The 43710-nt window shown below is 67.4% G+C and carries 34 protein-coding genes; 19 read left to right on the forward strand and 15 right to left on the reverse strand.

Going from position 1 to position 43710, the window contains the following annotated elements; translation table 11 throughout:
• Window positions 1–21: 21 nt before the first annotated feature.
• The 3 genes from D7W82_RS41540 to D7W82_RS15155 are packed head-to-tail and all read right to left on the reverse strand — an operon-like array spanning window position 22 to window position 2151.
• Window positions 22–243, reverse strand: a complete 222-nt coding sequence (locus D7W82_RS41540; protein ID WP_233587585.1) for a hypothetical protein — start codon at window positions 241–243, stop codon at window positions 22–24.
• Entirely contained in the window at window positions 240–1127 is an 888-nt protein-coding gene (locus tag D7W82_RS15150) for a glycoside hydrolase family 26 protein (protein ID WP_233587586.1), read from the reverse strand. Before D7W82_RS15150 ends, D7W82_RS41540 begins: the two co-directional genes overlap by 4 nt.
• Window positions 1128–1185: 58 nt before the next feature.
• Window positions 1186–2151: an AraC family transcriptional regulator gene (locus D7W82_RS15155; protein WP_120619038.1), complete on the reverse strand. Its 966-nt coding sequence runs from the start codon at window positions 2149–2151 to the stop codon at window positions 1186–1188.
• Between the two features lie 94 nt (window positions 2152–2245).
• On the opposite strand from D7W82_RS15155, the gene D7W82_RS15160 reads away from it, so the two are divergent.
• Window positions 2246–2677 (forward strand): nuclear transport factor 2 family protein, encoded by a 432-nt coding sequence (locus tag D7W82_RS15160; protein WP_120619039.1) that lies wholly within the window; start codon window positions 2246–2248, stop codon window positions 2675–2677.
• Window positions 2674–3522, forward strand: coding sequence for an NmrA family NAD(P)-binding protein (locus D7W82_RS15165; RefSeq protein ID WP_120619040.1), 849 nt, complete (start codon window positions 2674–2676; stop codon window positions 3520–3522). The genes D7W82_RS15160 and D7W82_RS15165 overlap by 4 nt, the downstream gene beginning before the upstream one ends.
• A gap of 62 nt (window positions 3523–3584) precedes the next feature.
• Here D7W82_RS15165 and D7W82_RS15170 read toward each other — a convergent pair whose 3' ends face one another.
• Genes D7W82_RS15170 through D7W82_RS15190 form a run of 5 tightly spaced genes read right to left on the reverse strand, consistent with a single transcriptional unit; the run spans window position 3585 to window position 14203 of the window.
• On the reverse strand, window positions 3585–3938 hold the full coding sequence (locus D7W82_RS15170; RefSeq protein WP_147439344.1) for a hypothetical protein: 354 nt from the start codon (window positions 3936–3938) through the stop codon (window positions 3585–3587).
• 7 nt (window positions 3939–3945) lie between these two features.
• Entirely contained in the window at window positions 3946–6435 is a 2490-nt protein-coding gene (locus D7W82_RS15175) for an FtsK/SpoIIIE domain-containing protein (RefSeq protein WP_158617667.1), read from the reverse strand.
• Window positions 6410–9661 carry a hypothetical protein gene (locus tag D7W82_RS40525; protein WP_158617668.1) on the reverse strand — a complete coding sequence of 1084 codons (3252 nt, stop codon included), beginning with the start codon at window positions 9659–9661 and terminating at the stop codon, window positions 6410–6412. The genes D7W82_RS15175 and D7W82_RS40525 overlap by 26 nt, the downstream gene beginning before the upstream one ends.
• A gap of 3 nt (window positions 9662–9664) precedes the next feature.
• Window positions 9665–11320, reverse strand: coding sequence for a DNA phosphorothioation-dependent restriction protein DptG (gene dptG / locus D7W82_RS15185; RefSeq protein WP_120619044.1), 1656 nt, complete (start codon window positions 11318–11320; stop codon window positions 9665–9667).
• A 9-nt stretch (window positions 11321–11329) separates the two neighbouring features.
• Window positions 11330–14203: a protein kinase gene (locus tag D7W82_RS15190; RefSeq protein ID WP_120619045.1), complete on the reverse strand. Its 2874-nt coding sequence runs from the start codon at window positions 14201–14203 to the stop codon at window positions 11330–11332.
• A 190-nt stretch (window positions 14204–14393) separates the two neighbouring features.
• On the opposite strand from D7W82_RS15190, the gene D7W82_RS15195 reads away from it, so the two are divergent.
• The 6 genes from D7W82_RS15195 (at window position 14394) to D7W82_RS15220 (ending at window position 23745) form a co-directional block, all read left to right on the forward strand.
• Complete coding sequence (locus tag D7W82_RS15195; RefSeq protein ID WP_120619046.1) at window positions 14394–14762, forward strand: hypothetical protein; 369 nt, start codon at window positions 14394–14396, stop codon at window positions 14760–14762.
• A complete protein-coding gene (locus D7W82_RS15200) occupies window positions 14763–14942 on the forward strand; it encodes a hypothetical protein (protein WP_120619047.1) in 180 nt (59 codons plus the stop codon). It begins immediately after the preceding gene.
• 210 nt (window positions 14943–15152) lie between these two features.
• Window positions 15153–17036 (forward strand): methylmalonyl-CoA mutase family protein, encoded by a 1884-nt coding sequence (locus D7W82_RS15205; protein WP_120619048.1) that lies wholly within the window; start codon window positions 15153–15155, stop codon window positions 17034–17036.
• Entirely contained in the window at window positions 17036–19222 is a 2187-nt protein-coding gene (gene scpA, locus D7W82_RS15210) for a methylmalonyl-CoA mutase (protein ID WP_120619049.1), read from the forward strand. Before D7W82_RS15205 ends, scpA begins: the two co-directional genes overlap by 1 nt.
• Window positions 19219–20202, forward strand: a complete 984-nt coding sequence (gene meaB, locus D7W82_RS15215) for a methylmalonyl Co-A mutase-associated GTPase MeaB (RefSeq protein ID WP_120619050.1) — start codon at window positions 19219–19221, stop codon at window positions 20200–20202. The genes scpA and meaB overlap by 4 nt, the downstream gene beginning before the upstream one ends.
• Before the next feature lie 75 nt (window positions 20203–20277).
• A complete protein-coding gene (locus D7W82_RS15220) occupies window positions 20278–23745 on the forward strand; it encodes a methylmalonyl-CoA mutase family protein (RefSeq protein ID WP_120619051.1) in 3468 nt (1155 codons plus the stop codon).
• A 68-nt stretch (window positions 23746–23813) separates the two neighbouring features.
• Here the strand turns inward: D7W82_RS15220 and D7W82_RS15225 are convergent, their stop codons facing one another.
• Window positions 23814–24554 (reverse strand): SDR family oxidoreductase, encoded by a 741-nt coding sequence (locus D7W82_RS15225; protein ID WP_120619052.1) that lies wholly within the window; start codon window positions 24552–24554, stop codon window positions 23814–23816.
• 156 nt (window positions 24555–24710) lie between these two features.
• Here D7W82_RS15225 and D7W82_RS15230 point away from each other — a divergent pair, with 156 nt between their 5' ends.
• Window positions 24711–25634 (forward strand): AraC family transcriptional regulator, encoded by a 924-nt coding sequence (locus D7W82_RS15230; protein WP_120619053.1) that lies wholly within the window; start codon window positions 24711–24713, stop codon window positions 25632–25634.
• A gap of 65 nt (window positions 25635–25699) precedes the next feature.
• Window positions 25700–26452: a ferritin-like domain-containing protein gene (locus D7W82_RS15235; RefSeq protein ID WP_120619054.1), complete on the forward strand. Its 753-nt coding sequence runs from the start codon at window positions 25700–25702 to the stop codon at window positions 26450–26452.
• Window positions 26453–26457: 5 nt separating this feature from the next.
• On the opposite strand, the gene D7W82_RS15240 is transcribed toward D7W82_RS15235, so the two are convergent.
• Entirely contained in the window at window positions 26458–27036 is a 579-nt protein-coding gene (locus D7W82_RS15240; protein WP_120619055.1) for a hypothetical protein, read from the reverse strand.
• 275 nt (window positions 27037–27311) lie between these two features.
• Between D7W82_RS15240 and D7W82_RS15245 the strand changes: the two genes are divergently transcribed.
• From D7W82_RS15245 to D7W82_RS15255, 3 genes are all read left to right on the forward strand, one after another.
• Window positions 27312–28859 (forward strand): hypothetical protein, encoded by a 1548-nt coding sequence (locus tag D7W82_RS15245; RefSeq protein WP_120619056.1) that lies wholly within the window; start codon window positions 27312–27314, stop codon window positions 28857–28859.
• A gap of 165 nt (window positions 28860–29024) precedes the next feature.
• Window positions 29025–29783 (forward strand): DUF1338 domain-containing protein, encoded by a 759-nt coding sequence (locus D7W82_RS15250; protein WP_120619057.1) that lies wholly within the window; start codon window positions 29025–29027, stop codon window positions 29781–29783.
• A 156-nt stretch (window positions 29784–29939) separates the two neighbouring features.
• Window positions 29940–30506: a hypothetical protein gene (locus D7W82_RS15255; RefSeq protein WP_120619058.1), complete on the forward strand. Its 567-nt coding sequence runs from the start codon at window positions 29940–29942 to the stop codon at window positions 30504–30506.
• A gap of 45 nt (window positions 30507–30551) precedes the next feature.
• On the opposite strand, the gene D7W82_RS15260 is transcribed toward D7W82_RS15255, so the two are convergent.
• Window positions 30552–31142, reverse strand: a complete 591-nt coding sequence (locus D7W82_RS15260) for a DUF938 domain-containing protein (protein WP_120619059.1) — start codon at window positions 31140–31142, stop codon at window positions 30552–30554.
• Window positions 31143–31300: 158 nt separating this feature from the next.
• Here D7W82_RS15260 and D7W82_RS15265 point away from each other — a divergent pair, with 158 nt between their 5' ends.
• From D7W82_RS15265 to D7W82_RS15275, 3 genes are all read left to right on the forward strand, one after another.
• On the forward strand, window positions 31301–32938 hold the full coding sequence (locus D7W82_RS15265; protein WP_233587587.1) for a cell wall anchor protein: 1638 nt from the start codon (window positions 31301–31303) through the stop codon (window positions 32936–32938).
• A 138-nt stretch (window positions 32939–33076) separates the two neighbouring features.
• Window positions 33077–35026, forward strand: a complete 1950-nt coding sequence (locus D7W82_RS15270) for an FG-GAP-like repeat-containing protein (RefSeq protein ID WP_120619061.1) — start codon at window positions 33077–33079, stop codon at window positions 35024–35026.
• A gap of 20 nt (window positions 35027–35046) precedes the next feature.
• On the forward strand, window positions 35047–35445 hold the full coding sequence (locus tag D7W82_RS15275) for an amidohydrolase family protein (RefSeq protein ID WP_120619062.1): 399 nt from the start codon (window positions 35047–35049) through the stop codon (window positions 35443–35445).
• Between the two features lie 8 nt (window positions 35446–35453).
• Here the strand turns inward: D7W82_RS15275 and D7W82_RS15280 are convergent, their stop codons facing one another.
• Both D7W82_RS15280 and D7W82_RS15285 read right to left on the reverse strand, forming a co-directional pair.
• Window positions 35454–35699 carry a hypothetical protein gene (locus D7W82_RS15280; protein ID WP_120619063.1) on the reverse strand — a complete coding sequence of 82 codons (246 nt, stop codon included), beginning with the start codon at window positions 35697–35699 and terminating at the stop codon, window positions 35454–35456.
• Window positions 35696–36838, reverse strand: coding sequence for a hypothetical protein (locus tag D7W82_RS15285; protein WP_120619064.1), 1143 nt, complete (start codon window positions 36836–36838; stop codon window positions 35696–35698). The genes D7W82_RS15280 and D7W82_RS15285 overlap by 4 nt, the downstream gene beginning before the upstream one ends.
• A 150-nt stretch (window positions 36839–36988) precedes the next feature.
• Between D7W82_RS15285 and D7W82_RS15290 the strand changes: the two genes are divergently transcribed.
• The gene (locus D7W82_RS15290) at window positions 36989–37993 is read left to right on the forward strand and encodes a hypothetical protein (RefSeq protein ID WP_120619069.1); all 1005 of its coding nucleotides are present in this window, start codon (window positions 36989–36991) and stop codon (window positions 37991–37993) included.
• Between the two features lie 55 nt (window positions 37994–38048).
• Here the strand turns inward: D7W82_RS15290 and D7W82_RS15295 are convergent, their stop codons facing one another.
• Window positions 38049–40019: a putative metal-binding motif-containing protein gene (locus D7W82_RS15295; RefSeq protein WP_120619065.1), complete on the reverse strand. Its 1971-nt coding sequence runs from the start codon at window positions 40017–40019 to the stop codon at window positions 38049–38051.
• A 378-nt stretch (window positions 40020–40397) separates the two neighbouring features.
• On the opposite strand from D7W82_RS15295, the gene D7W82_RS15300 reads away from it, so the two are divergent.
• Window positions 40398–41270: a DMT family transporter gene (locus tag D7W82_RS15300; protein WP_120619066.1), complete on the forward strand. Its 873-nt coding sequence runs from the start codon at window positions 40398–40400 to the stop codon at window positions 41268–41270.
• Between the two features lie 166 nt (window positions 41271–41436).
• Window positions 41437–41691 (forward strand): hypothetical protein, encoded by a 255-nt coding sequence (locus D7W82_RS15305; protein WP_120619067.1) that lies wholly within the window; start codon window positions 41437–41439, stop codon window positions 41689–41691.
• Between the two features lie 7 nt (window positions 41692–41698).
• Here D7W82_RS15305 and D7W82_RS15310 read toward each other — a convergent pair.
• A partial coding sequence (locus D7W82_RS15310) for a glycoside hydrolase family 15 protein (RefSeq protein WP_233587588.1) occupies window positions 41699–43710 on the reverse strand: 2012 nt, incomplete at its 5' end.

The raw sequence follows: 43710 nt of genomic DNA on the forward strand, positions 1-43710 counted from the left end.
GCCCCAAGCCCCGGCCCCCCATCAGTTCGCGGTGAACGTCGTGTCGTTGCGGTAGAGCAGCGTCTGCGACCAGTCCGCCGTGTAGACGAGCGTGTCCACCCGGTAGGTGCCCGCGCTCAGCGACGTGGGAAGGGTGAACGCGGACGTGTACCCGCGCGTCTGGCCGGCCGTGAACGCCTGGTTCGTGTACGCCGTGGACGTCGCCAGCGCGGAGCCGGTCGCGTTGCGGAGCTCATACCTCACCACGCCGGGCTCACCGTGGCCTTCGTGGTGGAGAGCTGCACGTAGTACGTGTCATCCCCGCCACCGTTCGTGGCCGCGTCGTTGACGCCCCACTCCGGCACGGACAGCCGCTTGTCGTGGGATTGGGCGAAGGTCTTGAACTTCGTCAGCGCCGGACCGAACTGCGCGTTCCACACCGACTGCCACCGCGTGAGCGCGCATGAACCCGTGCAGCCCGCCGGAACGGGATAGGCGCCGTTCCAGCCCTGGTCGTACATGTCCAGGCCGACGTAGTCGACATACGCGTCGCCCGGATACGTGGCGCTCAGGTCCGCGGCGGAGATGTCGTAGTTCGGGTTCCAGTCGAACTCGAAGCCCGCGTCCGGCTGCTGCGTGCGCATGGCCGTCACGATGCGGCGGAAGCACGCGGCGAAGTTCGCCTGCTGGCCGTTGCCGGAGTACCAGGGCATCCAGCTGCCGCTGAACTCCCAGCCCAACCGGATGATGGTGCCTTGGAGCTCATAGGCCACCAGGTTGGACGCCAGGTTCTTGAAGCGCTGGTCATACGCACCCGCCGCGCACGACGCGAGCGTGCCCTGCCCGCTGGGGAACATCGCCACCGAGTAGTTGAAGCGCCGCCCTGGCTTCGCCTTCACCCAGGTGCGCCACGCGCCCAGCTGCCAGCCCGGGTTCTCGATGTTGCCCCAGGAGTCCTTCGCCTGGTGCCCCTGCCCCATCTTCACGTCGAAGCCCAGCCAGGTGGAGTACGCGTTCACCGCGTTCGGCTGCGAGTACACCTCGCCCCGGTACACGCCCGTCAGCGGATCCGCCGAAGCAGTCATGCCGGCACACAGCGTGGACACCACGGCCAGGGAGGAGAACAAACGCTGGAGGCGCGAATGCATGAGGAGGAACTCCTGGAGGTGGGAAGCAAGGCTTTACAGACCTTCAATGATTTACAGCTTACGTGTCAACGCGGAGTGGTCCGGCTTCACTGTCCGTGGGTGCCCGCCGGTACGCGCCGGGGCCCACGCCCCAGCGGCGCTTGAAGGCCTTGCTGAAGGCGGGCGCGCTTTCGTATCCGGCGCGCTCCGCGATGGTGTCCAGGCTGTCGGTGGACTCCCGCAGCCAGCGCGCCGCGCGGATCATCCGCCAGTTGGCCAGGTAGTGCAGCGGTGTCTCCCCCACCAGCGCGTGGAAGCGCGCGGCGAACCCGGAGCGCGACACGCCCACGGACCGGGCCAGCTGCTCCAACGTCCATGGGGTGCCGGGCTGCTCGTGCATCAGCGCGAGCGCGTTCCCGACCGCGGGATCCGCCAATGCCTTCCATCCCGCCGGGCCCCCTCCCCCGAGCGCCGTCTGGGCCCGCAGCGCGTGGACGAGCAGCACGTCCGCCAGCCGGCCCAGCACCAGCGCGCTGCCCGGCCCCGGCAGGGCGGTCTCCGCGGTGATGAGCTGGACGCTCGCGGCGAGCGAGGGCGTCCCCTGCCCCTCCTGCGTGGACAGGCGGATGATGGAGGGGAAGGCCCGCAGCAGCGGATGCGAGGGGTCCGCGCCGAACTGGAAGCAGCCGGTGATGAGCGTGGTGAGCGGCCCGGTCCCGCCCAGCCGCGTGGCGGGTGGGCGGAGCATCTGCGACGGGATGAAGTCGCTCGCGGCGGGGGTGCGGCGGCCACCGTCATCCAGCACGTGCACGGGCGCCCGGGGCAGCAGCACCACGTCTCCGGCGGACAGGAACACCGGCTTCGCCGTGCCCTCCACCTGGAGGCGCAGGCTTCCGCGCGCCACCACGTAGAAGGACGCGTTGGCCTTGCGGGGCAGGCGCACCGCCCAGGGCGCGCCCAGCTCGAAGCGGCCGAAGAGCAGCGTCTTGAACCGCAGCGTCTCCAGCACGTCGGAGACCACGTCGGTCTTTCCGTCCGGAGGCATTGGACTCGGAGACAGTTCTTTTGGACGCAGTGACATGGAGCGTCCATAACGGGCGGCCTATTCATGGTCCATCACCTCTTGCTGGAGGCCGCACATGGACCGCACCTCTCCTGACCTGGCCCGGCTGATGGACGCGCACCTCGCGCTCATCGCCACGGACGTCGAGCGCTGGCTGGCGCTCTTCTCGGATGACGCCGTCGTCGAGTTCCCCTACGCCCCCTCGCTCGGCGGGCCGTCGCGGCTGGAGGGCATCGCCGCCATCCGCGCCTACTTCGCGCCCATCACCGCGCACTTCCAGGGGCTCACCTTCACGAACATCCAGCGCTACCCGGGCGTGGATTCAGCGACGGGCTGGCTGGAGGTGCACGGCTCCGCGACGCTGCAGCCCGGGAACATCCCCTATGAACAGGACTACGTGATGCGGATGCAGGTGCGCGACGGCCGCATCGTGCACTACCGCGAGTACTGGAACCCGCTGGCCGCGCCCCGCGGCACCTTCGAGGCCTTCACCCGGGAGCAGGCATGACGCGCATCCTCGTCATCGGAGCCGCCGGCAACACGGGCCGCCCCATCGCGCAAGGGCTCACGGCGGAGGGCTTCACGGTGCGCACCGCCACGCGCGACACACGGCCTCCCGACGCCGCCGCCGAACACGTGCGCTTCGACTGGGCGGATCCGTCCACGCACGAAGCCGCGTTCGAAGGCGTGGACCGGCTGTACGCCCTGGCGCCCGCGCTGGTGGAGGACCCGTCCGCCCTCATGACCTCCGTCCTCAAGCGCGCGCTGGCGGGCGGCGTGCGGCGGGTCGTCCTGCTCTCCGCGTCCGCGGTTCCGGAGGAGGGCCCGGGGCTGGGACAGGTGCACCACTTCCTGCGCACGCACGCGCCAGAGTGGGCCGTGCTCCAGCCGTCATGGTTCATGCAGAACTTCATCAGCCCCGGCCACCACCACGCGGCCAGCCTCCAGCGCGACGGCGCGCTGGTGACGGCCACCGGCCAGGGACGGGTGGGCTTCGTGGACGCGGCGGACATCGCGGCGGTGGGCGTCCGGGCGCTGGCGGATGCGCGGTCGCACGACACGGCGCACGTCATCACCGGGCCCCAGGCGCTGAGCTACGACGACCTCGCGGCCATCCTGTCCCGGGTGTCCGGCCGCCCCATCCGGCACGTGCACGCGACGCCGGAGGAGGCACAGCGGCACCTCCAGGCCTCCGGCATGCCGGAGGTCTATGCGAGCTTCCTCACGCTGCTCGACACACGCATCCGGGACGGCGCGGAGGGCCGCGTGACGGACACCGTGCGCCGGGTCACCGGCCGCGCTCCGCGCGACTTCGAAGCCTTCGCCCGGGCCCACCCGAACGCCTGGCGTTGAAGCCACGAGCCCCCTCGGGGAAACGCGCCACCGCCCGGACGACGGGCGGCGGCGCGGACGACTCAGGTGCAGGTCTTCGGATAGCTGGTGTTCGGCAGGCAGACCTTCACCTGCCCACCGTTGCAGCCGCACCAGTTGGACGTGCACTGCGAATCGCTGCTGCACGCCGTCCAGTTGGCGCACTGCTTCGGATATGTCGAGTTCGGCAGACACACGCGGGTCGTGCCCCCGTTGCAGCCACAGCGATTGGAGGTGCAGTCCGAGTCCCCGCTGCACGACGCCCAGTTGGGCTGCAGCTGCGACTCCACGCTGCCCACTTCCACTTCAGACGCCGTCTCCTCCGACGTCACGTCCATGCCACCGCACGCCAGCAGCGGCAACACCAACAAGGCCAGGAACAGGCTTTGACGCTTCATCAGTCCCCTACCGTATACCGCGAATTGGGACCTGCTGCAGGCAACGCTTCAGCGTTGCATTTTCAAGAAAAGGAACCTGCAGCCGAAACAGCCGACTATTGGCGTCTTTGTAAAGCAGGTCACCCTGACCAAGCAGCGTCTCGGCACCGCCCTCATCAAGAATGATGCGACTGTCATGATTCTGAGGAAGCTTTAAGGCAAATCGATGGACAATATTCGCCTTGATCGCCCCCTTCAGCGCGTTCGCATCAGGGCGCTGCATACACACAATGAGGTGAATGCCTGCCGCACGAGCCTTTTGAGCCAACCTGGCGATCGCACCTTCAAACGCATCTCGCCCGTGCTTCTCTGTGAAGCTGGACACCATCTCTGCATACTCATCAAAGACTGCGACAAAGTAAGGCTCCTGCTTCGCAGGATTCTCTTCGTTGTACTCCGCGAGATTGTCGCAAAGCGCAGCATCGAGCAGGCCATAGCGACGATCCATCTCTTGAACAAGCTCCTCCGACAGCAGCCTTGCCTCGTCTGGGCTCTTTGCCATCTCACGGTCAGCAGCGTGTTCCGTCTGAGCAAAGACCCGAAAGTCCATGGGCTTGCTGCTTGAAAGTCGGAGTTTCAACTGTACAGGAGACTTCCCAAGAAGAAGGGTAAGAATTAGGTTACGCAGAAAGACCGTCTTACCGCTTCCGGTCGTCCCGGCAACGAGCATATGAGGCATGGCTGCAAGGTCCACCCACAATGCGCGTCCAGTAACATCGATTCCGGCGCAAAACCCCAAAGTGAGTTCTTGCCGGGCCGCCATAAACGATGAATGACCTATCAGCTCATCAAACCCCACGGCATACGAAAGTTCCGACATTGGCAGGTCGAGGCCAATAGCGTGCCGGTCAGGCACGTTTGTAATGTGAATATCAGATGTCGTGGTCCCAACCACTCGCGCGATATCCTCGCTAATGCGACGGACTGCGTTGATGGATTCTCCTGGAGCAAGTCGCACATGTGCACGCAAGAGCCTTGGCCCCCTGTCCGCCTCCCGAGCAGAGGGAGGTGAGGCAAGCCGGACCTTGTGCCCGACAAGAGCTCTTTCGAGCCGACTGATCGCCGCCACCACCGGCTCGTCAGCATACGGAGCTACTTTTACCGGCCGTTCCACTGCTGCCTTCAGGCCAAGTTGAGGATCCGCAGCCACGGAGGCACGCCTTTGTGAAGCAGCCACCGACAGACGCGCCTGCGGGTCCTCATCCAAGGCCAACTCTGACGAGAGGTTCGCATCTCCATGGAGCGTTGACGCCGCCGGAGCATTAGGAGCGACTGGCAGGAGTTCATTTTGGTGGCGTGCGACGGCGACAGACGCACGCAGCACTCTCATTGGCTCGGAGACTGGCGCAGAGGGTGCCATTTGGCGCCGAGACAGGCCACTTGCCGTCCCGACACTCTGGTAATGGCCAAGACGAGGGAGCGTAGAGGGAGGCTCTGAATCCAGGGTAGGACTGTCGGCAAGATCAAACGCGAGCCACTCCACGAGAGAACGTGGAATGGTGATGATGCGGACACCCTCTTGTTCGTCCACTTGGACCTGTTCGGTCCCCGAGGCACCTGTGTGCAACAGAAAAGCATCTCCTACGAGATGCCTTCCTTCTGCCGCAATGGTGTAGTCGACCGAGTAATTTCCGGTCGCCAAGTTTGCAGATAGCGCAGGCACATTTAGGAACTCATAGACGCTAGAGTCCATTACATTCATCGCAACAGCCTGCTCAACCTGAGCCTTAATGAGCAGAGAAAGCTGCTTGTGCCGAAATGCGGCATCCAACGGCTTAGGGTCACCGGCAAGCCGCTCCTGAAGCAGTTGCTGGGTATTCCGCACTTGGCCAACTGCTTTCTCACGGGTCCCCAACGCACCCTTACCAAATTTAACTTCCACAACACGTCCGAAGAGGCGGGAAGGCTGTCCCTTTTCGGTCGGGGTCAGATACAGAACGAGCAAGTCATCACACCACCTAGCTGCTTCTTGGTTCTCTCCGTCGTCCACTTCGTTCGTGTATCGGTAGACAAGGCCACCTTTGCGACTCAGTCCTGCAGCTGGAGTGGCCCGAAGCAGGTCCTCCAAACTCACGTAGACTGGCACCACTGAACCAACATTTGTCGGCAGAATCATGCTCCCATGCACGCCATGCTCAATCCGCCGCAACCAACGGTAGGCAAGCGTCGCACCAACATTCCCCTTCAACCGCATACTTGTTCGTGTGTCCGCGATACTTCCGAGCAGAAAGTCGAGCGCCCAAGCACCGGAGAGAACGTTAATATCATCAAGGATAGCATTAGCAGCCCTGCGAGCTTCCACAGTCCGGCCGGCTACATCCAAATCTGCAGTAGTAAGAATTTCACCAAGCTGCTCCCTATACGGGGTGGCATTGCGCGTAACCGTAATAGTGTCATAGCCAGGGCTTTCAGGAACTTCTTGATCGCTATACTCAATAATGGCTGGGGCGTCCTCCAATGCCCCCCCTGCGGAACACCTCAAGTGACAGCTCCCGGTCCAGGTGCACCACCCAGTCGCTATGCTTGTATGTATTTTCCAAATCACGCACATTGGGCAAGGAGCACTCCCAATAAATACCCTTGTCGCGCGACAGGTCGCTATCGCGACAGCCGCGCTGGAGCGCGAGCAGTCGGGCAAGCGCGCCACGTAGTCCCTGTGCATCTGGGTCGACCCAAAGACCTCGCTGGCTGTGCAGCCGACCGTCAGCGCCGGGAGGAAGAGTCCTGCGAAGTGGGGTGGCTAGTAACCCCTGCCCAAACGCTCCATCCCACCACTCATTCAACGGTCCCGTTTTTCCTGACTGCTGCCGGGCATCCACTAACCCATGAACAAAGCACAGATGCACTGCATCCAGATGGGAGCGCGGTCCATCTGTCCCACAGAACCGATAGCGCAGGCGCGCCATGAGCCCCTGGCGAATAACATCCTCATCCGCCGCCCCAATTTGTTCTTGAAAAAAACGCTCGAAGGCGGCACCGTGATCCGCATCGACGCTTGTGGAGAAGAAAAACACGTCGATGGCCGGGATTTGCTCCATTGGCAGACTCCGGATCCGGTCCGAATGCTCGCGCATCGTGTGCCGTAGCCATTGTTCCAGTCCCTCAAGTAGATGCCGCCCATCGCCCGCATTGACGAAGCCAATTCGTAGCGCCCGCCGCTCATCGCGCAGGTGCGGGTGCATTCGCAAGTAACGCGCTACCTTGTTGGCCACGACGCGACCAACGTAGTCCAACGGCTTTCTGTGAACATGCCTCAACTCTGGCAGATACTCCAGATGGAAAGCAGCACTATCAGTAAGTAACAGGCGAGCATTGCCATTATGCCATAAATACCAATCATCCACCACAGTGCGTGGAATTAGCTGCTCAACCTCCTCGCGAGAGAGTTCGAAGCGCCACCCTACGACACCGCCACGGCTCTCCTTCGCAGCAATGACGTTTGCAGCAAAACCATCCTGCAACTGCAATACCGCAGCCAGCAGCCATGGATGGGTCGGCAAGACAATCAGACGCTCTAACTTTTCTTCGCCATCCAGCAACCGCAACGTATCGGTCTGAAGAAGAGCATCATGATCGCTACCGTACCGCAGTGAGCCTCCTTGCAACGTGTCCTCAACCGCATTGCTCCATGCCGCAAGGTAGGCTTCAATTTCACGGCGGGCTCGGTCAAGAGGCAGGAGAGTGATAGCCACTGCGGCATCGTCGACCTCACGGCGGAACCGAGGAAAGCGCTCTTCGGCTAGCGTTCGCAATTTCTCAAGCACTCGGACGCGAGCCTCACGAAAGCGCTCGACCGCTGCCTGGTCGTAAGAACCTCGCTCAGTTAGGCTCCTCCACTGGATACCTACTCGCTCAAGCCAGGGCTTCGTAGGCTGTCTTAAGATGCGGGCTACAGCGCGTTCATACAAAAAGGCCTCGGGCGCCGTCCTCGCAGGCCAGATCTCTCGTGTGACTCCCTCGGCGAGATCCACCTTAAAGCGCGCTGGGACCTCATTCACTTCGAGGACGGCATCTAAGTACCGCGCGCACGTTCGCAGTGCTGTAGTAGTGCGATGACCGAGACGTGTTGTGCTACATGCGAGTTCAAGAAGCTCCTCATACGCGAAGCGACCATCTTCTGGGTCATCCACTTCCTCCTGAGGACGCTCGTCGACGACACGTGGCATCAGAGGGCTGCCTTCCAGCAAAACTAGGAAGATAGGGCGCTCCTCCAGTTCTCGGGTGGCGTCTACTGACTCGACCTCACCAATGGCTACGGGCGCGGAGCCAGTGGGAGTGTAGCGGTGGAAAGCACGCCGGCCCTCGGCTACCCACGCTTGGTCTTCAAGGCTCACTTGTCGTGCCTCTTCAGTCACGACTTCAGCCGCGTCCGAGCCATAAATTACAACCATTAGCGCATCAATTGGATGGCGCAGACTGCGGGGGCCTCGGGTGAGCGCGAGCCGGACAACTGCGAAACCATCCCTTGTGGGTGGCTGAAGCGTGAACAGAATTTCCTCTGCACCATCCTTGACAGGAATCTGCTTCGGATCTAGCCGACTTTTCTCAACATCCCAGACGATTATCTGGGCGCGTTCCTTTCTATTATTGAATGCTCGCCCGAGCCGAATGCGAACGGCAAAGGGGGTTAGCGATGAAACAACCACTAGGCAATCATCCGCCTGTCCAAGCGTGTGGTGATGGGCGGTTCCTTCCACTCTCAACGTGCTTCGGTTGAACGTATTCTTCTGCCGCTTCTGGCGCCGCAGATCCATTCCGGAGAAGGTGGCGAGGTCTAATGCCCTAATTCCCTCGCGCCCGCCTTGAGCAATCTGCAGGGCTTTCTCTGGTTGATCCTCGAAAACCTCGGCGAGTACATGTTCTGGATCCACAATGGGGTTCTCGAAAGCCTCATTAAGGAACTCTCGCAACAGCGCATTGTCATAGAGCCTGCCTTCACCTCGCTGGCGTCGACGCTGGTCCTTATCCTCCAGAATGCGTACCGGCTCGCCCTCTGCAAAGTCAGGGGTAGCATCCATAAGGAAGCACCCCAGCATTGGCAGTCGACGCCCCTGTTCTTCAGGAGGACTGTTTGCGACAGTCTCGACGTAGCGTTCGAACTCCTCGAACACTCGGGGCCATCGGGCTTCAGGAGATTGGTGTCTGCGGTACACCTCTGCAACTTTTCGCAGCGGCGATTCAGGCGGAGCTCCTACCCGATCGATCACAGCAGTCAGGAGCTGTTCGAGCGTCAGAAGCATTTTGTCTGCCAGGAGGTCCTGCGCACTCTTCTGGGTCTCGTTGCCTTCAGCCGTAATTACTACGAGCAGCCGCGGTCGGGGAGCATTGACGGAGTAATGGTCACGAAGACAACTCGCAAACCCCTCACTACCCCGGTTCGTGCCAACACTCAGATCCCCCTCTCCATGCGTATCGCTCACCAAATAGGGGATGACTTCGTACGCACCTTCATCAATCGCAGCAAGTCTAACTCGACGCTCACCACCACCATCCTGTGGAACATGGACTTCGGCTTCTGCACGTGCACGCGAGAGCAGTGCGGAGAACAGCACTCCGCTCACGTCCTTCGGCAGGTAGTCGACGAGGTGTCTGTTTGACGTTCGGAACCCCTGCTCCTTGACGCGCCTAAGCAACAGCTCAGCACTGAGTTCTCCGAGCGGAAGAGACTTGGATAGCTTGTCCATAGTTCAGGCGACCCTTGGCGTCATCAAATTGCGCACATAGGCGGCTTCACCAGCATCGCTATACCGTTCGTAAACGCCCATGGAGCGCAGGTGGGCAAGGAGCCGCTCTCGCTCCTCCGAATCGAACCGTAACCCGTAGCGTTCGAGTCGCGTCCAGAGATTGTCCACGGGAACCTTCTCTCTTCCCGCTCCGATCGATAGGAGCAATACTAACGGCAGCACACCCGCTCCGAGTTCAAAAAAGGCACCAACTCGCTGGCGTGCCTGGACTAGGCCGTATTGGCCTTGCTGCAGGAGGCTTGAGGTAACTTGGATTCCTTGACGATACGCGCGACTACCCGCTGCATTGCGGCTGCTCTGTATATTATACATCTCATATAGCCGACGCAGGGCATGCAATGGGCTTGCCGACTTTGAAATTTCATCAAACGCCCGCTCTCGACTAGTCTCGGCCACTTGGGTCTGTGCAAAACGAACACAGAGTGCGGTCAGCGCCTTGCGCAAGAAAGACTCGAACTGCGGCTCCCGCTCCATGCGCTCTATGAGTTGCCTCGGTCCCCGTGTAGCAGCCTGGAGTTTCGCAAGCACTTCGGAGGTTAGCTCTCCTTGGCGCCATGCATCTACATCTCCCCACTGGTTCACTAAGTAGACCTCCGCAAGCCTCCGGAGTTGGACGAGGATCAGCAGGTGAAAGTGGAAGACGGCAAGCGAGGTATCTAGCTCCTCGAAGCTCACACGGGCGGGCGTCCGAAGCGAGATTGTACGCAACTCCGGATCGGGAGCTCGGCAATACAATCGGCCCGCGAATGGATGATGCTGCGCCTGAATGCGAAGTGTTTCCTCAAGGTCCTGTAGGTTCCGGGGATCAGGGGCATCCATCTGCTTATAGAGGAAATCCATCTGCGGATTGAGGACGCTGGCAACCCTCGGTTGGTAGAGTCCGAGGTGCAGAATGAGCAGCAAATTTAGCTGCTGAAAGAAGTCGGCAGGGGGCAGCGCAGCCTGAATCAGGGTACGCAGGTCCTCTCTAAAAAGCCGGGAGGCTTCCAGGTCAAATGGAACCTCAGCCGCCTTTGCAGTTTCCGGCAGATGAAAGGTGGGCTCCGCCAATGGACTCCACCCGGGCTGAATCCTCTCCAGCACAATGCGCTGGGCCAGATCAAGGTCCGCTGGAGGGCGCCGCATCTGCTCCACAAGATCGCGGATGAGGTCGACGTCAAGAGAGCCATCGTCATTGCGGCATAGGAGAAGAAGCGTTCGTTCAGTAAACCCCTTGGATTCGCTCTCACCCTTACTAGCAGCCTTCACAGCAAGAACGTGAAATGCGAGGGTGATTTTCTTTGTAAGAGTCTCTGCGCGAAACAAATTCTCTAGAGGACTGAGTTCGCCAGAGACAGCCTCTTCCATCGACGCGCCAGCTTCAATTCCTGTCGTAAGGGCAAACAACAATCGAAAAGGCGTACGCTCCGGAGCGTCGGCATTGACCGAGTCGGGAACGATGTCAGGGAGGACGCGACGCTGCCAGTCGCGAAAGCGGGTGTTGCCACGACCATTAGAAACAGGCAGCTCAATCTCCACATCATCAACAACAAGCGTTTGACGAGTGGCGAGGTCTGACATGCTACGCATTGCAGCCAGCCAAGTAAGATCAATTGGCATGTCGGTTCCTCAGCGGGTCAACTGAAGATGGGGCTGGCCGAAGTCGTCAATATATAGACGGGACAACTTCTGAGCGTCCGCATCCCACACATAGAGATCTTTAGCGCGTCGAGCCTGGGCTAGCTCATTCCCCACGCGCTCGCCAATGTATAGGAGTGCCTGATGCTGCGTTAGGTCGCGCATGGACGGTTTCTGTCCAGCCGATACTCTGCGTAGGAAACTATAGAGGGCGAGATCTACCGTGAGTCGCACACCTAGCAGCGTCAGGCTGACTTGGTTTGGTCGGTAGCCAAGCGCAGACAGCAGGCGAGCACGCATCTGATGCGCTTCCACGTGCACATCGGGCGCGACAATTTTCTGAATATGGAAAATTTCATCGAGCGCAGGCGAGTCGGCACGCACTAGAAGCTCGTTACGTGCTCTGACATTAGGCTGGCTGACCTGCAGGTATGCTGTGCCATCTACCAAGCGGCCATTCCCTAAGAGAAATACCTGTTGAACGAGCTGACGAAGCTCTGACAGCCGATTCTTTGTCTCTGCAGAAAGCCGAGCGGGAGTGCGCGCGTTTTGGCTGAAGTCATAATAGGCTTCGAGCAACTTCGAAAAGTCTTCTGCGCCCTCTTGTGCGAACCACGCTTGGAATGTTGGCTCGTGGAACATCACCTGCCGACGCACGGCCGCATCACGACGCCCACCCTTGAAGGTTCCGTCACGCGGCAGCATTGCAGTAAGAGCATCAAGGGATAGGCCCGCTAGCGTCTGTCCATCGCCACCAAGCTCACGAATAGTTTCTTGGGCATTATCGAGTTCGGTCTTGATGGACAGCCGTGTGTGGAGCCGATCAACTTCAGGAGCACTGCTGAACGCGGGGTCATGCCGTGTGAGTGCCTGCCAAATGGCGCCCGCGTTTGGCTGTCGGAACAGTGTCTCCGTGAATTGGCCGGCAAGGAGCCACTCCCCTTTCCCTTTCTCGGCCTGCTTTCGAACAACGTCGCACGGCCCATCGTCCTGTGTGCGCACTGCTATGTCGTAGCGCTCAGTACCGCCCGTCACGAGCCGGTAGAGGAAACCCCACAAATTGCGCGGACTCAAGTGGACGTCTGTATCCAGACCTACACGCTGAAGTGTGCGAAGCAGAGAGTGTCTTGTTGTCGGAAGCTTCAAGGCGCGCAGGTTTAAAGCGACCGGGCAGAGTGCGACTGCTGGGCATACTCGGCACCCGGCCCATTTGGGGCCTGGAATGCTGTCGACGCTTTCTGGGTCGAGCCTGTCGAGCATCCTTTCGGCAAAGCTGGGCTCCCCCGCGCCTGTTGGTGCAAGCAAATCACGTAGGTCGAGGTTAACGACCTCCACTCGCCATTGCGGCTGTATCTCGCCTACAGTGGCCCGACGCAGCCCAAGCTGACGCTGCAGCTCCCGGTAAAGCCCGGCAAAACGAGGGCCCGCACGTTCGAAGAAGCGAATCACCATCCCCGTATTCATAGCGATGAGATGTATGCGGTCATCTGCTACCGGTTCGATATCCGCGAACGGGGCGAAGAAGGTGCTGAGTCGATCCGCTTGGCTTGCATCAGGAGTGAGTGCGTGGGTGGCATCTGCTATGGGCCGGATGCGACTGAGTAGGTGCGGCGAACTGGCGAGACGCTTGCGCAGAACTCGATAGAGGAGATGACTCTTGCCATCTCCCGCATTCCCGGCGAGAACAAACAGGGTAGGTCGGCTAGTAGTACAAGCAGACGCGGCCTGCCGAAGCTCCGAGAGAAGCCAATCCTCCAGAGCATCGTTTACCTGCATGCGTGTGCGCAAATACTCCTGGAGTGCCTGTTGGGAGGGCTTGCCTTGAGTGTCCGTCACCACAGCGGCCAACCCACTCGGCCGGAGTTCCGAGAGCAGCCCAATCATATCGAGGTTGGTGAGAGGATCTGTTGCGACAGGCGGGGCGGTGCGCTGCAGATCGAAGTCCCGAACGAGCTGCAACAGAGCTTCGGCGGAGGGAAGGCGGAGGTTAACGTCCGCTACCAGGTGGTTGAGAAGTTTCTGTAGAACAGACGTGGTGCTGACCGGCCAATCAGCAATTGCGGTGGTTGGCCAACGCAGCTGGGCTCGGCCCTCCACCTTCACCGTATCGGTGTAGGGGTCGAACTTTCGCCGATGCACTACTTCCCAGAGCAGGACACCGACACTGTAGAGATCCGCGCGAGCGTCGTAGACGCCGCCCTCAAGCACCTCTGGGGCGATATAGCCGGGAGTGCCGACGTGTTGCGTCTTCGTAGAAGCAGTGTCCTCACGGGCGACGTTGAAGTCAAAGAGACGTAACCCCCGGCTCGTCCGCATGACGTTGTCAGGCTTAATATCCCGATGGACAAGCCGGATTTCAGCACTCTCGATTTGCATGAGCGCTTCGGCGAGCTGCCGGGCGATGAGCAGTATTTCGTCCAACACATTCTCAGGCGAAGCGACAGGCGCAGGTATCCATGTGCTGTCGAACCACTGCCGGAGCGTAATGCCATCGAGGTATTCGAGTTCAATCAGCGCCGAGCGATACGGGTCGTCAACTTCAAGAGGCTCGGGACCTGACTGGATGCGCACCAGCCGGTAGGTTCCCCCTCCCGTGCGGGCTACTAATTGGTCCTCTTCCTGCTGGAGACGGTGGAGGAGGCGAGCCTCCTCTGCAAGGTAGGTCTTCCACTTTGGGCTTTGGGTTACCTTAATGGCGACACGCCGTGCCTCGTCTGCAGCTGCATCAGCTGTGTCGGGAAGAAGTCGGGCTAAGAAGACTTGGCCTCCGGAACCGACTCCAATAGGTTCCCCGTCTGTTTGGTACCGGTAGCTACGCCCCAGCTTGTCGGTGGCGACGATTTGCGTGCTGCCTTTTTGGCTCACGCGCTCAGTCTAGTCGGGATATGGGTACCGTTGGCAATCTTACATTTTCGCACCACTGCGTCTAGACCATTTGATGCCGGCTCATCTACCGGCGTGGAGGTAGTCGTTTCTCGCTCCGTTCATACGGCCAGCAATGGTGGTGTGAGCCGTCGGTCACCTCGACAATAAGTAAGATGCACTCTTTCAGGTGATGTCCGGAGGCAACCTGCTGACGGACGGCGCCGGCTGTTGCTTCCGCGCCTGGGACGCAACCAATCGTCAGAACTGCTTCGCGGGCTGGTGCTACAGCGAGGCGGAGACGGACGCGGTCATCGCCCGCAGCCATGGCTGTGACGTCGTCACCCTGGAGTCGATGCAGGGCAATGTCATCGACCACATCGACATGTGGATGGCGGTGCTGTCACCCAAGACCGTGCTCGTGGGCCGCTACGACGTGCGCGACGACGCCATCAACGCCGCCATCCTGGACCGCAACGCGCGGCGACTCGCGGACCTGGGCTACGACGTCGTGCGCATCCCCATGCCCACCCCCTACTGCCGCGACGAGGGCGGCACCTGAATGGGAACGCCCGAGCGCGTCTACGAGTGTGATGGCACCAACACGCGCGTCTGGGCCACGTACCTCAACTCCATCCGCCTGGGGGACGTGATGGCCGTGCCCATGTACCGCTGGGTTCCACCCTCCCAGGCCTGGCGGCACCACGGCCAGGAGCGGGAGGCCCTCGCCACCTACCCGTAGGCGCTGGACCGCGGGTTCGGGGCGGGCGCGGCGAAGGTCGTGCCCATCCCCTCGGCCACCCCCATCCCCTGCCAGGGCTCCCTGTACTTGCATCACGGAGACGTTCCCGAAGTCGTCCCCGTGACGCATGGAGACTGCCGGGCACACTCGGGGCGGGCGGGGGCTACCAAGGCATTGCCCCGGGGAGGGCAATGCGCCTATGGGAGGGGCATGGCTGACGTGCCTCTTACCGCAGCGGACTTCCCGCCCCCTTCCGTCGAGGAGTGGCGCCGGCTGGTGGACAAGGACCTCAAGGGCAAGCCCTTCACGGTGCTCCAGTCGCCCCTGGAGGGCGGCCTGTCCCTCCAGCCCCTCTACACGCCCCAGGACGCCCCGGCGCCCTCGGAGCCTCCCGGCGTCGCACCCTACGTGCGCGGCACCCAGCCCCTGGGCCACACCGAGGGCGGATGGCTCCTGTGCCAGGAGTACGCGGGGCCGGACGTGGCCTCGACCGCCGACGCGCTCCGCGATGACCTGGAGCGCGGCACGCAGGGCGTGTGGCTGCTCCTGGACGCGCCCCACGGCCTGGACGTGAAGGACGAGGCCACGCTGGCGCGGCTGCTTCAGCACGTGCCGCTGGAGCGCACCCCGGTGCACCTGGAGCCGACCGCGGACGTGCTGCGGCCCGCGTCCCTGCTGCTGGAGGTGCTGGCGAAGAAGGCCGGCGCCGCGAAGCAGTCCCTGCGCGGCAGCCTGGGCATCGACCCCATCGCGGCGCTCGCGCGCCACGGCGCCGCGAAGGTGGACGTGGCCCGCACGCTGGCGGAGGCCGCGCCCCTCGTCACGTCGCTGCTCAAGGACGCGCCGGGCCTGCGCGCGCTGCTCGTGTCGTCGCGTCCCTGGGCGGACGCGGGCGCCACGTCCGTGCATGAGCTGGCGTGGAGCATCGCCACCGGCGTGGAGTACCTGCGCGAGCTGGAGCGCGCGGGCGTGCCGCCGGGTGAGGCCGCCCGGTCCATGCAGTTCGCCCTGTCCGTGGGCGGGCAGTTCTTCCCGGAGATTGCAAAGCTGCGCGCGGCGCGGCTGCTCTGGTCCAAGGTCGTCGCCGCTTCGGGCGGCGCGCCACAGGCGCAGGCAATGGCGCTGCACGCGCGCACGGCCAGCGCCACCAAGACGCGGCGCGATCCGTGGGTGAACATCCTGCGCGGCACCGCGGAGTCCTTCGCCGCCGTCGTCGCGGGCGCGGACAGCGTGAGCACCGCCCCCTTCGACGAGCCCCTGGGCACACCCGACGAACAGAGCCGGCGCCTCGCGCGCAACACGCAGCTCATCCTGCGCGACGAGTCCAGCCTCAACCGCGTCGCGGACCCCGCGGGCGGCAGCTACTACCTGGAGCAGCTCACCGGCGAGTTCGCCCGCGCGGCCTGGACGGAGCTCCAGCGCATCGAAGCGCTGGGCGGCATCTCCCGCGCCATCGCGCAGGGCGACGTGGCCCGCGTCCTCACGGAGACGCGCGCCGCGCGCGACAAGGCCGTGCGCACGCGCAAGCTCCCCATCGTGGGCGTCAGCGAGTTCCCCCACCTCCACGAGGCCCCCGTGCAGCGCGAGGCCCGCGCCGCCGCGCCCGCGCAGGCCGAGGGCGCCGTCACCCCGCCCCAGCCCGTCCGCGTGGCGGAGGCCTTCGAGTCCCTGCGCGACGCGAGCGACCGCTACCACGCGGCGCACGGCGTCCGGCCTCGCGCCTTCATGGCCAACCTGGGCACCGTGGCGGAGCACACCGCGCGCTCCACGTGGATTTCCAACGTGCTCGCCGTGGGCGGCATCGAACCCCACGAACACCACGGCTTCGCGGACGCGAACGCCGCCGCGGAGCTGTTCGCCAAGGCGGGCACGACGCTCGCCGTCATCTCCGGTCCGGACGCCCTCTACCCGGAGGCCGTGCCCGCCTACGTCGCCGCCCTCAAGGCGAAGGGCGCCCGCACGGTCGCCGTCGCGGGCCGTCCCGGTGACCACGAGGCCGCCTTCCGCGCGGCCGGCGTGGACCTCTTCCTCTACGCGGGAGCGGACCTGTTCCAGCTCCTGAAGACGCTGCACACGCAACTGGGAGTGGCCTGATGCGCCCCACCGTTCCGGACTTCTCCCGCGTCGCCTTCGACGCCCCTGAAACCCAGACGCCCGCGTCCGTGCTGGAAGCGCAGCGCGCGAAGGCGGCCCAGGCCACGGCCGCCGCCGAACGCTGGGACACGCCCGAGGGCATCCCCGTCAAGCCGCTCTACACCCGCGAGGACCTGGAGGGCGTGGCGCACCTGGGCTCGCTGCCGGGCCTGCCTCCGTTCGTGCGCGGCCCGTACTCCACCATGTACGTGCAGCAGCCGTGGACGGTGCGCCAGTACGCGGGCTTCTCCACGGCGGAGGCGTCCAACGCCTTCTACCGCCGCAACCTCGCGGCCGGGCAGAAGGGCCTGTCCATCGCGTTCGACCTGGCCACGCACCGGGGCTACGACAGCGACCACCCGCGCGTCGCGGGTGACGTGGGCATGGCGGGCGTCGCCATCGACTCCATCAAGGACATGCGCATCCTGTTCGACCGCATCCCGCTCGACCAGATGAGCGTGTCGATGACGATGAACGGCGCCGTCCTCCCCGTGCTCGCGCTCTACGTGGTCGCGGCCGAGGAACAGGGCGTGAAGCCCGAGCAGCTCAGCGGGACCATCCAGAACGACATCCTCAAGGAGTTCATGGTCCGCAACACGTACATCTATCCGCCCGGCCCCTCGATGCGCATCATCGGGGACATCTTCAAGTTCACTGCGGAGCGGATGCCGCGCTTCAACAGCATCAGCATCAGCGGCTACCACATGCAGGAAGCCGGCGCGACGCAGGACCTGGAGCTGGGCTACACGCTCGCGGACGGCGTGGAGTACGTGAGAGCGGGCCTCGCCGCGGGCCTGGGCGTGGACGCCTTCGCCCCGCGCCTGTCGTTCTTCTGGGCCATCGGCATGAACTTCTTCATGGAGGTGGCCAAGATGCGCGCGGCCCGCCTCCTCTGGGCCCGCCTCATCAAGGGCTTCAACCCCAAGAGCGACAAGAGCCTGGCGCTGCGCACCCACTGCCAGACGTCCGGCTGGAGCCTCACCGCGCAGGACGTCTACAACAACGTCGTGCGCACCTGCGTGGAGGCCATGGCCGCGACGCAGGGCCACACCCAGAGCCTGCACACCAACTCGCTGGACGAAGCCATCGCGCTGCCCACGGACTTCAGCGCGCGCATCGCCCGCAACACGCAGCTGTACCTCCAGTTGGAGAGCGGCACCACGCGCGTCATCGACCCGTGGGGCGGCAGCTACTACGTGGAGCGCCTCACCCACGAGCTGGCCCAGAAGGCGTGGGGCCACATCCAGGAGGTGGAGGCGCTGGGCGGCATGACCCAGGCCATTGAAGCGGGCCTGCCCAAGCTGCGCATCGAAGAGGCCGCCGCGCGCACGCAGGCGCGCATCGACTCCGGACGCCAGGCCATCATCGGCGTGAACAAGTACCCGCCGGAGCGCCCGGACAACATTGAAATCCTCAAGGTGGACAACTCCGCCGTGCGCGAGGCGCAGATTGCCCGCCTGCGCGAGCTGCGCGCGGAGCGCGACGCGGAGGAGGTCCGCCGCCGCCTGGACGCGCTCACCGAGGCGGGCCGCCGCAACGAGGGCAACCTGCTGGCGCTGGCCATCGACGCGGCGCGGGCGAAGGCCACCGTGGGCGAAATCAGCGACGCCCTGGAGAAGGTCTTCGGGCGCTACGAGGCCACCGTGCGCGGGGTGACGGGCGTGTACTCAGCGGAAGCCGGACAGGCGCAGGGCATCTCCGAAGCGCGGGCGAAGGCGGATGACTTCCTGGCGCGCTTCGGCCGCCGGCCGCGCATCCTCATCGCGAAGATGGGCCAGGACGGCCACGACCGCGGGCAGAAGGTCATCGCCACCGCGTTCGCGGACCTGGGCTTCGACGTGGACATCGGGCCGCTGTTCCAGACGCCGGAAGAATCCGCGCGCCAGGCGGTGGAGAACGACGTGCACGTGGTGGGCGCGTCGTCGCTGGCCGCGGGCCACCTCACGCTGGTGCCGCAGCTCAAGCACGCCCTCAAGGCCCTGGGCCGCGAGGACATCATGGTCGTGGTGGGCGGCGTCATCCCGCCGCAGGACTACGACGCGCTCCGCGCCGCGGGCGCCGCCGCCATCTTCGGCCCGGGCACCGTCATCGCGAAGGCCGCCATCGAGCTGCTCGACAAGCTGGCCGCCGAGCAGGAGGCGGCGTGAAGCTGCTGCCCGCGGACACCTACGTGGACGGCGTGCGCGCGGGCGACAGGGCGGTGCTCGCGCGCGCCATCACCCTGGTGGAGAGCGAGCACCCGAAGCACGCGGGGCTCGCGCAGGAGGTCCTCACGCGGCTCTTGCCCCACACCGGAAGGAGCCGCCGCGTGGGCATCAGCGGCGTGCCGGGCGTGGGCAAGAGCACCTTCATCGACGCGCTCGGCATGCACCTGGTGGGCAGCGGCCACAAGGTGGCGGTGCTCGCCATCGACCCGTCCAGCAGCATCACGGGCGGCAGCATCCTGGGCGACAAGACGCGCATGTACCGGCTGGCGCGCGAGCAGGCCGCGTACATCCGCCCCAGCCCCTCCAGTGGCACGCTGGGCGGCGTGGCGCGCAAGACGCGGGAGACGCTGCTGCTCTGCGAGGCCGCGGGCTTCGACGTGGTGCTGGTGGAGACGGTGGGCGTGGGCCAGTCCGAGACGGTGGTCGCGGACCTGGTGGACTTCTACCTGGTGCTGATGCTCGCGGGCGCCGGTGACGAGCTGCAGGGCATCAAGCGCGGCATCCTGGAAGTCGCGGACATGGTGGCCATCAACAAGGCGGACGGCGACAACCTGCCGCGCGCCACGCGGGCCCGCGCGGAGTACCGCGCCGCCCTGCACCTGATGCGCCCCGGCGCGGAGCCGGTGGTCACCACGTGCAGCGCCATGGAGGGCACCGGCATCGACACGCTGTGGGCCTCCGTGGTGGACGTCCTCGCGAAGCGCGAGGCCTCCGGCGACCTCTCGCACCGGCGCACCCAGCAGCAGGTGGGCTGGATGTGGGCCATGGTGAACGACGGACTGCGAGCAGCCCTGCGGGCGCACCCCGAGGTGGCCGCCCTGGTGCCCGTCCTGGAGCAGGCCGTACGCGAAGGACGCGCGACGCCCACCTCCGCCGCACTGCGTGTGCTGGGGGCATTCCTGCCGCAATCGCAGGCCTGACAAGGCGCGTCGTCCAACGGCCAACGCCTGCCTCAATCGCTTGCCGGGCCTGCACTGCACTCCTAGTGTACGCCCGTGCGACACCCCCAACCGACCACCGCTCCCCAGCCGTACCGGCCCCAGCACCACGTCCGCATCGTCACGGCCGCCAGCCTCTTCGACGGACACGACGCGGCCATCAACGTGATGCGCCGCCTGATGCAGTCCTCCGGCGCGGAGATCATCCACCTGGGCCACAACCGGTCCGTGGCTGAAATCGTGGACTGCGCCATCCAGGAGGACGCCCAGGGCATCGCCCTCACGTCCTACCAGGGCGGCCACGTCGAGTACTTCAAGTACATGATTGATTTGCTGCGCGAGCGCGGCGCGAACATCAAGGTGTTCGGCGGCGGCGGCGGCACCATCCTCCCCACGGAAATCGAGGAGCTGCACAAGTACGGCGTCGCGCGCATCTATTCCCCGGACGACGGCCGCGCCATGGGCCTGCAGGGGATGATTGACGACCTCATCTCCCAGTGTGACTTCGAGAAGCGCCCGTCCGACTTCAAGGGCCTCCTGAAGCAGCCGCTGCCCCGCGAGCCGGAGCGCATCGCGTCGCTCATCACCATCGCGGAGAACTTCGCGGACGCGGGCGAGGAGCTGCGCGCCGCGCTGAAGACCGCCGTCGCGGACGCGCCCCGGGTGCCCGTGCTGGGCATCACCGGCACGGGCGGCGCCGGCAAGTCCAGCCTGGTGGACGAGCTGGTGCGCCGCTTCCTGGCGGACTTCCCGGACAAGACGCTGGCGGTGCTCTCCGTGGATCCGTCCAAGCGCAAGTCCGGCGGCGCGCTGCTGGGCGACCGCATCCGCATGAACGCCATCGACAATCCGCGCGTCTACATGCGCTCGATGGCCACCCGCCAGAGCAACCTGGCCCTGTCCCGGCACGTCGCCCACTCCATCGAGGTCTGCAAGGCGGCGGGCTTCGACCTCATCGTGGTGGAGACCTCCGGCATCGGTCAGTCGGACACCGAAATCACCGAGCACTCGGACGTGGCGCTCTACGTGATGACGGCCGAGTACGGCGCGGCGACGCAGCTCGAGAAGATCGACATGCTCGACTTCGCGGACGTCATCGCCATCAACAAGTTCGACAAGCGCGGGTCGCTGGACGCGCTGCGCGACGTGAAGAAGCAGTGGAAGCGCAACCACAACGCCTTCACCCTGGCCGACGACTCGGTGCCCGTGTACGGCACCATCGCGTCGCAGTTCAACGACCCGGGGATGAACACGCTCTACCGGGCCATCATCGACGCGCTGGTGAAGAAGACGGGCGCGACGCTGGACAGCCGCTTCCAGCTCACGCCCGGCATGAGCGAGAAGAAGTGGATCATCCCCCCGGAGCGCACGCGCTACCTGGCCGAGATCGTCGACGCCTGTGAGGACTACGACGGCTTCGTGCGCGCCCAGGCCGCCATCGCCCGGCGCATGTACCAGCTGCACGGCACCATCCAGGCCCTGCGCCAGAACGTGGGGAAGAAGAAGCTGGAGATCGTCGAGCCGAAGAGCGCGGACGACGTGGTGCAGGTGACCGAGCGCGTGGAGGGCGAGCCCGCGTACCTGGGTGACCTGGTGGCGCTGTACCAGGACCTGGAGAGCCGCCTGCACGCGGACTGCCGGCGCCTGCTGGCCGAGTGGCCCGCCACGAAGAAGCGCTATGCCGCGTCCAAGTACCAGTTCCAGGTGCGCGACAAGGTCATCGAGCTGGACCTCATCAGCGAGACGCTGTCGCACCTGCGCGTGCCCAAGATTGCCCTGCCGAAGTATGAGGACTGGGGCGACATCCTGACGTGGCTCCTGCGGGAGAACGCGCCGGGCGCCTTCCCGTTCACCGCGGGCGTCTTCCCGCTCAAGCGCGAGGGCGAGGACCCCGCGCGCATGTTCGCGGGCGAGGGCGGCCCCGAGCGCACCAACAAGCGCTTCCACTACGTGTCGCGCGGCCTGCCGGCGAAGCGCCTGTCCACGGCGTTCGACTCGGTGACGCTGTACGGCGAGGACCCGGACCACCGGCCGGACATCTACGGCAAGGTGGGCAACTCAGGTGTGTCCATCGCGAACGTGGACGACGCGAAGAAGCTCTACTCCGGCTTCGACCTGGCGGACCCGTCCACGTCCGTGTCCATGACCATCAACGGCCCGGCGCCCATGCTGCTGGGCTTCTTCCTCAACGCCGCGGTGGATCAGCAGTGCGAGAAGTGGATCCGCGCCAACGGCAAGGTGGAGGAGGTCGAGAAGAAGATTGAAGCGCTCTACAAGGAGCGCGGCCTGCCGCGTCCGCGCTACCAGGGCGAGCTGCCCCAGGGCAACGACGGCCTGGGCCTGCTGCTCCTGGGCGTGTCCGGTGACGAGGTGCTGCCGGCGGACGTCTACGCGAAGATCCGCGCGTCCACGCTCCAGGCGGTGCGCGGCACGGTGCAGGCGGACATCCTCAAGGAGGACCAGGCGCAGAACACCTGCATCTTCTCCACGGAGTTCGCCCTGCGCGTGATGGGCGACATCCAGCAGTACTTCATCGACCAGAAGGTGCGGAACTTCTACTCGGTGTCCATCTCCGGGTACCACATCGCGGAGGCCGGGGCGAACCCCATCTCCCAGCTGGCCTTCACGCTGGCCAACGGCTTCACCTTCGTCGAGTACTACCTGTCGCGCGGGATGCACATCGACGACTTCGCGCCCAACCTGTCGTTCTTCTTCTCCAACGGCATGGACCCGGAATACGCGGTGCTGGGGCGCGTGGCCCGCCGCATCTGGGCCAAGGCCATCCGGGACAAGTACGGCGGCAACGACCGGTCGCAGAAGCTGAAGTATCACATCCAGACGTCTGGCCGTTCCCTGCACGCGCAGGAGATTGCCTTCAACGACATCCGCACCACGTTGCAGGCGCTCTTGGCGCTCAACGACAACTGCAATTCGTTGCACACGAACGCCTACGACGAGGCCATCACCACGCCCACCGAGGAGAGCGTGCGGCGCGCGCTGGCCATCCAGCTGGTCATCAACAAGGAGTTCGGCCTGTCGAAGAACGAGAACCCCAACCAGGGCTCGTTCATCATCGAGGAGCTGACGGACCTGGTGGAGGCGGCGGTGCTCAACGAGTTCCGCGCCATCTCCGAGCGCGGCGGCGTGCTGGGCGCGATGGAGCGCATGTACCAGCGCTCCAAGATTCAGGAGGAGTCGCTCTACTACGAGATGCAGAAGCACGACGGGACGCTGCCCATCATCGGGGTGAACACCTTCCTGGATCCCAAGGGTTCCCCCACGGTGACGCCGCCGGAGGTCATCCGCGCGACGAAGGAGGAGAAGGACTACGCCATCACCGCGCGTGACGCCTTCTGGAAGCGCAACGCGAAGACGGCGCCCGCGGCGCTGGAGGCGGTGCGCCGCGCGGCCCTGGACAACGGCAACGTGTTCGGCGCGCTGATGGACGCCTGCAAGGTGTGCACGCTGGGCCAGCTGTCCCGCGCGCTGTACGAGGTGGGCGGACAGTACCGCCGCAACATGTGACGCGAGCGCCACGGTCCCGGGCAGACGTCCCGGGACCGCGGCGTGGGTCCAGACGTGGCCATCGCTTCTCAGTACGGGCTCGACGTGGGGCGGATGATGATCTCGCTCACGTCCACGTCCGCGGGCTGGCTGATGGCGTAGCGGATGGCACGGGCGATGGCGTCCGCCGGAATGGCGTCCTTGCGGAACTCGCGCATGTACTCGCGCGACGCCGGGTCGCTGATGGTGTCCGCCAGCTCCGACTGGGTGACTCCGGGCGAAATCACCGTCACCCGGATGTCCGCGCCCACCTCCTGACGCAGCCCTTCGGAGAGGGCCATCACCGCGAACTTCGTGGCGCAGTACACCGCCGCCGTCGGGCTCACCGCGTGCCCGCCAATGGAAGACAGGTTGATGAACTGCCCCGACTTCTGGCGCTTCATCACCGGCAGCCCCGCGGCGATGCCGTGCAGCACGCCCCGGATGTTCACGTCGATCATCCGGTTCCACTCGTCCACCTTCAGCTCCTCCAGCTTGGACAGCGGCATCACCCCCGCGTTGTTGATGAGCACGTCCAGCCGCCCGAACTCCTTCAGCGTGAAGGCCACGAAGCCCTCCACGTCCTCGCGCTTCGTCACGTCCAGCGGCCGGTAGCGCACCTCGCCGCCCTTCGTCCTCAGCTCGCCCGTCAGCGCCTCCAGCCGGTCCGTCCGGCGCGCGCCCAGCACCACCTTCGCCCCCTGGCTGGCGAGCAGGCGGGCTGTCGCCTCGCCAATGCCGCTGCTCGCGCCCGTGATGGCCACCACCTTGCCCTGGATGTCCGTCGTCATCGCTTTCGTCCTCGCTCGTGGGCCCGGCGCGGAAAGGGCGCCGGGGATGACCGCACCCTCTCAAGGAGCGTGGCGACGGCGGTATCCGGATGCTCGCGGACTCTTGCCCATTCCTGCACGAGCGCCCCTCCCCGGCAGGAGTTAGAACGGACGCGCATGCCGACCGACCTGAGCCCGCACCTGTCCGAGCTGGCGACGCTCCTGGAGCGCCACACGCCCGCGGACGGCATCCATGCCACCGCCATCCCCCGCATGGTGCTCATCCGCGCCTCCCAGCCCTCCACGCCCCTGCACGCGCTGCAAGAGCCGGCGCTGTGCATCGTGGCGCGGGGCCGCAAGCAGGTGCTCCTGGGCGACGAGCTGTATGTCTATGGCCCGGACCAGTGCCTCGTCGCGTCCGTGGACCTGCCCGTCACGGGGCAGGTGGTGGAGGCCTCGCCCGACGCGCCCTACCTCTGCTTCCGGTTGGACCTGGAGCCGGGACAGCTGGGCAGCCTGATGATGGAGGCGGCGCTGGAGGCGCCCGGCCCCATCGACAGGGTCCGGGGCCTGGCGCTCGGGCCCGTGGGCGCGCCGCTGCTGGACGCGACGTCGCGGCTGGTGCGGCTTCTGGACACGCCGCGCGACATCCCCGTGCTCGCGCCGCTCGTCATCCGCGAAATCCTCTACCGCCTGCTGTCCGGCGAGAACTCCGAACGGCTGCGGCGCATCGCCGTGGCGGACAGCCGCCGCGAGTCCGTCACGCGCGCCATCCACTGGCTCAAGGAACACTACGCCGCGCCGCTGCGCATCGAGCGGCTGGCGCGCGCCGTCCACATGAGCCCGTCCGCGCTCCACCACCACTTCAAGTCCGTCACCGCCATGAGCCCGCTGCAGTACCAGAAGCAGCTGCGGCTCCAGGAGGCCCGCCGCCTGATGCTGGCGCAGGCCATGGACGCGGCCATGGCCGGACACTCGGTGGGCTACGAGAGCCCGTCCCAGTTCAGCCGCGAGTACAGCAGGATGTTCGGTGCACCACCTTCGCGTGACATCGCGAGGCTGCGGGGGTCCCTCGCCTCCGCTCCGGCCGCGGCGCGCTAGTCCCCAGGGACGATGGCCGACCCGGCACGTCGTTTCCACGTTGTGCCCCCCTCAGGAGGGGCGCGATGTCATCTGGCGAAGTCGGAGACTGGGGACTGAAGCACGTGGCGGCACAGCTCACCGCCGAAGAGCTGGAGCTGGTGGCCCGCGAGGAGCCGCTCCGGGACCCCGCCCTGCCCCCCTCGGGCAGCGCCGTGCGGTTCCTGCGGGTGCACCTCATGCGCATCGCGGGACACCTGGGCGAGCTGCACCTGCCGGACTTCCAGGAGGTGATGGGCCACGCGCTCCAGACCGTGGAGGGCGCCACGCACCTGCTCTTCGTCGCCCAGCTGCGGGAGCGGCTCGCCTTCGAGCGGACCAGCTCCCGGCTCTACGCGGGCCTGCTGGTGAAGACCCATGCCCTGGGCAGCTACCCGGGAGGCCCCACGCCGGAGCGGCTGGTGGAGCTGCACAACCAGGAGCTGGACCACCTGAACCTCATCCGCGAGTGCATCTACCGGCTCGGCGTGGACGCGCCCCAGCTGATGGCGCACGGGGACGGCGCGGATCCGCGCCCCCATGGGCTGCTGCGGGCCGTGGACGACCCGTGCGCCACGCTCCCGGACGCGCTGCGCGCGGTCCTCATCTCCGAAATCCTCAACAACGCCGGCTGGGCGATGCTCGTGGACCTGGCCCAGGAGCTGGGACCGCCCGACCTGGTGGGCGCCTTCCGCGACGTCCTGCGCGAGGAGACGCTCCACCTGGAAGAGGTCACCACCTGGGTCGCCAACCTGCCGGACGACCTCCGCGTCACCGACGCGCGGGCCTCCGCCAGCTGAGGCGTTCAGCGGGACACGGGCCGCCTCCGGGCGACGCGCTCCCGCACGGTGGCGATGAAGGCCGGCTTGTCCGCGCTGCCCTTCACCCCGTCGAAGTCCAGGTCCAGGTTCTCGGCCACGGCCCGGAGGTATTCCAGACAGGGCTCGTCCTGGGGTGTCTTGCCTTCGGCGAACAGCGGATGGCAGACAGGGCAGTAGTTGACCACCCAGACGCGCTCGCCCTCTGGAATCTCCAGCGAGACAGGGCTGCCGTCACCCATGTCCTCTTCGTACGGCTCGATGCGCCAGACGCCCGTGGCGTCATCGTCGTCCATGAGCAGCTGCCGGTAGTTGAGGCTGGGGACGAACTCCCACTCGCCCCAGTCGTAGCCGAAGGCCTGCGTCCGCGTGCGGCGGGCGCGGCTCCGGGCCTCCTCGAAGGCGTCCGCGTCCTCCGGCGCCTCGTCGGCGGCGAAGAAGAACAGGTCCAGGAGGGCCTCGTCGTTGCCGAAGCCCTCCTCCTCGCACTCCTTGCCGGTCTTCTCACCGCACTCGAATGACGAGGGGGGACCGCAGACACTGCATCGGTAGTCGTGGACGCCCATGGCTGGAGCCTACCAGTCCCACCGCGTCACTCCTCGGCGGCCTCCGCCTCCGGCACGTCGAAGGTGCACGTCGGCTCGCCGCCATCCGCACTCGCCCCTGCCCCTGGGGAGTTCTTCCAGCAGGAGGCAGGACGAAGCGCAGCAGGCGCGGCAGCACGACGCGCGGCGGATGGGACATGGCCTTCATCCCATCCGGAGGGCCGTGGAGGCCTGGCCCGGCCCGGCGCGCACGACCCGCCGGGCCGCGTGCCTCCGTATGAGGAGGCATGCGAGTCATGGACCTCCGCCGGACGCGGTACCTGCTGGGCGCCCTGCTGTCGTGGGGCGCCGCCGCCTGCCACGGGACGGACGGGCCTGCATCCCCGTGTGAGGGCTCGGACTGCGCGGTGCCCGGGCTCACCCGGGCGTTCGAGCAGGGCACGCTGACCTCCCAGACGCAGCCGCGCGGGGACTTCGGAGGCCTCAAGGTGCGGCGGGCCGCTGGACGCACCTTCGTGCTGGAGACGACGCGGGACGCGGAGGGACGGGACACCCGCCGGCTCACCGTGTCCGCGCAGGGCGGCGCGCGACCGTGGCGGTTCGACGCCGCGGCCGGTGACCACCTGAGCGACTTCACCGTGCACCCGTCCGGAGAGGTCACCCTGGGCGTCGAGCGCACCGGCGCGACCGCGGAGGCCTACGACCTGGTGCGCCTGTCCGCCGATGGCCAACTGCTGTCCCGGCAGGCCCTGCCCGCGCCCGCGACGGTGCCCGGCGCGGACCTGGGAGACACCCTGCCCTCCCCCGCGTTCCGCATGAAGTCTCCCTGGGTCCACGCCCTCACCGACGGCTGGCTGCGCACGGAGGCGCGCGGCGAGGACGTGGCCGTGGCCTTCCTGTCGCTCGTGGCCATTCCGGAGGGCGGGCCCGCCCCCCAGGACCTGGCGTCAGGCCTGATGACGCTCCAGTGGATGGACGGGCGCTACACCGAGCAGTGGACCCGCGTCGTCGACGGGCGCCACTCCACGCAGCCGGCCGCCTGGGCCTACGACGAGTTCCGCTGGCGCGAGGCCCCGCTCCGGCCGCTGCTCGCGGTGGACCCGGACGGCCAGCTGGTGGTGGGCCGCACGTGGAACAGCTCCCGCTGCCTGGCCTCCAGCCGCACGTTCAACGACTTCACCTCCGTGCACTGCCGCTCCGGCGACGACGTCACCACGCCCGCGGACACCCAACGGCAGCCCTTCGCCGTGACGGCCTTCACGCCCGTGGGGACGCGCATCGGGACGCACGTCTTCGTCCCCGCCCGGGCGGCGGAGTTCGTCGTCTTCGACATGGCGGTGCGCGGCGGCGAGGTGGCGCTCGCGGGCACCGTGGTGACAGAGGGCTCGGATGGCGCCATCGCCTGGTACCCGTCCTCGCCGGGCGCGCAGGACCGGATGACGCCCTACGACGGTTACCTGGGCGTGCTGTCGCTCGACTCGGGCGCCCTGCGCTTCGAGCACCGAGTGGACACGGGCCGCGCGGACCACTTCTCCGCGCTGCGCTGGACGGAGGCGGGACTGGCCGCCGTGGGCGCGTCCGGCTGGGACCGGTGGTACGGCGGGATGAGCATCTCGCGCGGCTCCGGGGCCCTGCTCGCGCTCGCGTCCACCGACGGCCAGACGGTGCGCACGCGGCGGCCCGGCCCCGAGGGACAGGGCCGCCATTACCACCTGCTGGGCGTGGACGCGGACGGGGACTCGCTGGTGGCGGTGGGGCTCGCGGAGGCGCCGATGACGCACTCCGGAGACGACGGTCACCTGGAGGCGATGACCTTCGGCGGGCTCACGGTGGAGCTGCGCTGAAGCCACCCGCGCGCCCCACGGGCTCAGTACCCCGGCGACACGTAGCAGAAGTCAGACCGGTGGGGGCAGTCCTGCGGGCAGCTGGACGGCGTCTCCCCGTCGCAACACACGGAGTCGCCGCAGACGGGCCCTAAGCCCCAGGGAGCGCGGCGTAGACTGCCGGGCATGACGACCTCCGCTTCCGACGCCTCGCGGCTCCTGGACCTGCTGTGGGAGCGCTACGCCTCCGAAGTCCCCTTCGCGCGCACCTTCGTGACGCTGTCCGGGGGACACTTCCGCAACGACCACGTCGCGTTCCGCACCCTCGCGCGGCCGGAGGGGGGCATCGCCCTCTTCTCCCGCGTGTTCGAGCGGCTCGGGTGGAAGCCGGCCGGCGCGTACACGTTCCCGGACGCGCACCTGTCCGCCATCTACCTGTCGCATCCGGACGGCTTGCCGCGCGTCTTCCTGTCCGAGCTGAAGCAGGAGGAGCTGTCGCCCCGCGCCCGCGAGCTGCTCGCCGCGCTGCCGGTGGATCCGCCGCCGCCGGAAGACGTGGAGTCGCTCGCGGCGTGGTTCACGGCGCCGCCGCCTCCGGACGAAGCCGCGCTGCTGGAGCTGGAGAAGGAGACGCAGTACGGCGCGTGGCTGCTGGCCTTTGGCCGCAAGGTGAATCACTTCACCGGCGCGGTGGACGACGTGGAGGCGTGGCAGCGGCGCATGCGCGAGGCGGGCGTGCCCATGAAGGCGGACATCGAGGGCGCGCCCGGCACTTCGCTCCGGCAGACGGCCACGCACGCGGCCCCGCTGCCCCTGACGCTCCGGGGCGGGGGCACGCGCTCGTGGCCGTATGCGTACTTCGAAATCGCCCAGCGCTCGGGAGGGTTTGACGGGTTCCTGGGGCCGCAGGCCCGCGCGCTGTTCGACATGACGAAGCGGGGCTGAGGCTCGCGGCCCTGGGAGGAGCGTGTCCGCTCCGCGATGCAGCTGTCCATCCCCGGGGTGGGGCCTTCGGGCAAGGCAGCGCGGAGCACGTGTTGCGAGGGCTGGGACGCCTCTCCACCTTGCCGCACGACGAACCCACGACAGAGGAGGCACACCATGCCCATGTCCCGACTGCCGCTGATGCTCGCCGCGACCGCGGCGCTTTGTTTCTCCGCGGGTTGCTCCAAGAAGGGGATGCACAAGGAGGAGTCCAAGCAGCCGATGTCCGCCACCGAGATGTCGTCCACGGGGGACCAGCGCTGCCCCATGTCGGTCCCGGGCGCGCAGGTCCACACGCAGGACACGTCCAACGGCGTGGCGCTCATGTTCACCACGTCCGACCCGTCACAGGTGGCGGACCTCCAGACGCGCGCCCGGCGGCTGCTGAACGAGCAGGCCAAGCGCACCAACGCGGAGAGGCCCATGGACCTGGCGCAGGCGGAGGACCTGGGCGACAGCCCCACGGAGATACAGTCGGGCCGCGACGAGAGCGGGACCGGCGGAGGCGGCAACCAGGGCATGGCCGGGGCGCCCACCGTCCTCTCCACGGTCGTGGCCCAGGACACGCCGGAGGGCATCACCATCACCTACTCCGCGCAGGACCCCATGCAGAAGCGCCAGCTCATCGACGAGGTCCACGAGACCGCGCGTCAGATGCAGGGCGGCCACTGCCCCGGCTTGTAGCCCGCGCGCCGGGACGGCGTGACGAACGCCGTCCCGGTGGAGGCCCTACCGGCGGAACACCACCGTGAGGTTGTGGCTCGGCATCTCCACCACGCGCTCGCGCTGGAGCCCGTGGCGCGCGGCCTCGGCGGTCACCACGCCCAGCTCGCGCACGCCCCAGGACGGGTCGCGCGCGCGGAGCGATTCGTCGAAGGCGAGGTTGCTCGGCGCGGTCTCCTTCCCCTCCACGAAGTAGGGGCCGTACAGCACCAGCCGCCCGCCCGGACGCAGCACCCGCGCCGCGCCCCGCATCAATCCCTGGCAGGCCGCCCACGGCGCGATGTGGATCATGTTCACGCAGAGCATGGCGTCCGCGTGCTCCACCGGCCAGGCGTCCGAGCTCGCGTCCAGCAGGCGCGCGGGCAGGACGTTGGCCAGCCCGTCCTCCACGCGCCACGCGTCGATGCTCTCCAGCGCCGCCGGGTCGCCATCCGTCGGCTGCCAGGTCAGCCCCGGGAAGGCCTTCGCGAAGAAGGCCGCGTGCTGGCCGGTGCCGCTCGCCACCTCCAGCAACGTGCCCTCCGTGGGCAGCACCTCCCGGAGGACGGCGAGGAGCGGTTCGCGGTTGCGTTCGGTGGCCGGGGCGTGACGCTTCATGTCCTCCCCTCTTCCACACCCGCGCACGCGAGGAAAGGCCTCTCGCGGAAGTTTGCAATCACAGTCAAACCAACGACTCCCCCCGCACGGAATCCGCAACACTTTCCGGGTCCTGCCGAAAACCTCCTGCTTCAACTCGCCTCATCCCCCAGGCAGGAGTGACCTTGACGTTCTTCAACCGGAATGTTTCACGCATGCTGTGCTCGGTGTCTCTGCTCGCGCTCGCAGGCTGCGGGCCGCAGGGAGCGGAGGCTCCCTCCCTCCCCGAGCAGGAGGTCGCGACGGCCCGGCAGGCGGTGTCCACCATCGCGTACCGGAGCAGCGCCACGGCGGGCGGCAGCACGCGCACGTCGTTGAGCATCGCGAAGCCCACGGGCACGGCGGTGGGTGACGTGCTGCTGGCGCGCATCATCAACCGCAACAACGTGGCCGCGGTGGCGACGCCGCCCGCGGGCTGGACGCTGGTGCGCTCGGACCAGAGCGCGTCGCAGCTCAAGGCGTGGATCTTCTACAAGGTCGCCACCGCGTCCGAGCCGTCCACGTACGCGTTCACCATCGACATCGCCAGCTACATGGCCGGCAGCATCTCCGCGTTCTCCGGCGTGGACACGGCCAACCCCATCGACGCGCAGACGGGCCAGAAGAACGGCCTCACCTCCAGCTTCAACACGCCCGCCCTCTCCACCAGCACCGCCAACGGCGTCGCGGTGTGGTTCGGCTCGCAGCTGTGGACCGGCGCCGCGTGCCCGGCGAGCCCCATCGTCCCGCCCGCGGGCTTCACCGAGCCCGTGGACACCTGCCTCGTGTCCTCGTCCACGGGCGTCATCTACAACGTGGCCCACAAGGACCTGGGCGCCGCGGGCGCGCAGGGTTCGTTCAACGGTTCGTCCCCGTACGCGGAGACGAACACCGCGCAGGTGGTGGCGCTGCGCGCGGCCAACGCCTCCGCCTCCTGCTCCGTGGGGGACACCTTCTCCACCGCGTACACCACCCAGGGCACCGTGACGGCCACCGCGCTGGTGGAGCCGTCCGGCATCGCCGCCAGCCGCCTCACGCCGGGCGTCCTCTACGCGCACAACGAGGACACCACCGCCATCGTCGCCATCAGCACCGCGGACGCGAGCACGAAGGGCACCTTCACCGTGTCCAACGTGACGCCCGCGGACTGGGAGGACGTCGCCACCGGCCCGTGCCCCGCCGGCCAGTGCATCTACATGGGCGACATCGGCCGCTCGAGCGCCAACTTCCCCACGCCGCCGTCCACCTTCGCCGTCTACCGCATCCCGGAGCCCGACATCGGCGCGGGCCAGACGAGCGGGAACCTCACCGCCGAGGCCTTCCCCTTCCAGTACCCGGACACGCCCAAGGACGCGGAGACCCTCATGGTCCACCCCACCACGGGCGACATCTACGTCGTCACCAAGTCCTACTCGGGCGCGAGCAAGGTCTACAAGTTCCCCCAGCCGCTCCCCACGCCGGGCACCCTGAGCACGCTCGTGTTCGTGGCCAACCTCCCGCTGCCCACCACCACGGACACCAACTACGGCGCCGCCACGTCCGGCGCCATCCACCCGTGCGCCAACCGCTTCCTGCTGCGCACCTACCGCAAGGTGTATGAGTTCCGCGCCGCCACGGGCGCGGCCTTCGAGACCGCGTTCGCCGCCGCGCCCGTCTCCCTGACGGACACCGTGGAGGGCCAGGGTGAGGCCATCGAGTACGACCCGACCGGCACGGCCTATTACACGATGAGCGAGTCGCCCTCGCCCTTCCGGCTCAAGCGCGTCGTGCGCCAGTAGCCCGCAATCGCAGTCATGACCAGGCCGCGTCCAGCTCCCGCGCCGGGCGCGGCCTTCGTGCGCCGTGAGCCATCCACGCCGCGACGGCACATTGGCGGATTTTAAGTTATTTCCAGTTTTACATGTATAATCGCAACCATGCGATACTTCCGTCCCCGTCTCGCGCGCGCCGCCGCGCTGCTCTCGGTGTTCACTCCGCTGCTGGCCTGTGGGCCGGACGGGAGCGCGCCGCCCTCCCCTGACGTGCTGCCCGGACAGGCGCGAGCGTTGGCGACGACGGGCCACCAGGCGTTCCGGGTGATGACGTACAACGTGCGCGGTCCCCTGGACACGGGCGTGCGCGCGTGGCCCAACCGCAAGGCGGCGGTCCTCCAGCGCATCCTCGCGAACAACGCGGACATCGTCGGCGTGCAGGAGGCCCAGGCGCCCTCGGGCGGACCCAGCATCCCCGCGGACCTCATCGCGGGGCTGACGGGCGCGGACAAGCCCTACGGCGTCTACAACCCGGGCGGTGGCAGCCCGAAGCTCATCTTCTTCAAGAAGAGCCGCTTCGGGATCGCCCCGGAGGTTGGCCAGGGCAACGAGGCGCTCGTGAACCCCTACGCCTCCAGCGATACGTGCTTCAGCCACGCGGAGGGCAAGAAGATTGCCTGGGTGGGCTTGCGCGACCTGGCCTCCGGCCAGGTGTACTTCGTGGCCAACACGCACTTCGCCTACGCGGCGGCGTGCTCACTGGGACGGCTCAAGGAAGCCGAGCAGATGGCGTCGTTCCTGGCCACGAAGCCCGGGGGCCTGCCGGTCATCGCCATGGGGGACTTCAACTCCGACGCGCAGGGCCAGTCCACGCCGGGGGAGACGACCCTCGCGGACTTGGAGAGCGGGGCCCGGCTGTTCCGCACCGCGCGCTTCGACGGCGTGACGGGCGTGGATGACGCCACGTTCAACAACGCGTGGAGCGGCTCCACGTCCACGAAGTACCAGCGGCTGGACTACATCTTCCACAACGGGGGCGCGCTCACCTCGTCCGCGCCCGCCATCGACCGGACGGAGAGCGGCGGCCTCACGCCGTCGGACCACTACCCGGTGCTCGCCACCATTCGCCCGTCCATCTTCACGGCGGGCTCCACCCTCTCCCCGACACCCAGCGGCACGTCCACCAGCACGCAGCTGTTCTTCGCGGACGTCACCGGTGACGGCTGCGCGGACCGCATCACCTGGAACCATGCGGTGGGCGAAGGCGAGACGTGGGTGGCGAAGTCGAAGTGCGACGGCGGCTTCGCCCCGGCGGTGAAGAACACGGGCGCGACGAGCGGTGTCGCCACCACGCGCTTCTTCTTCGCGGACGTCACCGGCGACGGGTGCGCGGACAAGGTCCTGTGGCGGCCCAACCTGGGGGACGGCGAGGTGCGCATCTACCCCGCGAAGTGCGACGGCACCTTCGGCGACCGCGTGGCCGTCACCCAGGCGGCGAGCACCAGCGACGCCACGCGCTTCTTCTTCGCGGACATCACCGGCGACGGGTGCGCGGACCTGGTGCGCTGGAATCCCACGCAGAAGTCCGGCGCCTTCGACACCTTCGTGTCGAAGTGCAACGGCACGGTGTCCTTCGGCGCCGCGGTGACGAGCACGACGGGAGCGAACACGAGCGCTGGCACCCGCGTTTCCTTCGCTGACGTGGACGGCGACGGCAAGGCGGACCGCATCCTCTGGAATCCGGCTCAGGAAGGGGGCCGCACGCGCGTGTACCGCTCCACCGGCGCAGGGGCGTTCGCGCTGTTCTTCCTGCACGAGTCAGGCACCAGCGGCGTGGACACGTCCCGCTTCTACTTCGCGGACGTGGACGGCGACGGCAAGGCGGACAAGGTCTTCTGGCGGCCCGGCTTCCGCGAGGGCCGGATGCAGATCTACCCGAGCACCGGCGCCAACTTCGCGGGCAGCCCGGTGATGGACAACACGGGCTTCAGCAACTCGGAGAACACGGACTTCTTCTTCGCGGACATCGACGGCCGGGACGGCGCGGACAAGGTGTACTGGAACCCCGGCAACTACGACGGCGACACCAAGGTGTTCCGCGCGCTGGCGCCGTAACGCCAGCACGCGGAAAGGGCATGAAGCGCGCGGTGCTGACCGGAGCGGAGAGCATCGAGCACGGCGACGCGGGCACGCCGGAGGTCTGGAAGCTGATGGCCCAGCGGGGCGTGTTCCTGTGCCCCACGCTGGCGGCGGGCGTGCCCCTGTGCGTGGGTGGGGACTCGGGCGTCTTCGCGCACGGGGAGAACGCGCGCGAGCTGGAGCTGCTGGTGGCCAGCGGGGTGACGCCCGCGCAGGCGCTCCAGGCGGCCACCTCCGGCAACGCGCGGATGCTGCACTGGGAGGACCGCGTCGGGCAGGTGAAGGCCGGGCTCTTCGCGGACCTCGTCGCCGTGGAGGGCGATCCCACGCAGGACATCCGCGCCGTGCGCAAGGTGCGGTGGGTGATGAAGGGCGGCACCCTGTACCCGCGCTGAAGCGGCGCTCAACGCCTCGCACGGAGGACGCGGCCGAGCAGGACGTCCGCGAGCCCCGCCAGCAGCAGCACCGGCGCGGCCAGCACCGCGCCGAACCAGGCCAGCGCGTAGAGGACTCCGAAGCCCATGCTCCAGGGACCGCCCACGACGGTCCCGGACAGCACGCCCACGGACTCACGGCCTCCGCCCAGGTGCAGCGCCAGGAAGAGCGCGCCGAGGCCCAGCGCGGCAAGGACAAACGGGTGTCGCATCATCGGTGCGCCTCCAGGTACGGCGCCCGCGCGAGGCGCCAGAGAGGTCCTTCGACGAGCGCGTACAGCAGCACCGCGTCCGCGAGCGGATTGCCCGCCGCGAAGCGCGCGCCGGTGTCGTCGTGCACCGGGAAGGCCGCGAAGTGGAGGCTCGTGAGCAGCCCGTCCAGCGCCGCTTCGTCGTCGAACGCCGCCGCCCCCACGAGCGCGAGCCCGCTGGAGCCCGCGTTCGCGTTCACCCACGGAATCGTGGGGCCGGAGTCGAGGTCCTGCACCGCCTCCGCCGCCTCTGGCCACTCCCCTGCCCACGCGAAGCCCAGCGCCTGTCCCAGGAGCGCGGCGCGGGCCCGCTGGTACTGGTCGCTCGCGAAGTCCACGTCCACCACCTGGAGCATGTGCGCCGCGAGCCACAGCGTGGAGCCCTCCGGCCCGTCCTTCGTCACGCCGTCGTAGGTGAAGCTGGACACGAGCAGGCCGGTCCAACTGTCGGACAGGTTCTCCCGCGCGGAGGCCACCCACCGGCGCAGGAGCGCGCGATGGTCCCGCCCGTCCACCCGGTCCGACAGGCGCAGCGCCGCGAGCGCCACCGTGTTGCAGAAGGTCCAGCCCTCGTCCGGATAGCTCTCCGCCGCGAGCACCGGCGCGCGCTCCAGCTGTCCGGCGATGAGGTCCACACGCTCGCGAAGGAGCGGCGTGTAGTCCGCGCGTGCCTCCACCATCTGGCGCGCGGCGAGCATCAACGCCAGCTCGCCGTCCACGAAGAGGCTGCGCCCTGCCGGGTCCTTGAAGGGGCCCGCGTGCACGTAGGGCAGGAAGAAGGCCTCGTGCGCCCGCCGTTCGTCTCGCAGCGTCCGGGCGATGAGCACGTCCACGACGGCCAGGTGCTCCGCCCTTCGCGCGGGCTCCGACAGCGCGAGGTTCGCGAACGACAGCACGGAGAAGGTGCGAACCATCAGGTCCCACTCCGGGTTCGTGTGGTGGAGCACGTCGCGCTCCGCGCTCGACTCCTGGAGCGAGAACGCGCGTTGGCGGAGGGCCAGCGCCGCCGTCAGCGCTTCCCGGTCGCGAGGCCGGAACAGGAGGTGGAGCGCTGGCAGCCACACCGCCACGGCCAGCACCAGCAGCACGAGTTTGCGTCGCATGCGCGGCAGTCTCCGTCGCGGGCGGGGCCGCGGCGTGGCGCCTCGGGCCGGACGGTCGGCCCCGAGCATTGAACGGTCGCGGTCCCGTCCGGAACGCGCTACCCCCTGGAAATGTCCCAACGTCCCGGGCTCCCGTGTCTGATGAAGCAAATGCACGGACACACCTGGACATGGGGCGCGGTGGGGATGTTCCTCCTGGGGCTGGGGGCGCTCGCGCCTCCCTCCGCGGAGGCGTGCGTCGCGCCCAACTGCCTCGTCGACGTCCGCTTCCCGCTCCCCGAGGACGGCGGCACGGTTCCCTCGAACGTCCCCGGGCTGGTGGTGGTGCCGCCGCTCCTGGAGAACACGGACGTCTCCACGCTCCGGCTGCTCCAGTCGGATGGCACGCCGGTGCCCTTCACGCTGGCGAGTGGCGAACGGAGGACGCAGGTCGTGGTCCCGAAGGCGCCGCTCGTGCCGGGCACGCAGTACCGCATCGAGGCGAAGGGCCTCTGCCAGTACCGGGACACGCAGACGCAGTCCGCGACCTTCACCGCGGGCCCGGAGCTGCCCCTGCCCACGACCCTGGGCACGCTGAGCGTGGACACACCGAGCCAGGGGGTGTTCCCCGTGTTCGGAGACTCGAACTGCGGAAGCCCGCAGGAAGGCGAGGCCACCACGCTGCGCTTCACCCCGTCACCGGAGCTGGTGCCGTTCCTGCCCTGGGTGCACTGGGCGGTGGAGGTGGACGGGCAGCCCTGGTCGTTCGCCAATCACCACGGGTTGACCTCGACGGGCGAGGACAACCCGGACAGCCACAAGTACGAGTACAGGCGGCAGCTGCTGTCCCTCTACACGGTCTGCCAGGCGTACAACCCGCCGCCGCCCGACATGGGCCTCACGCCTGGACGTCATCAGGCCACGCTCCAGGGAACGCTGGAGCACGCGGACCTCACGCTGCCACCGCTGAGCGTGGACTTCGAGCTCCGCTGCCCCACGCGGTGCATGGCCGCGGGCTGCGCCGACGGGGGCACGGGCGTTGTCGGAGACCCCGTGGACGAGGATCCCCTCCAGAGCCCGTCCAAGAACGGCTGCACCCAGGCCGGAGGGGGCCTGACGCTGCTGGGGCTCCTCGCCACGCTGCGGCTCTTGCGCGGCCGCAAGGCCCGGGATTGAGCCCCGGAGGCCGGGAGCGCCGACCTCCGGGGCCGGTGCTCCGGTCTCGGGTGGCTCAGGGCACCGGCGGCGGGGGAGCCGTGAAGCTCACGACGGTGCCACCCTCGCCCGCGGCCACGATGCGGGTGGGTGAAGGGCCATCCAGCGAGGACAGCGGGGTTCCCCCTGGATACGCGGTGGTCCACGCAGCTCCGTCGTAGAACAGGATCCTCCCCTCACTGGTGGCGACGTAGATGCCCTTCTCACTGAAGGCAAGGACGCCCCGGATGCCGGCCTTCGTGGTTCCATTGGATTCGTAGACGGTAGGCAGCGGGGTCCAGGCGCCTCCACTCCTCTTGAGGACCAGTCCATTCTCGCCTGCCGCGTAGGCGAAGCGGCCATCCGTGACATGGACGCCCCTGAGCTGTCCGTCGAAGGCTCCACCCTGGAGGTCCGGCTGCCACGAGGCGCTTGCCGTGTCATAACGGTAGGCAACTGCCTTGTTACTGCCATCCCCGCCCACGGCCAGCAAGGTGTCCTCGGACCCGGCGCTCGAGACCGCACGAAGGTTGTCGGGAACAGTGCCGAACTCAGTCAGATCCACGCTGAGATTGTTGTAGGGCTCTTTCCATTTGAAGGTCTTGCCCTGGTTCGAGACCACATAGACCGTGGGTTCTGTGGGCTGCGCGATACCTGTGATGCCATACAGCGTCGTCTGAGCGTTTGAGCCGGGCGCGGTGGGAGTGTAACACTCCAGATCGGAGGTGCCGGGGCCCCGGGTCGTCATCCGCCCTGCCTCCCCGACGGCGAAGACGCGCCCGCTCGCGGACGCCCACACCGCCTTCCATTTCCCCTTGCAGGAAGGTTTCGTAAACGGCGTCGTCTCGCCGGTCGTGCTGTCGAAATGGACGAGCTTGTCCGTACCGACCAGCCACGCCTTCCGCCCCTCGTCGTAAAGGGCGATGGCCGTCACGTCCGCATTTCCTCCAACGCCCGCTTGCGTCGTCCAAGCGAGGGTGTCACACCCCTCGTCCACGGCATTGGAGCAGTTGTTGTCCAGCCGGTCGCAGAGCTCCGGCAGCCCGGGCCGGACGTAGACGGAGCTCTCATCGCAGTCCTCGGATTGGGTCACAGCGCCAACCACGGGGGCCTCACAGCCCAGCCCCACGTCCTGGCCCTTGGAACCGTCGCCGTCGCCGTCCACGTACCAGGCCACCGGATTCTCAGTCGGGAGTCGAGCACAGGACGTCTGGCTCGGCGTGGAAGCACACGCGACCTTGCCCGAGCACTTGAGCTCATCCTTGCAATCATCGCCGACGTCGAAATCCTCGTCGTTCATGCCATTGCAGTTGTCATCCTTGTCATCGCAGCGGAACTCCGCCCGATCCGGGTGGACCTGCCCATCGCCGTCGTTGCAGTCCCCCCCTCTGTTCACGGCCCCGGCAGGCTGGGTGCAGGCCTCCACCTGGGAGCTTCCGTAGGAGTCCCCGTCCGCATCCACGAACCAGACCTTCTTGTCGTTCGCGTCCGACTCCCCGAGGGCGCAGTTGTCATCCTTCCCGTTGCACACCTCCGTGGCGCTGGGGTTCACTTGGGTGTCCCCGTCATTGCAGTCAGTGCCGCTGACGACGCCTGCCGCGTCGGCGCTGCTGAAGTAGCCGTCCCCATCCCCATCGATGGCCCTCACGGTGAAGGTCACGTCCTGCGCGCCTTCCTCGGGAACCTGAGCCTTCATCTCTTGCGGGTCGCCCACCACGGGGCCATCACAGTCGACCTCGTGCAGCTGCGTCGTCACGCTCAGCACGCGGCCCCAGTCCTTCTTCCGGTACACCGCCACCGACACGGTGCCCGGCGTCTTGCCGGGGATCGCCACGTCGAGGCGGTTCGTGTTCCCCGCGTTGTCCGCGTCCGTGGCCGTCACCGTGACGCATCCGCGCGTGAAGCCGCTGTAGTCGATGGTGACGTTCAGCGCTCCGGCCTTCGAGTCGTCCTTCTTGCACCCCGCCAACACGGAGGCACACAGCACTGCCATCAGGATTACACGCATGGGACGGCATTTTCGGACGCGCCCCGGACCCGGGCAAGGCGCATCGGAGAGAAACCACACCTACACGCTCCCCAACGTGCGGAAGGCGTGTTTCAAGCCCGGTGCCACGGCGGGCGCCATCTTCCCGTCACACAAGAAGTCGAGTCTCGCGGCGTCGTGCGCAGGGACCTTCGCGAGGATGCGCGCACCTGACGCGCGAAGGGTGCAGGCAAGCAACGGCTCGCGGTGGCGCGAGCGCGTGCTGGAGCTCGAGCGCGCCGGAGTGGACCTGCCGCGCCCGCGGTGCGGCCCGCGGCTCGGGGCGAGAGAACACTTCAGCCGGGAGGTGCGGCCCGGGGACGTGACGCGCGTCACCCGGCCCGCTATGTCCGAGGCCGCGTGAGCACGCCCCTCCTCACCCTGCTGGCCCTCCTGGGCTTCGCCGCGAACTCGCTGCTGTGCCGTGCTGCCCTCTCGGGTGGCGCGGCGCGAAGCATCGACGCGGGTTCGTTCACGCTGGTGCGGCTTGCGTCGGGGGCGCTGGTGCTCGCGCTGCTGCTGCGGCTCCGGCGGGGCGGCCGCGGTGCGACAGGGCATGGGAGCTGGGCCTCGGCGCTCGCGCTCTTCGTGTATGCGGCCGGCTTCAGCTTCGCGTACGTGCGCATCGGGGCGGGCGTGGGCGCCCTGCTGCTCTTCGGCTGTGTGCAGCTCACCATGCTCGCGGCAGGGCTCGCGCGCGGGGAGCGTCCGCGCGCGCTCGAGTGGGCGGGGCTCGCGGTGGCGCTCGCGGGGCTCGCGGGGCTCACGCTCCCTGGAGCGAGCGCGCCGGATGCGCTCGGCGCGGGGCTCATGGCCGCGGCGGGCGTGGCGTGGGGCATCTACAGCCTGCGGGGACGTGGGAGCACGGACCCGCTCGCGGCGACGGCCGGCAACTTCGTGCGCGGCGTGCCGCTGGCCCTGGCACTCGTGATGTTCGCCCGCGCCCTGGACGCGGCCCCACACCTGTCGCCGAAGGGGCTGCTGCTCGCGGTCACGTCAGGCGCGCTCGCCTCCGGCGTGGGCTACAGCCTCTGGTACGCAGCGCTGCCCCACCTGAGCAGCGCGCGCGCGGCGGTGGTGCAGCTGTGCGTCCCGGTCATCGCGGCGGTGGGCGCGGTGCTGCTGCTCGGAGAGCCCCTCACCCAGCGGCTGCTCCTGGGTGGCACCGCGCTGCTGGCGGGCGTTCTGCTGAGCCTGCGTGCGAAGCAGCGCCCCGTGACGGCGAAACCCTGACACGCCGCGGACAGCGACAAGGGCCCGGCGCTCCGCTCCGCAATCCCAGACGTCAAGACCGCTCCGAGCGTAGCTTTTCAATGACATCGCGGGTTTCCAGACAAACCTTGACCAACCCTTTCATTCGCAGTTGCATCAACGCCTCACCAGCGAAAAGGAGCGTCACATGTTGCTTCGTGGGTTCGCGATGTTCGCCGTCGTCTCCATCTTCGGAATGGGCTGTGGTGGCGCGGAAGGGACGGACGGCGCCGAGGGCGGTGTGCAGCCCGGTCAGAGCTCCGCCGAGCTCGTGAGCAGCTGTGAGACGCTCCAGACCCGCCGCTGTTCTCCGGGGGCCATCACGGGCTGCCAGTGGGCCAATGGCACCTTTGGCGAGTGCTTCTGTCAGGAGATCCCCGCCAACAAGTGGGTCTGCTTGTGAAATAGGGTCACTCGATGGATGGCGGCTCGGGCTCCAGGAGGTGCGGGGGCTCCGACTGCCCTTCGTCCCGGAGCCTGAGCGCGCGGTCGATGCGCGCGGCGGCGCTGATGAGGCCGAGGTGGCTGAAGGCCTGTGGGAAGTTCCCCAACTGCTCGCGCGTCAGCGGGTGGATCTCCTCCGCCAGCAGCCCCAGGTGGTTCGACGCCTCCGCGTGCGCGACGAAGACGTCCTCGGCCTCCTGGATGCGATTGGCCAGCGCCAGCGCCTCCGCCAGCCAGAAGCCACAGAGGATGAAGCCTCCCTCCGGCCCCGCTACCCCGTCATCCATCCGGTACCGGCGCAGGAACGGGCCCGCGCCCAGCTCCGCGCGCAGCCAGTCGAGCGTCCTCAGGATGAGCGGCTCCGTCCCCCGGAAGCAGCCCACGATGGGCAGCTGCAGCAGCGCGGCGTCCGGCTCGTTCCCTCCGTAGACTCCGACGAAGTGCTTGCGCGCCGGATCCACGCCGTTGCGCAGGATGTCCGCCCGGATGACGTCCGCCAGGGCGGCACTGGACTGCTCCAGCGCCGTCTCCCCGAAGAGCCGTGCCAGGTGCTGCCCCCGGCGCAGGGCCAGCCACCCCATGAGCTTCGAGTGGACGTTGTGCCGCATCTCCCGGCGCGGCTCCCAGATGCCGTGGTCGGGCTCGCGCCAGCGGCGGGCGGTGGTCTGGATGACCGAACGGAGCAGCCTCCAGGTGCGCAGCGGCAGCCGCCCGCCGGAGCGCTCGTAGAGGTACGCCGCGTCGAGCAGCGCGCCCGCGGTGTCGAACTGGAACTGGTCCCTCGCGTCGTTGCCCAGCCGCACCGGACGCGAGCCCTGGAAGCCGGACAGGTGGCCCAGCTCCCGCTCCGGCGGCACGCAGGCACCGTCCAGCGAATACATCACCTGAAGCGTTTCACCGCGCTGCAACGTGTCGCGCACGAAGTAGAAGAACTCGCGCGACTCATGCTGGAAGCCGAGGAGGTTGGTGGCGCGCACCGCCATCGCGGAGTCGCGGACCCAGCTGAAGCGGTAGTCCCAGTTGCGAGGCCCTCCAATCCACTCGGGGAGAGAGGTGGTGGGCGCGGCCACCATCGCGCCCGTGGGGCCGTACATCAGCAGCTTCAGCGCCAGCGCGGAGCGCAGCACGTGGTGCCGCCACGGCCCTTCGTAGTGCAGCTGTTGCGCCCACTCGCGCCAGGCCTGGCGCGTATCCCGCAGGTGGTCGAAGGGCCGGTACGCGGCCAGCGGCTCCGGCCGGTCGGAGCCCCATGACAGGATCATCCAGCGCCGCTCGCCCGGCCCCATCCGGATGCGCGTCTGGAGGCCCGTGTCTCCCCGGCAGGGTTGGCCGCGTAGCGCCTCGCAGGGCCGCCACTCCGCCTCCCCGCTGAGCACGGCGACCAGCCGCTCCCCTCCCGACCCTCGGGCGACCAGGCCGTGCTCCTCCCGCTCCACCCGCGTCCGCGACGCCCCGTAACCGAAGCGCGGGTCGAAGACGATGTTCAGCTCCACCGGGCCTTCCAGACACTCGATGCGCCGGTGCACCTCGTGGACGGTGGAGCGCGGGTCGTTGGTCCACGGCATGTAGTCGATGATGCGGATGGCCCCTTTGCGCTCGAAGCGGAACAGCGTCTCCAGGACGTTGGTGTCCGGGTCGTAGCGCTGCAGGCTCTCGAAGGGCCACACGACGGGGGTGATGCCGGTGATGCCGCCCTTCGCGTCATCGAGGATGCCCGCGAAGACGCTCGGGCTGTCGAAGCGGGGGAAGCAGAGCCAGTCGATGACACCGTCCGGCCGGACGAGCGCGCAGGAGCATCCATCACCAATCACCCCACGGGCGGCCAGGGAGATCTCCCGGTAGGACGCCGGGTTGGTGAACCGGAAGGGGCGGGCCATCCGCCTGGCGGCGCTGTAGAGGTCCATGAGCAGGCGTGTCGCGGGGCAGGAGCGCGACCTCCCGCCCTCAAAGTAGCGACCCCCGCGGGACGGCCCCACCC

The organism is Corallococcus sp. CA049B, from assembly GCF_003611685.1.
In the GTDB taxonomy this organism is placed as follows: domain Bacteria; phylum Myxococcota; class Myxococcia; order Myxococcales; family Myxococcaceae; genus Corallococcus; species Corallococcus coralloides.

Coding starts and splice junctions, on each gene's coding strand:
- D7W82_RS15150 (WP_233587586.1), bottom strand. CDS start 1,127: ATGCATTCGCGCCTCCAGCGTTTGTTCTCCTCCCTGGCCGTGGTGTCC.
- D7W82_RS15155 (WP_120619038.1), bottom strand. CDS start 2,151: ATGCCTCCGGACGGAAAGACCGACGTGGTCTCCGACGTGCTGGAGACG.
- D7W82_RS15160 (WP_120619039.1), top strand. CDS start 2,246: ATGGACCGCACCTCTCCTGACCTGGCCCGGCTGATGGACGCGCACCTC.
- D7W82_RS15165 (WP_120619040.1), top strand. CDS start 2,674: ATGACGCGCATCCTCGTCATCGGAGCCGCCGGCAACACGGGCCGCCCC.
- D7W82_RS15170 (WP_147439344.1), bottom strand. CDS start 3,938: ATGAAGCGTCAAAGCCTGTTCCTGGCCTTGTTGGTGTTGCCGCTGCTG.
- D7W82_RS40525 (WP_158617668.1), bottom strand. CDS start 9,661: ATGGACAAGCTATCCAAGTCTCTTCCGCTCGGAGAACTCAGTGCTGAG.
- dptG (WP_120619044.1), bottom strand. CDS start 11,320: ATGCCAATTGATCTTACTTGGCTGGCTGCAATGCGTAGCATGTCAGAC.
- D7W82_RS15195 (WP_120619046.1), top strand. CDS start 14,394: ATGTCCGGAGGCAACCTGCTGACGGACGGCGCCGGCTGTTGCTTCCGC.
- D7W82_RS15200 (WP_120619047.1), top strand. CDS start 14,763: ATGGGAACGCCCGAGCGCGTCTACGAGTGTGATGGCACCAACACGCGC.
- D7W82_RS15205 (WP_120619048.1), top strand. CDS start 15,153: ATGGCTGACGTGCCTCTTACCGCAGCGGACTTCCCGCCCCCTTCCGTC.
- scpA (WP_120619049.1), top strand. CDS start 17,036: ATGCGCCCCACCGTTCCGGACTTCTCCCGCGTCGCCTTCGACGCCCCT.
- D7W82_RS15225 (WP_120619052.1), bottom strand. CDS start 24,554: ATGACGACGGACATCCAGGGCAAGGTGGTGGCCATCACGGGCGCGAGC.
- D7W82_RS15230 (WP_120619053.1), top strand. CDS start 24,711: ATGCCGACCGACCTGAGCCCGCACCTGTCCGAGCTGGCGACGCTCCTG.
- D7W82_RS15235 (WP_120619054.1), top strand. CDS start 25,700: ATGTCATCTGGCGAAGTCGGAGACTGGGGACTGAAGCACGTGGCGGCA.
- D7W82_RS15240 (WP_120619055.1), bottom strand. CDS start 27,036: ATGGGCGTCCACGACTACCGATGCAGTGTCTGCGGTCCCCCCTCGTCA.
- D7W82_RS15245 (WP_120619056.1), top strand. CDS start 27,312: ATGGACCTCCGCCGGACGCGGTACCTGCTGGGCGCCCTGCTGTCGTGG.
- D7W82_RS15250 (WP_120619057.1), top strand. CDS start 29,025: ATGACGACCTCCGCTTCCGACGCCTCGCGGCTCCTGGACCTGCTGTGG.
- D7W82_RS15255 (WP_120619058.1), top strand. CDS start 29,940: ATGCCCATGTCCCGACTGCCGCTGATGCTCGCCGCGACCGCGGCGCTT.
- D7W82_RS15260 (WP_120619059.1), bottom strand. CDS start 31,142: ATGAAGCGTCACGCCCCGGCCACCGAACGCAACCGCGAACCGCTCCTC.
- D7W82_RS15270 (WP_120619061.1), top strand. CDS start 33,077: ATGCGATACTTCCGTCCCCGTCTCGCGCGCGCCGCCGCGCTGCTCTCG.
- D7W82_RS15275 (WP_120619062.1), top strand. CDS start 35,047: ATGAAGCGCGCGGTGCTGACCGGAGCGGAGAGCATCGAGCACGGCGAC.
- D7W82_RS15280 (WP_120619063.1), bottom strand. CDS start 35,699: ATGATGCGACACCCGTTTGTCCTTGCCGCGCTGGGCCTCGGCGCGCTC.
- D7W82_RS15285 (WP_120619064.1), bottom strand. CDS start 36,838: ATGCGACGCAAACTCGTGCTGCTGGTGCTGGCCGTGGCGGTGTGGCTG.
- D7W82_RS15290 (WP_120619069.1), top strand. CDS start 36,989: ATGCACGGACACACCTGGACATGGGGCGCGGTGGGGATGTTCCTCCTG.
- D7W82_RS15295 (WP_120619065.1), bottom strand. CDS start 40,019: ATGCGTGTAATCCTGATGGCAGTGCTGTGTGCCTCCGTGTTGGCGGGG.
- D7W82_RS15305 (WP_120619067.1), top strand. CDS start 41,437: ATGTTGCTTCGTGGGTTCGCGATGTTCGCCGTCGTCTCCATCTTCGGA.